The organism is Amycolatopsis sp. NPDC059027, assembly GCF_042739735.1.
In the GTDB taxonomy this organism is placed as follows: domain Bacteria; phylum Actinomycetota; class Actinomycetes; order Mycobacteriales; family Pseudonocardiaceae; genus Amycolatopsis.
In genome coordinates, this window is the sequence record NZ_JBHYIK010000002.1 from 65,825 (window position 1) to 123,131 (window position 57,307).

45 protein-coding genes and 2 pseudogenes (1 of these 47 only partly in view) are annotated in these 57,307 nt (G+C 70.1%); 17 read left to right on the forward strand and 30 right to left on the reverse strand.

What is annotated here, in order from left to right:
* Positions 1-109 precede the first annotated feature (109 nt).
* Positions 110-547, reverse strand: coding sequence for a hypothetical protein (locus ACFWY9_RS01690; RefSeq protein ID WP_378328473.1), 438 nt, complete (start codon positions 545-547; stop codon positions 110-112).
* A gap of 229 nt (positions 548-776) precedes the next feature.
* Here ACFWY9_RS01690 and ACFWY9_RS01695 point away from each other — a divergent pair, with 229 nt between their 5' ends.
* Positions 777-1,163, forward strand: a complete 387-nt coding sequence (locus ACFWY9_RS01695) for a ribonuclease domain-containing protein (protein WP_378328472.1) — start codon at positions 777-779, stop codon at positions 1,161-1,163.
* A 22-nt stretch (positions 1,164-1,185) separates the two neighbouring features.
* Here the strand turns inward: ACFWY9_RS01695 and ACFWY9_RS01700 are convergent, their stop codons facing one another.
* Positions 1,186-2,055, reverse strand: a complete 870-nt coding sequence (locus ACFWY9_RS01700) for a sigma-70 family RNA polymerase sigma factor (RefSeq protein ID WP_378328471.1) — start codon at positions 2,053-2,055, stop codon at positions 1,186-1,188.
* A gap of 73 nt (positions 2,056-2,128) precedes the next feature.
* On the opposite strand from ACFWY9_RS01700, the gene ACFWY9_RS01705 reads away from it, so the two are divergent.
* Positions 2,129-2,857, forward strand: a complete 729-nt coding sequence (locus tag ACFWY9_RS01705; RefSeq protein ID WP_378337908.1) for an FMN-dependent NADH-azoreductase — start codon at positions 2,129-2,131, stop codon at positions 2,855-2,857.
* On the opposite strand, the gene ACFWY9_RS01710 is transcribed toward ACFWY9_RS01705, so the two are convergent.
* Complete coding sequence (locus ACFWY9_RS01710) at positions 2,852-4,051, reverse strand: MFS transporter (protein WP_378337909.1); 1,200 nt, start codon at positions 4,049-4,051, stop codon at positions 2,852-2,854. The genes ACFWY9_RS01705 and ACFWY9_RS01710 overlap by 6 nt on opposite strands.
* A gap of 63 nt (positions 4,052-4,114) precedes the next feature.
* On the opposite strand from ACFWY9_RS01710, the gene ACFWY9_RS01715 reads away from it, so the two are divergent.
* Positions 4,115-4,483 (forward strand): MerR family transcriptional regulator, encoded by a 369-nt coding sequence (locus ACFWY9_RS01715; protein ID WP_378328468.1) that lies wholly within the window; start codon positions 4,115-4,117, stop codon positions 4,481-4,483.
* Here ACFWY9_RS01715 and ACFWY9_RS01720 read toward each other — a convergent pair.
* The 4 genes from ACFWY9_RS01720 to mdlC all read right to left on the reverse strand — a co-directional run bounded on the left by ACFWY9_RS01720 (position 4,473) and on the right by mdlC (position 10,065).
* A complete protein-coding gene (locus ACFWY9_RS01720; RefSeq protein ID WP_378328467.1) occupies positions 4,473-5,570 on the reverse strand; it encodes a calcium:proton antiporter in 1,098 nt (365 codons plus the stop codon). The genes ACFWY9_RS01715 and ACFWY9_RS01720 overlap by 11 nt on opposite strands.
* Before the next feature lie 67 nt (positions 5,571-5,637).
* On the reverse strand, positions 5,638-6,873 hold the full coding sequence (locus ACFWY9_RS01725; protein ID WP_378337910.1) for an MFS transporter: 1,236 nt from the start codon (positions 6,871-6,873) through the stop codon (positions 5,638-5,640).
* Between the two features lie 157 nt (positions 6,874-7,030).
* Positions 7,031-8,482, reverse strand: coding sequence for an aldehyde dehydrogenase family protein (locus tag ACFWY9_RS01730; protein ID WP_378337911.1), 1,452 nt, complete (start codon positions 8,480-8,482; stop codon positions 7,031-7,033).
* Positions 8,483-8,484: 2 nt separating this feature from the next.
* Positions 8,485-10,065, reverse strand: coding sequence for a benzoylformate decarboxylase (gene mdlC / locus ACFWY9_RS01735; protein WP_378337912.1), 1,581 nt, complete (start codon positions 10,063-10,065; stop codon positions 8,485-8,487).
* 100 nt (positions 10,066-10,165) lie between these two features.
* Between mdlC and ACFWY9_RS01740 the strand changes: the two genes are divergently transcribed.
* Positions 10,166-11,071 (forward strand): LysR family transcriptional regulator, encoded by a 906-nt coding sequence (locus ACFWY9_RS01740; RefSeq protein ID WP_378337913.1) that lies wholly within the window; start codon positions 10,166-10,168, stop codon positions 11,069-11,071.
* Positions 11,072-11,300: 229 nt separating this feature from the next.
* A complete protein-coding gene (locus tag ACFWY9_RS01745; protein ID WP_378328462.1) occupies positions 11,301-11,618 on the forward strand; it encodes a hypothetical protein in 318 nt (105 codons plus the stop codon).
* Between the two features lie 234 nt (positions 11,619-11,852).
* Here the strand turns inward: ACFWY9_RS01745 and ACFWY9_RS01750 are convergent, their stop codons facing one another.
* The 6 genes and pseudogenes from ACFWY9_RS01750 to ACFWY9_RS01775 form a co-directional block, all read right to left on the reverse strand.
* A complete protein-coding gene (locus ACFWY9_RS01750; protein ID WP_378337914.1) occupies positions 11,853-13,112 on the reverse strand; it encodes a DUF222 domain-containing protein in 1,260 nt (419 codons plus the stop codon).
* A gap of 137 nt (positions 13,113-13,249) precedes the next feature.
* Positions 13,250-14,116 (reverse strand): ANTAR domain-containing protein, encoded by an 867-nt coding sequence (locus ACFWY9_RS01755; protein ID WP_378328460.1) that lies wholly within the window; start codon positions 14,114-14,116, stop codon positions 13,250-13,252.
* A gap of 144 nt (positions 14,117-14,260) precedes the next feature.
* Positions 14,261-14,453, reverse strand: a pseudogene (locus tag ACFWY9_RS01760) (alpha-hydroxy-acid oxidizing protein); the annotation flags it as partial.
* A gap of 147 nt (positions 14,454-14,600) precedes the next feature.
* Positions 14,601-16,262, reverse strand: coding sequence for an FAD-binding dehydrogenase (locus tag ACFWY9_RS01765; RefSeq protein ID WP_378328459.1), 1,662 nt, complete (start codon positions 16,260-16,262; stop codon positions 14,601-14,603).
* Positions 16,259-16,879: a TetR/AcrR family transcriptional regulator gene (locus ACFWY9_RS01770; protein ID WP_378337915.1), complete on the reverse strand. Its 621-nt coding sequence runs from the start codon at positions 16,877-16,879 to the stop codon at positions 16,259-16,261. Before ACFWY9_RS01770 ends, ACFWY9_RS01765 begins: the two co-directional genes overlap by 4 nt.
* A 99-nt stretch (positions 16,880-16,978) precedes the next feature.
* Entirely contained in the window at positions 16,979-18,646 is a 1,668-nt protein-coding gene (locus ACFWY9_RS01775) for a helix-turn-helix domain-containing protein (RefSeq protein ID WP_378337916.1), read from the reverse strand.
* Positions 18,647-18,773: 127 nt separating this feature from the next.
* Between ACFWY9_RS01775 and ACFWY9_RS01780 the strand changes: the two genes are divergently transcribed.
* The 3 genes from ACFWY9_RS01780 (at position 18,774) to ACFWY9_RS01790 (ending at position 21,808) form a co-directional block, all read left to right on the forward strand.
* Entirely contained in the window at positions 18,774-19,379 is a 606-nt protein-coding gene (locus ACFWY9_RS01780; RefSeq protein ID WP_378337917.1) for a hypothetical protein, read from the forward strand.
* Complete coding sequence (locus tag ACFWY9_RS01785; RefSeq protein WP_378337918.1) at positions 19,319-20,119, forward strand: NAD-binding protein; 801 nt, start codon at positions 19,319-19,321, stop codon at positions 20,117-20,119. Before ACFWY9_RS01780 ends, ACFWY9_RS01785 begins: the two co-directional genes overlap by 61 nt.
* A 216-nt stretch (positions 20,120-20,335) precedes the next feature.
* Positions 20,336-21,808, forward strand: a complete 1,473-nt coding sequence (locus ACFWY9_RS01790) for an amino acid permease (RefSeq protein ID WP_378328455.1) — start codon at positions 20,336-20,338, stop codon at positions 21,806-21,808.
* 89 nt (positions 21,809-21,897) lie between these two features.
* Here the strand turns inward: ACFWY9_RS01790 and ACFWY9_RS01795 are convergent, their stop codons facing one another.
* Positions 21,898-22,476: a TetR/AcrR family transcriptional regulator gene (locus ACFWY9_RS01795; protein WP_378337919.1), complete on the reverse strand. Its 579-nt coding sequence runs from the start codon at positions 22,474-22,476 to the stop codon at positions 21,898-21,900.
* A gap of 143 nt (positions 22,477-22,619) precedes the next feature.
* Between ACFWY9_RS01795 and ACFWY9_RS01800 the strand changes: the two genes are divergently transcribed.
* On the forward strand, positions 22,620-23,480 hold the full coding sequence (locus ACFWY9_RS01800) for an LLM class flavin-dependent oxidoreductase (RefSeq protein WP_378337920.1): 861 nt from the start codon (positions 22,620-22,622) through the stop codon (positions 23,478-23,480).
* Here ACFWY9_RS01800 and ACFWY9_RS01805 read toward each other — a convergent pair whose 3' ends face one another.
* Together ACFWY9_RS01805 and ACFWY9_RS01810 are read right to left on the reverse strand one after the other, a co-directional pair.
* Entirely contained in the window at positions 23,481-25,250 is a 1,770-nt protein-coding gene (locus ACFWY9_RS01805; protein WP_378337921.1) for a hypothetical protein, read from the reverse strand.
* Complete coding sequence (locus ACFWY9_RS01810) at positions 25,250-25,576, reverse strand: type VII secretion target (protein WP_378328451.1); 327 nt, start codon at positions 25,574-25,576, stop codon at positions 25,250-25,252. The genes ACFWY9_RS01805 and ACFWY9_RS01810 overlap by 1 nt, the downstream gene beginning before the upstream one ends.
* A gap of 238 nt (positions 25,577-25,814) precedes the next feature.
* On the opposite strand from ACFWY9_RS01810, the gene ACFWY9_RS01815 reads away from it, so the two are divergent.
* Positions 25,815-26,357 (forward strand): YciI family protein, encoded by a 543-nt coding sequence (locus ACFWY9_RS01815; protein WP_378328481.1) that lies wholly within the window; start codon positions 25,815-25,817, stop codon positions 26,355-26,357.
* A gap of 4 nt (positions 26,358-26,361) precedes the next feature.
* Here ACFWY9_RS01815 and ACFWY9_RS01820 read toward each other — a convergent pair whose 3' ends face one another.
* The 7 genes and pseudogenes from ACFWY9_RS01820 to ACFWY9_RS01850 all read right to left on the reverse strand — a co-directional run bounded on the left by ACFWY9_RS01820 (position 26,362) and on the right by ACFWY9_RS01850 (position 35,298).
* Positions 26,362-27,087, reverse strand: a complete 726-nt coding sequence (locus ACFWY9_RS01820; protein WP_378337969.1) for a fructosamine kinase family protein — start codon at positions 27,085-27,087, stop codon at positions 26,362-26,364.
* 176 nt (positions 27,088-27,263) lie between these two features.
* Positions 27,264-29,264, reverse strand: coding sequence for a WD40/YVTN/BNR-like repeat-containing protein (locus ACFWY9_RS01825; protein ID WP_378337922.1), 2,001 nt, complete (start codon positions 29,262-29,264; stop codon positions 27,264-27,266).
* Positions 29,265-29,347: 83 nt separating this feature from the next.
* Positions 29,348-30,958 (reverse strand): AMP-binding protein, encoded by a 1,611-nt coding sequence (locus tag ACFWY9_RS01830; protein WP_378337970.1) that lies wholly within the window; start codon positions 30,956-30,958, stop codon positions 29,348-29,350.
* Between the two features lie 103 nt (positions 30,959-31,061).
* Complete coding sequence (locus ACFWY9_RS01835) at positions 31,062-31,976, reverse strand: LysR family transcriptional regulator (RefSeq protein ID WP_378328448.1); 915 nt, start codon at positions 31,974-31,976, stop codon at positions 31,062-31,064.
* 4 nt (positions 31,977-31,980) lie between these two features.
* On the reverse strand, positions 31,981-33,180 hold the full coding sequence (locus ACFWY9_RS01840; RefSeq protein ID WP_378337923.1) for a glycine C-acetyltransferase: 1,200 nt from the start codon (positions 33,178-33,180) through the stop codon (positions 31,981-31,983).
* A 54-nt stretch (positions 33,181-33,234) separates the two neighbouring features.
* Positions 33,235-34,263, reverse strand: a complete 1,029-nt coding sequence (tdh, locus tag ACFWY9_RS01845; protein ID WP_378328446.1) for an L-threonine 3-dehydrogenase — start codon at positions 34,261-34,263, stop codon at positions 33,235-33,237.
* Positions 34,264-34,498: 235 nt separating this feature from the next.
* Positions 34,499-35,298: pseudogene (locus tag ACFWY9_RS01850) on the reverse strand (sulfite exporter TauE/SafE family protein).
* A gap of 104 nt (positions 35,299-35,402) precedes the next feature.
* Here ACFWY9_RS01850 and ACFWY9_RS01855 point away from each other — a divergent pair.
* Both ACFWY9_RS01855 and argG read left to right on the forward strand, forming a co-directional pair.
* Complete coding sequence (locus ACFWY9_RS01855; protein WP_378328444.1) at positions 35,403-36,179, forward strand: AraC family transcriptional regulator; 777 nt, start codon at positions 35,403-35,405, stop codon at positions 36,177-36,179.
* A gap of 57 nt (positions 36,180-36,236) precedes the next feature.
* Positions 36,237-37,682 (forward strand): argininosuccinate synthase, encoded by a 1,446-nt coding sequence (gene argG / locus ACFWY9_RS01860; protein ID WP_378337924.1) that lies wholly within the window; start codon positions 36,237-36,239, stop codon positions 37,680-37,682.
* A 28-nt stretch (positions 37,683-37,710) separates the two neighbouring features.
* On the opposite strand, the gene lysX is transcribed toward argG, so the two are convergent.
* Positions 37,711-41,025: a bifunctional lysylphosphatidylglycerol synthetase/lysine--tRNA ligase LysX gene (gene lysX / locus ACFWY9_RS01865; RefSeq protein ID WP_378337925.1), complete on the reverse strand. Its 3,315-nt coding sequence runs from the start codon at positions 41,023-41,025 to the stop codon at positions 37,711-37,713.
* A gap of 296 nt (positions 41,026-41,321) precedes the next feature.
* On the opposite strand from lysX, the gene ACFWY9_RS01870 reads away from it, so the two are divergent.
* From ACFWY9_RS01870 to ACFWY9_RS01880, 3 genes are all read left to right on the forward strand, one after another.
* Positions 41,322-42,611, forward strand: coding sequence for an aldehyde dehydrogenase family protein (locus ACFWY9_RS01870; protein ID WP_378337926.1), 1,290 nt, complete (start codon positions 41,322-41,324; stop codon positions 42,609-42,611).
* A 215-nt stretch (positions 42,612-42,826) separates the two neighbouring features.
* Positions 42,827-46,000 (forward strand): BTAD domain-containing putative transcriptional regulator, encoded by a 3,174-nt coding sequence (locus ACFWY9_RS01875; RefSeq protein ID WP_378337927.1) that lies wholly within the window; start codon positions 42,827-42,829, stop codon positions 45,998-46,000.
* Positions 46,001-46,011: 11 nt separating this feature from the next.
* Positions 46,012-49,704, forward strand: coding sequence for a BTAD domain-containing putative transcriptional regulator (locus ACFWY9_RS01880; protein WP_378337928.1), 3,693 nt, complete (start codon positions 46,012-46,014; stop codon positions 49,702-49,704).
* On the opposite strand, the gene ACFWY9_RS01885 is transcribed toward ACFWY9_RS01880, so the two are convergent.
* Genes ACFWY9_RS01885 through ACFWY9_RS01900 form a run of 4 tightly spaced genes read right to left on the reverse strand, consistent with a single transcriptional unit; the run spans position 49,659 to position 54,153 of the window.
* The gene (locus ACFWY9_RS01885; RefSeq protein WP_378328437.1) at positions 49,659-51,077 is read right to left on the reverse strand and encodes a GH1 family beta-glucosidase; all 1,419 of its coding nucleotides are present in this window, start codon (positions 51,075-51,077) and stop codon (positions 49,659-49,661) included. The genes ACFWY9_RS01880 and ACFWY9_RS01885 overlap by 46 nt on opposite strands.
* Positions 51,070-51,906 carry a carbohydrate ABC transporter permease gene (locus ACFWY9_RS01890; RefSeq protein ID WP_378328436.1) on the reverse strand — a complete coding sequence of 279 codons (837 nt, stop codon included), beginning with the start codon at positions 51,904-51,906 and terminating at the stop codon, positions 51,070-51,072. The genes ACFWY9_RS01885 and ACFWY9_RS01890 overlap by 8 nt, the downstream gene beginning before the upstream one ends.
* Before the next feature lie 5 nt (positions 51,907-51,911).
* The gene (locus ACFWY9_RS01895) at positions 51,912-52,877 is read right to left on the reverse strand and encodes a carbohydrate ABC transporter permease (RefSeq protein WP_378337929.1); all 966 of its coding nucleotides are present in this window, start codon (positions 52,875-52,877) and stop codon (positions 51,912-51,914) included.
* Between the two features lie 10 nt (positions 52,878-52,887).
* A complete protein-coding gene (locus tag ACFWY9_RS01900; protein ID WP_378328434.1) occupies positions 52,888-54,153 on the reverse strand; it encodes an ABC transporter substrate-binding protein in 1,266 nt (421 codons plus the stop codon).
* 233 nt (positions 54,154-54,386) lie between these two features.
* Here ACFWY9_RS01900 and ACFWY9_RS01905 point away from each other — a divergent pair, with 233 nt between their 5' ends.
* A complete protein-coding gene (locus ACFWY9_RS01905; protein WP_378328433.1) occupies positions 54,387-55,010 on the forward strand; it encodes a LuxR C-terminal-related transcriptional regulator in 624 nt (207 codons plus the stop codon).
* Here ACFWY9_RS01905 and ACFWY9_RS01910 read toward each other — a convergent pair.
* Complete coding sequence (locus tag ACFWY9_RS01910; RefSeq protein WP_378337930.1) at positions 55,007-55,717, reverse strand: LuxR C-terminal-related transcriptional regulator; 711 nt, start codon at positions 55,715-55,717, stop codon at positions 55,007-55,009. The two genes, ACFWY9_RS01905 and ACFWY9_RS01910, sit on opposite strands and share 4 nt — an antisense overlap.
* A gap of 105 nt (positions 55,718-55,822) precedes the next feature.
* Positions 55,823-56,359 carry a hypothetical protein gene (locus ACFWY9_RS01915; protein ID WP_378328431.1) on the reverse strand — a complete coding sequence of 179 codons (537 nt, stop codon included), beginning with the start codon at positions 56,357-56,359 and terminating at the stop codon, positions 55,823-55,825.
* Positions 56,360-56,821: 462 nt separating this feature from the next.
* Here ACFWY9_RS01915 and ACFWY9_RS01920 point away from each other — a divergent pair, with 462 nt between their 5' ends.
* Positions 56,822-57,307, forward strand: partial view of a response regulator transcription factor gene (locus tag ACFWY9_RS01920; protein ID WP_378337971.1) — the 5' portion only. Its footprint extends 84 nt past the window's final position; only the first 486 of its 570 coding nucleotides appear in the window; its start codon is at positions 56,822-56,824; the stop codon falls past the right edge of the window.

The following is a 57,307-nucleotide window of genomic DNA, read 5'->3' on the forward strand; positions in this document are numbered from 1 at the left end:
TTCTAGACCCCTTGCGAGAGTGCGGTCGCGGGGCCCCCGCCCCCCGCCCCCGCGGGGGGCGTCCTCCCCCCCCGCGCCGGCCGCGGCTCCCCGCACCGACACGAAAGCGTCAGTGCGTGACCAGCAGGGTCACCCCGGCCTCGCCGCCGCAGTCGACCAGGACCGGTCCGACGCCGTTCCCGATGTGCTGGGCGACGTTCGCCTTCGCGAGGAAGCCGTTCGGGTCGGACTTCAGGATCCGGATGTTCTCCAGCGCCGGGTTCTCCGGCGAGTTGCCGATGACCTGCTTGAGGCCGGTGCCGCCGCCGCAGTTCCCGGTGATGGTCACCTCTTCACCGCGCTTCGCGGTCGGGTTCGGGCTCACCTCGACGACGGCCCGCGCCCCCTTCGGCGGCTGCTTCTGGACGTGCTCGGCGCTCGCCTGCTGGACGTTCTCCGTGCTCGCCGACGCGCTGTTCAGGCCTGCGATTCCGGCGGCCACCGCCGCGACCAGGCCCGCCGAAGCGGTGAAGCCGATCAATGTGCGGACGGTCTTCCGGTTTCCCATGGCGATCTCCCTTTTTCCACTATCCTTTTCGGACACTCGGTCGCCCCGCGGAGTGCGCGGGAACATCGGGTAAGTCGCCCTGGCTCACGCTCGGGGTTCTCGGAGGAGCAGAGAGTGACCCAGATCACGGTCGCCCCGCCGCGATGCCAACCGTCCGGTACGTGACCATCCGATGAACGTGCCCTACGGCCGGGGACTTCACCGCGTATCGGCGGCGATACTCGGAGGCATGACTTCACTTCGCCGGTTCGCCCGCGTCAGTGCGCTCATCACCCTCGCCTCGGGCCTGCTGCTCGGCTCCACCACGGCCGCCGTCGCGTCGCCCGTTTCGGTCGGCAGCATCTGCACCTCGGACTTGCCAACCGAAGCCCACGAAACGCTGGATCTGATCGCCAAGGACGGTCCCTTCCCCTACCCGCAGGACGGCACCGTCTTCGGCAACCGCGAGGGCATCCTGCCGTCACAGCCCTCGGGCTACTACCACGAATACACCGTGGAAACCCCGGGCAGCGAGACCCGTGGCGCGCGGCGGATCGTCACCGGTGAACGGGAGCAGGAGGACTACTACACCGCCGACCACTACGAGTCCTTCGACCTCATCGACTTCACCTGCTGAATCCGCGGCTGAAGGTCGTCGGTCAGTCCACAAGGGACAGATCGAGCGTCCGCAGCCGCGCCGGGTCGGAGATCACCTCGTAGGCGGCGATCCGGTCTTCCTCGACCGTGATGCTGAGCGCGAGCACCAGCCGTCCGTACGGGGCCACGACGAGGCCGACGGAACCGTCGACCAGCGCGACCTCCGCGACCTGGGAGTTCCGCCGCAGGACGACGGTCTCCTCCGCGACGGTCCGCGCGCCCCGGACCTCCGCCGCGACGCCCGGTGGCAGCGCGGCGGGGTCGGCCCGGCGCACGACGTCCGGGGCGAGCACGGTCAGCAGCGCGTCCAGGTCGCCGCTGCGCGCGGCGGCGAGGAAGGCTTCGACGACGTGCCGGTTCCGGGTGAGGTCGGCGGCGGGCACCTCGGGGGTGCCCTTGACCTTCTGACGGGCGCGGCTGGCGAGCTTCTTCGTGGTGACGGTGGTCCGTCCGACGATCGGGCCGATCTGGTCGAACGGCACGGCGAACAGGTCGTGGAGCACGAACGCGACCCGTTCGGCGGGGCCGAGGGTGTCCAGCACGACGAGCAGGGCACGGCCGACGGACTCGGCCTGCACGGCTTCGTCCTCCGGGTTCCGTTCGCCGCCGACCGCGTCGGGGATCGTGCCGACCGGGTCCTCCCGCCGCGTCTTGCGGGAACGCAGCATGTCGAGGCAGACGCGGGAAACGATCGTCCGCAGCCACGCCGCCAGGTTTTCGACGTCGTCCGTCTCGGCGCGGGAGGCTCGTAGCCAGGCTTCCTGGACGGCGTCCTCCGCTTCGGCCGAAGAACCCAGCATCCGGTACGCGACCGCCCAGAGGTGGTCGCGATGGGCCTCGAACCGCGAGGTCAGCACGTTCTGCTCGCTCATGGTCACCTTTTTCCTCCGGGCTCCGTCGATTCGGGTGAGTGGAGAACACAGCCGAAGCCCAAGGAGAAAGCCGTTGAGCGAAAGCCTAGTCCAGCGACCGGCGCCGTCCCTGCTGCACCTCGATGCCAGTGCCGACGCCAACTCGGTCAGCAAGCGGCTGACCACGGTGTTCGCCGACAGTTGGCGGAACGCGCACGGTGCGGCCGGATACCGCCACCGCGATCTGTCCGCCGACCCGGTGCCGCTGGTGGGCCCGGCCTACGTCGCGCTCGGCACCCGGGTGGAACGGCACGGCGTCATTCCGGCCTCCCGGGTGGCGGCGCTGATCGAGGATCCCGCCGAGGAACGGGAATGGGTGCTGACCCGGTCATTGATAGCGGAGGTGCTGGACGCCGACGTCCTGCTGCTCGGCGTCCCGATGTACAACCTGTCAGTCCCGGCCACGCTCAAGGCGTGGATCGACCGGGTCACCTTTCCCGGGATGTTCATCGACCCGGACACCGGAGACCACTTGCTGCGGGACACCCGGGTCGTGGTGGTCATGGCACGGGGCGGCGGCTACGGACCGGGGGCGCCCCGCGCGGGCCTCGATTTCCAGACTCCCTACCTGCGCGCTTACTTCCTGGGGCTCGGGGTGGCCGAGGAGAACCTGCACTTCGTCGCGGCCGAGCTGACCCGAGCCGGGGACATCCCCGCGCTGGCCGGTTTCCAGGAAATGGCGGCGGAATCGCTGACGGCGGCCCGCGAAGCGGTGACAGCGCTGGCCGCGCGGCTGGCCGAGCCGAGCGTGGTGACGTCATGATTTTGCTCGCTTGCCAGGAAAACCGTGTGTGCGGGCGGCGAGCACGACGACGAACGCGGGCAACAGGAGCAGCAGCACGCTCCAGGGGAACGCGCGGGGGCCGAAGACGCCGAGCAGGATCCCGCCGACGACACCGCCGCCCGCCATGGCCGCGTTCCACAGCGTGACGAGCATGGCCTGCGCGAGGTCGGCCGCCTCGCCGCCCGCGGTGCCCACCGCCGTCTGCAGCAACGTCGGGACACCACCCCAGCCGAGTCCCCACAGCGCGGCCGCGACGTAGACGAGCGCGGGACTTCCGGCCAGTACCGCGAAGATCGCGGCCGCCACGGCGACCAGGACGGTGCCGGCGACGAGGAGCGCACGGAGCTGACGGTCGATCCGCGCGCCCACGATCGCGATGCTCACCATCGACGCGATGCCGAACACCAGCAGCACGACGTCGACGGAGCCGCCCATGCCGAGCCGGTCGAGGAACGTCGCGATGTAGGTGTAAAGGATGTTGTGGGCCAGCACGAAGGCGAGGGTGACGAACAGGACCGGTACCACCCCGGGAATCGCCAGGGTGCGCAGCACCGGGACACGGCCGCCGCGGACCTGCCCTGGGTGGTCCGGGACCGTCACGACGATCCAGCCGAGGAGGACCACCGCCAGCGCCGACATGATCCCGAACGTCACCTGCCAGCCGAGTACTCCGCCGAGAAACGTCCCCGCCGGGATGCCCAGCGAAAGCGCGAGCGGGATCCCGGCCATGACGATGGCGATCGCCTTGCCCCGCAGGTTCTCCGGTGCCAGGCGGCCGGCGTATCCGGCCAGCAGCGCCCAGACCACGCCCGCGGCCACCCCGGCGACGAACCGGGCGGCCATGGTCAACGGGAAGTTCGCCGAGACCGCGGTGACCGTGTTGGCGACGGCGAAGCCCGCCACCCCGGTCAGCAGTAAGCGCTTACGGCGCCAGCCCGCGGTGGCCGAGGAGAGCGGGATCGCGGTGAGCGCGGTCCCGATCGCGTAGATCGTGACGGCCTGCCCGGTGGCGGACTCGCCGACATGGAGATCGGCGCTCATCGCGGGCAGCACGCCCGCGGGCAGTGCCTCGGTCAGGACGGTGACGAAGGCGGCGGTGGTCAACGCGAGGAGCGCGCCGAGGGGGAGCCGCGTGGTTACCTCGTGGGAGATCGGTGCGGTGCTTGAGGACATGGACGTATGCTCGAACCCTCACATAAATGTGAAGGTCAACCTGGCTGGGGTGAGGTCGAGCACATGCGCATCGGAGAGCTTTCGGAGCGGACCGGGACGTCCCGCCGTCTGCTCCGCTACTACGAGGAACAGGGGCTCATCGTCTCGCAGCGCTGCGAGAACGGCTACCGCTCCTACGACGAGTCCACTGTGGACCGGGTCGTGCAGGTGCGGGGCCTGCTCGACGCCGGGCTGCCCACCCGGATCATCAAACAGATCCTGCCGTGTCTCGACAAGCCCCGGATCATCCACTTCCGCGACGCGACCCCGGAGATGCTCGCCACGCTGGAACACGAGCGTGACCGCATGACCGAACGCGCGAACTTCCTGCTGCGCAACCGGGACGCGATCGCCGAGTACCTCGAGGCGGTGCGTGCGGGCGTCAGGGATTGATGGCGAGGAACAGGAACGCCGCCATCAGCACCAGATGCACCCCGCCCTGCAACCGTGTCGCCCGCCCCGGCACCACTGTCAGCACGCTGACCAGGACCGTGAGGGCGAGCAACACCATGTGGGTTGGTTCGAGGCCGAGTTCCAGCGGCCCCTTCAGCCAGATCGACGCGAGCGCGATCGCCGGGATGGTCAGCCCGATGCTCGCCATGGCCGAGCCGTAGCCCAGGTTGAGGCTGATCTGGACCCGCTCGCGCAGCGCCGCCCGTGACGCGGCGAGGGTTTCCGGGAGCAGTACGAGCATCGCGATCACCACACCGACGAAGGACGGCGGGAAGCCGGCGGCCCGCACCCCGGCCTCGATGGCGGGGGACTCGACCTTCGCCAGGCCGACGACGGCTACCAGCGCGATCAAGAGCAGGACGAGGCTGGTCAAGGCGGCTTTCTTGCTTGGCGGCGAAGCGTGTTCCTCCTCTTCGACCACGCCCTCCTCGGTGACCGGAAGGAAGAAGTCGCGGTGACGCACCGTCTGGGTGAACACGAACATCGCGTACAGCGCCAACGAAGCCAGCGCGGCGAACGTGAGCTGGGCGGGGGAGAACTCGGGCCCGGGGTGGCTGGTGGTGAACGTCGGCAGCACCATGCTCAGGGTGGCCAGCGTCGCCACGGTCGCCAGCGCGGCGCCGGTGCCCTCGGAGTTGAACAGCGTGACGCCGTAGCGCAGTGCGCCCAGCAGCAGCGAGATGCCGACGATGCCGTTCGCGGTGATCATCACGGCGGCGAACACCGTGTCCCGCGCCAGCGTCGCGGCGTCGGGCCCGCCGGAGAGCATCAGCGTGACGATCAGCGCGACCTCGATGATCGTCACCGCGACCGCCAGCACGAGTGATCCCAGCGGTTCACCCACCCGGTGGGCGACGACCTCGGCGTGGTGCACGGCGGCGAGCACCGTGGCGCCGAGGACGAGGGCGACGAGGACGACCAGCACGACGCCGAGGTCGTGGCCCCAGGACACGGCCAGCACGACCAGGGCGAGCACGGGGACGATGGCCGTCCAGGACAGCAGCGGTGAACGATTCTTCGCGATCACCGCCTCACCCTGACACAAACCGGCCGTCCGCACCCTTCGGCGCGGACGGCCGGGTGGCCATGGCCACTCACGCGCCGACGGGCTGCTCCTCGACGATCGCGGTGCCCGCGATACGGACGCGGCCTGCGACGAACAGCATCGCGAGCAGGCCGAGCACCGCCACCGCCGCGAAGAACCAGAAACCCCACGGATAGGCGATCCCCGCGGTGACCAGTGCGCCGGTGACGAACGGGCCGAGGATCGAGCCGAGCCTGCCGATCGCGGAGGTCAGCCCCAGCGCCGTCCCGCGCGCGTTGGCGGGGAAGGTCTTCGCCACGTACCCGAAGATCAGCACCTGGGCGGAGAACACGAACACCCCGGTCAGCAGCACGACCAGGTTGAGCAGCAGGCTGCTGCCGATGCGCATGCTGAGCGCGGCCAGCAACAGCGCTCCGGCGCCGAACCAGAGAACCGCGACCGGCTTGATGCCGAAGCGGTCCGCGACGGCACCCGCCACGAGCAGGCCGAGGACACCACCGGCGTTGAGCACCAGCAGCAGGGTGACCGACGTCGAGATCGGGTAGCCCGCGGTGCGCATCAACTGCGGCAGCCAGGTGTTGAGGCCGTAGACCAGCAGCAGGCCCATGAACGAGCCGGTCCAGACCAGCAGGCTGGTACGGCGGTACCGGGCGCCGAGCAGGTCGCGCAGGCCGATCTTCTCGGCGGCGGGCTCCTCCTTGGCAGCGAGGAACGCCGCGGACTCCGGCAGCTTCCACCACATCACCGGCACCACGAGCAGGCCGACGACACCGCCGCCGTAGAACAGCAGGTGCCAGTTGTCCGTACCGGCCGAAAGCGCGAGCACCGAGGTGAGAACCGCGCCGACGTGGTAGCCGGTCATGGTCACCGTGCTCGCGCTGGCGCGGCGCCGCTCCGGCAGGTGCTCCGACATCGTGGTCAGCGCGACCGGCATGCACGCGCCGAGGCCGAGCCCGGCGACGAACCGGAGCACGGCGAACACCGCGACACTCGGCGCGAGCGGCGTCACCAGGGTGAACACCGAGAACAGCAGGACCGAGCCGATCAGCATCCCGCGCCTGCCGAACCGGTCGGTGATCGGGCCGACGCAGGCGGCGCCGACCGCGACGCCGATCAGCGAGACCGTGGCGACCAGGGTCGCCCCGGCCGCGGTGAAGCCGAGGTGGTGGGTCTTCAGCAGGGTCGGGATCGTCGCGCCGAGCGCGACCAGGTCGTAGCCCTCGAGCAGGACCGTCAGCCAGCAGAGCACCGCCGTCCAAACCGATCGGCGGGGTGACGTCGTCATTGCCGTGCTCCTTGCACAGTTCATGAAACAGGGGGCTGAAGCAGGAGAATCAGAAGGGATACTGTGTCGATGGTTACTAATCCGACGGCAGCCACGGCGGAAACGGGTTTCTATAAGCAGGTCGGCTGCGGACCGTATCCGCCTACTTTCGGTCGGATTAGTAACGTGCTATTTCGGACCGGACGGTGAGCCACTGGGTTTCGGTGAACGCCTCGATGTTGGCTTGCGCGCCACCGAAACGGGAGCCGTTGCCCGAGTCCTTCCAGCCGCCGAAGGGTGCCGTCGGCTCGTCCCCGACGGTCTGCTCGTTGATGTGTACCTTGCCGGAGTGCACCAGATCGGCCAGCTTCATCGCGGTGCCGACATCGCCGAGGATGCCGACCGACAGCCCGTACTCGGAGTCGTTGACGATCCGGGCCGCTTCGCCGAGGTCGCGGTAGGCGATGACCGGGGCGACCGGGCCGAAGATCTCCTCGCGCCAGGCGGGGTTTTCCGCGTCTAGTCCACTGAGGACGGTCGGGGCGTAGAACGGCCCGTCGGCCTTGCCGCCCGCTTCGACCTTCGCCCCCGCTTCCACGGCGTCGGTCACGACGCGGTCGATGTGCGCGAGCTGCTTGTCGTCGATGATCGGCCCGAGCGCGACATCCCCGGCCGCCGGATCGCCGACCGGCAGTGCGCGGGCCTTCTCCGCCAGTGCCGCCACGTATTCGTCCACAAGGGACTCGTGCACCAGGTGGCGTCCGGTGGTCATGCAGATCTGGCCCTGGTGCAGGAAGGAACCGAACGCCCCGGCGGACGCGGCCGCGGCGACGTCGGCGCCGGGCAGCACCGCGAGGGCGTTGTTCCCGCCCAGTTCCAGGTGGACGCGCTTGAGTGCGCGCGCGGCGGCCTCGCCGACCTTGCGGCCCGCCGCGGTGGAGCCGGTGAACGAGACCACCGACACCTCGGGCGCGTCGACCACCGCGGCGCCGACGGCGGCGTCACCGGGCAGCAACTGGAGCAGGCCCGCCGGAAGACCGGCCTCCTCGAACACGCGGACCAGCGTCACGCCGCCGGAGACCGCGGTGCGCAGATCCGGCTTGAGCAGCACGGCGTTGCCGAGCGCCAGCGCGGGCGCGACCGAGCGGATGGACAGGATCAGCGGGAAGTTGAACGGCGCGATCACCGAGACGACGCCGACCGGCAGCCGCCGTGCGAACGACCAGCGCGGCTCGGACGTGCTGAGCACCTCGCCACGTGGGTGGGTCGGCAGCGCGGAGGCCTCGAAACAGATCCCGGCGGCCATCTCGGTTTCGATCGCGGCCTTGGCACGCACCGATCCCGCCTCGCGGATAAGCCAGTCCTGGACCTCGTCGGCGTGCTTTTCCCACAGCTCCCCGGCTTTGCGCAGCACGGCGGCACGTTCGGCCGGCTTCTTCGCCGCCCATTCCTGCTGCGCTTCGGCGGCACGGGCCGCCGCGCGGGCGACGTCGTCCGGCGTCGCGTTGCCGACGGCGGCGAGCTGCTTGCCGGTGGCGCGTTCGGTCACCGGGTAGGTGCCGCCGGAACCGGCGGTCCAGCCGTCGAGGTAGAGCTTTTCCTGCCAGATTGCGGTGTCTAACAAGGACATGATCACTCCGGTGTGGTCGGTTGCGTGTCGACCTGGATCAGCCTCGGACCGTCCGAAGTGGACTTGAGCTGGGCGTGCAGGTCGTCGAGTTCGGTGACCGAGGTGGCGGGGACGCCGTAGCCCTCGGCGATACGGGAGAAGTCGAGCCCGGGGATCTCGGTGCCGGGGACGTTCTCGGTGCCCAGCAACGTGCCGAACCAGCGCAGCGCGCCGTAGGTGCCGTTGCGCAGGATCACGAACGTGACCGGCACGCGGTAGTGGGCCGCGGTCCACAGCGCGGTGATGCCGTAGTTCGCGGAGCCGTCGCCGATCACGCCGACGACAGGGCGATCGGGGCGGCCCATCGCCATCCCGACCGCGGCGGGGAGACCGAAGCCGAGACCGCCGGACGCGGGGAAGAAGTACGAGCTCTCGTGACGCAGGTCCATCTGCCGCCACCACGCCGAGTTGGTCGACGTGGACTCGACGACGTAGCTGGTGTCGGCGGCCTGCGTGTCGCGCAGTGCGGCGAAGACCTGCTCGGGGTGCAGCGCGCCCTCGGCCGTCGCGGGCTCCGGGTTCGGGACGAAGTGCTCCTCGGCGTCCGCGGTGCGGGACTCGATCCGCGCCAGCAGCGCTTCGAGTACCACGCCGGGGTCGGCGACCAGCGCCTCGCCCATCGGCGCGCGGGCCGCCGCGCCGGCGTCGTCGGTGACCTGCACCAGTTTGCTGCCTTCCGGCAGGTACGGGCCAGGGACGTACTGGTGGTAGCGGAAGACCGGCGCGCCGAGCACCAGGATCAGGTCGTGCCCGGCCAGTGCGGTGGAGATGGACGCGATCCCGGCGGGGAGGACGCCGCGGAAGAGCCGGTGCCGGTTCGGGAAGGGCAGCCGGAACGGTGAGGGCGCTACCCAGGCCGGCAGCTCGAGGTGCTCGGCGAGCGCGACCGCGCGGTCGAACAACCCGGCCGTGTCGATGTCGCCGCCGAGGACGAGCGCCGGGTTGCGGGCGGCCTTGACCTGCTCGACCAGGTCGGTCAGCTGGTCCTCGCTCGGTGTGAGGCCACGCCGGACCTCGCGGTCGAGCGTCACGGCGGCGTTCGCGTCGAGTTCGGCCGACCAGTCGTCGTAGGGCACCGAGAGGTAGGTCGGGCAGCGCCGCAACTCGGCCTCGAACACCGCCTGCGCCAGCGAACGCGGCACGTCGGCGGCGCAGCTGGGCTCGCCGGACCAACCGGCCAGCGGGCGCATCAGCTGCGTGGCGTCGACGTTGGCGAGCATCGCCTCCATGCCGATTGCGGGACGGACCTGCTGGCCGGCGGTCAGCACCAGCGGGGAGCGCGAGTAGACGGCGTTGGTCAGCGCGCCCATCGCGTTGCCGGATCCGGCGGCGGCGTGCAGGTTGACCAGGACGGGCTTGCCGGTCGCCTGGGCGTACCCGTCGGCCATGCCGACGACCACGCCTTCGTGGAGGCCGAGCACGTAACGGAACGAATCGGGCAGTTCGGCGAGGAACGGGAGCTCGTTGGAGCCGGGATTGCCGAAGATCGTGGTCAGGCCACGGCGTTCCAGGAACTCGTGGGCGATCCGGCGGGCGGTGGGCATGGGGCGGGGTCCTCCTCGGGGATGTGGGACAGAACCTAGGGCTCGGCCGTGAGTGTGTTCCAATAAATGTTGCCGACCAACGACATCGACGGGATCGATAATGCGGGACTTCGACCTGAACCTCGTGCGCACGTTCGTGCTGCTGTACGAGACCCGCAGCGTCACCGCGACCGCGGAGTCGATGCACCTCACCCAGCCGACGATCAGCTACAGCCTGCAGAAACTCCGGCGCCGCTTCGGCGACGAGCTGTTCCGCCGCACCAAGACCGGCCTGATGCCGACCACCACGGCCCGCGAGCTGTACGAGCCGCTGCACGCCGCGCTGACCGGGATCGAGGCCGCGGTGAGCGGCTCCCGGCACTTCGACCCCGCCACCGCGCACAACGCGTTCACCCTGTGCCTGTCCGATCTGGGGGAGGTGTCGCTGCTCCCGCGGCTGATGGCGGCCCTGCCGGAGCAGGCGCCGGGCGTCACCCTGACGGTCCGGCCGCTGGACGTCGTCAACGTCGTCGACCAGCTGGGCCGCGGCGAGATCGACGCGTTCATCGCCACGCCACTGCTCAGCTCGCAGCGCGTGGCGCGGATCCCGCTGTTCACCGAGGGATACTTCGGCATGGTGGCCGAGGATCACCCACGGCTGCGTGGTGGCCGCGTCACCCGGGCCGCGCTCGCCGCCGAACGGCACGTCACGGTGTTCGGCCCGGCCGGGCAGGAAGGGCCGCGCAAGGCGCTGGAGGCGTACGGTCTGCTCAACCGTGTGGTTCTCGAGGTGACCCGCTTCGCGACGCTGCCTTATCTGGTGCAGCAAGGAGAACTGGTCGCCATCGTCCCCCGCAACGTCGCCGAGGTGTTCGCCGCCGAGCATCGTGTGCGGTTGCTGGAACTACCGCTGGACATCGAGCCCGCGCAGGTCGCGCTCTATGCCCGGCACGCGCACGCGCGCAGCCCGGCACAGCACTGGCTGGTCGGCTTCATGCACGAAGTCCTCGCCGAAATCGCGGAATAGCGACGGCCTTGTTTTCGCGTTGACTGATTGTCGTTGCCAGGGCACAATTTGTTGATTCTTGGCGCCCAGTAACGGACAGTCACCGTTGACTGTCCGGAATATCTTCTTTGACCGTTCCTGGTGTGGTGTCGGGGAGACTACTGGGTGATTGTGACCGTGTCGGCCTTGAGCTGCCTTCGGTCCTCACCGATCGTAGATGTTTGGAAGTCGTTGTCGGGGAGGAAGTTTCATGTCCGCGCGGATAGATGTGCGTCGTACGGCCGGTGGTCTGCGGCTGCTGGTGCCCGCCTACGGAGTGCCACGCCGGTCGGTCCGGCTCAGCTACGCACAGGCGGGTGATCTGATCACCGCGATCCGGGCGGGCCAGGTCCGGTCGGTGGCGGGCGACGTCGCGGTCGCGCCGTTCACCGAACACGCCGAGGACGCCGGGCCGTGTGCGGTGCTGGCCGACGCCTGCGCCGGAACCTACTTGCGGGAACAGGATTTGCGTGCACTCGGCAACGATCTGTGTGCCCATATGCCCGACCGCATGACCCCGCTGCCCTAGGTCCGGCCGGCGGTGTCGCGAACGCTCCGTTCGCGACGGTGAACGTCCCCAGCGACGCGTTCGAGACATCGCTCCGGCTGGCCGAGGCCTCGGCGCACGATCTTCTGGCCTGGCCGGGAGATTCTCACCTCGCAGGTCACGCACAGCGGAACGCCTGTTCAGCGCACTGAAGTCCGGAGGATGCTGCTGGGAAACCTCACCGCGTTGCCAGTGTGGTAAGTCCTGTTTCGCGGCTTAGGTTCTGAGGTGGATGGTGTTGCGTCGTGGTGTGCGGGTGGCGTCGAGCCAGGCGGGTGGGATGAATTCGGGTAGTCCGTCGGTGGTGATGCGGACTTCCCATTCGGAGTGGTGGATGAGCTTGTGGTGGACGGAACATAAGAGGACGAGATTGTCCACTTTGGTCTCACCATGGTGTGCCCAATACACCACATGATGTGCCGTGCAACGGTAGGCAGGCGCATCGCACCCTGGGAAGGCGCAGCCGCCGTCGCGTCGGATGAGTGCGCGTCGGATGGCGGGGGTGGCGAGTCGTTGGGCGCGGCCGACGTCGAGGGGTTCGCTGTGGGAGCCGAGGACCATGGGGATGATTTTGGCGTCGCAGGCGAGGCGTCGTGCTTCGGCTGCGGTGATTTCGCCGAGGAGGTCGAGGGTGGCTTGTCCGATCCCGGATCGCAGCTGTTCCAGGCTGACGGTGACGACGATGTGGGTGGCTTCTCCGGCTTGGGTGGGCAGGTCGGGATGTTCGGCCCACATGCGCACCAACTCCGAGAACGCGCTGCCGCGCCGTTCCCACTGGGTGCGGGTGTCGCGACCCTCTTCCTCGGTGGCGGGCCGTGGCTTCGCGAGCGGATCCAGCATCGCTTGCAGCCGCGCGGAAGTCTCATCGTCGACCCGGGCCTTGATCTGGTGCCCGCCATCACGGTGTGGTGCGATGGAGAACTCGGGCTGGAACGGTTTCGGTTCCCGGGTTTTCGGTTCCCGTCCATCCGGGTCGAGCTGGGAGATCAGGCGTCGTCCGGCGGCCCGGATTTCTCGGGGTCCGGCGGCGCGGGCCAGTTCGGCGAGGATTTTCTCCGCCTGCTCCCGATCCTGCATCGACACGGTCTGGGGAAACTTGTCGAGCGCCCGCAGGATCTCGTCGATCTGCGCGGCGCCGACCGCGCCCTCGCTCGCGGCCTGCGCGGTGGCGGGAGCAGTAGGCGGCTGCTCGCCGGAAGTCAGGTCGCGGGTGCCGTTGAGCGCCAGTGCCCGCGCCGCGCGTGCTTTCGCCTCGGCATACGGGATGTTCAACGTCTCCTGCAACAGTCGCACGAGACTCCCGTATCCGGTGGTGTCGCGTATGCCGCGGCGTTCCAGCTCGGCCATCACCTCGCCCTGGATCGCGGCCTCACGACGCTGCACACACTCGGACTCCAGAAGCCTGTCCAGCAGGCAGCCGACATCCTCGCGCCACCACTCGGTGCGCGTTGCGGAGGTGCTGCTGTCGACTGACATACCTCCACGATACGCCGCCCGTTCGAACATGTGTGCTATCGATCGGGTGAACCTCCAGAACGGACTTTTCCTTGCTGTATAAGGGTTTTGGCGTTCGATGGGGGTCGTGAGCCGCGACGGCGACAGCGCGGACGGCGTTACGCCGGGGGCTGGCGGCTGCGGGAATCCGCGTCGAGCCGGATCTCTTCCAGTTTGGTGCGGCCCGAGAACGCCTGCCACATCAGGGTCGCGGCGTGGTGGGCCTCCGGGCCGGCGACGACGTGGCGTTCGGTGTCGCCGGGTTGTTCGGCGGGGGCCTGGCCGATGTGCTCGACCAGTGCGAGCGACAGTTCCCGCAGTTTGACGTTGAACTGCTGGCTGGCACGCCGCAGCACCGCCCATGCCTCGTTCGCGTCACAGCGCCGTAGTGTCATGATCGCGCCCTTGGCCTGTTCGATGACCGCCCGCGAGGCGAGCGCGTCCAGGACCCGGTCGGCGTCGTCGGCGTTGCGGCTGGCGATGTCGGCGATGGTGACCGCGCTGGTCACCAGGCGTTCGTGCCGGGCGAGTACCGCGAGGGTGTGCTCGTCGGCCGGGCCGTCCAGGTAGATCGAGAGCACGACGACGCCGTTGTCGTCCCAGACGCCGGGAACCGCGGCCACGCCGCGCACCCGGGAGATCGCGTCGTGATCCTCGGGGGGAGCCTGCGCGCGGACCGCGGCCTCTGTCAGGTGCGGCCAGCGGGGATCGTGCCACATGTCCGTGGTGACGATCGGCTCCTCACCCGCGGCCACCAGCAGTGACGGGCCCCAGAGGTGCCCGGTCGTGATCGGGGTGAGAACCCGTCCCACGCCGGTCGCCGCCAGCACTCGCAGTTCGCCGCCGCCCAGCCGGGACGCGGGGTGCGCGACGCTGACTGCGCTGCCGATCTCGCCGGGTACGTCACGTCTTACCCCGGTCAGCACGTTTTCCAGCAACGTGGTCAGGGGAGTTTCGACCATCTCGGCGGGCTGCATGCCGGTCATCCGATCCCATCCCCCGTCCGTCAGGACTCGGCGCCGCGATAACGGACACGTCATCCGGGTGATGGCAGCGATGACGTCGCTTGTGCTCACCTTGGCACAGATCGTGCGCCGCCCCAAGCCGGCGGGGGGTGTTTCAGCTCCGTGTCACCGCGAATCGGCGAACGGTGGCGCGCGCAGGCTTTCGCGGGTCAGGTCGGCGAGCACCGATCGCACGACATGCTCGACACCGTCGGTGCCACCGAGCGCGAGGCCGTAGAACGTAGGGACGGCCGAGGCCGACCGCGGTGGCGCCGAGGGGCGGCGCCTTGACGACGTCCGAGCCGGAACGGACACCGGAACAGCCGGTGGCGAGGTCGCGGTGGTGGTCCTGCGCGCAGATGCCGAGCACACCGACCGGGGCAGGAACAGCGGCGTGGGCCATCGGGTCTCGTTCTGGTAGTCACCGAAGTGTGTCATGTAGACAGTCCTTTTGCGACACCGACGATCATGACAGCGTCCTCGCCATCGCGCGGCCCGCGGCCCGGCCGGAGAAGATACAGCCGCCGAGGAACGTCCCCTCCAACGCGTTGTAGCCGTGCACTCCGCCGCCACCGAAGCCCGCGACCTCGCCGGCGGCGTACAGCCCGGGCAGCGGCGTCCCGTCCGGCCGCCGCACCTGGGAGCCGAGGTCGGTCTGCACCCCGCCGAGCGTCTTGCGGGTGAGGATGTTCAGCCGCACCGCGATGAGCGGGCCGTGCGCGGGATCGAGGATGCGGTGCGGCTTCGCGACCCGCGCGACGCGATCGCCGACGTAGCGGCGCGCGTTGCCGACGGCCATCAGCTGCAGGTCCTTCGAGTACGCGTTGCCGACTTCGCGGTCACGCGCGACGATCTGGTGCTCCAGCTCGGCGACGTCGAGCATCGGCCCGCGCGAGAGCTTGTTCATCCCGTCCACGAGTTCGGGCAAGGAGTTCGCGACGACGAAGTCCACGCCGTGCCGCTTGAAGGCGTCCACCGGGCCCGGCGCGCCCTTGCCGACCCGGCCGGTCAGCACCTGCTTGAGGTCCTTGCCGGTGATGTCGGGATTCTGCTCCGATCCGGAGAGCATGAACTCCTTCTCCAGGATCGTCTGCGTCAGCACGTACCAGGAGTAGTCCTGCCCGGTGGCGAGGATGGCCTTCATCGTCTCGTTGGTGTCGAACCCGGGGAAGTTCGGGGCGGGCAGCCGCCGTCCGTTCGCGTCGAACCACAGTGAAGACGGGCCGGGGATGATCCGGATGGCGTGGTCCGGCCAGATCGGGTTCCAGTTGTGGATTCCCTCGGTGTAGTGCCACATCCGGTCGCGGTTGACGATCGCGCCGCCCGCGTTCTCGGTGATGGCGATCATCCGGCCGTCCACATGGGACGGAACGCCGGGGATCATCGTGCGCGGGCAGGGACCGAGCCGGTCGGCCGGCCAGTTGCGCCGGATGAGGTCGTGGTTGTGGCCGATGCCGCCGGACGCGACGAGGACCGCCTTCGCGTGGAACTCGAACTCGCCGACCGCCGTCCGTGACGACGCCTTGCCGCGGTCGAGGTCCGTCGGCTCCAGCACGGTGCCGCGCACCCCGGTCACCGCCTCGCCGTCGGTGATCAGCTCGTCGACCTGGTGTCGGAACGCGAACCGCACCAGACCGCGCTTCTCGCCTTCGAGCACCGGCTCGGCGAACACGCGGACGACCTCGGGACCGGTGCCCCAGGTGAGGTGGAACCGGGGCACCGAGTTGCCGTGCCCGCCCGCGTCGCCGCCGCGTTCGGCCCAGCCGACCAGGGGAGTCAGTCGCAGGCCCAGCTCGTGCAGGTAGTCGCGTTTTTCGGTGGTGGCGAAGCGGACGTAAGCCTGGGCCCACTGTCGCGCCCAATGGTCCTCGCGCTCGCGATCGAACCCGGCGGAGCCGAGCCAGTCCTGCAGCGCCAGCTCGTAGGAGTCCTTGATCCCGAGCCGACGCTGCTCCGGCGTGTCGACGAAGAACAGCCCGCCGAGCGACCAGAACGCTTGTCCGCCAAGGTTTTCGCGGTTCTCCTGCTCGACGATCAGCACGCGGCGGCCCGCCTTGACCAGCTCGTGCGTCGCGACGAGCCCGGCGAGGCCCGCGCCGACCACGATGACGTCCGGTGCGAAACTCACTGCTTTCCTCCGGTGCTGTAGGCCGTCACGACCTGGACGGCGAGGTCGGTCCGGCGCTGCCACACGGTGGCGTTGTCCGGCTCCATCAGGCATTGCACGGCGGTGCCGTCGTGGACGGCGATCAGCGCCTGGCCCAGCGCCACCGGATCCGGGACGGTGCGGCCGATCCGGGCGAGCAGGGCCTCCAGATACGGGATGACCGCGGCGAGGATGGCCTCCTCGCGAGCCGCCATCACCCGTCGCAGGCCGGGGTTGCGCAGGGCGTGCGCGGTGAATTCGGCGCTCACGCGGTACCAGACGTCGTCCAGCGGGATCGCCGGGAGCAGCCGCTCGACCACCGAGCGGACGTCGTGCAGCTCGGAGTCCGCGAGTTCGTCGAACGTCGTCCGCATCCCGGTGACCAGCTCCTGCGACCGCTGTTCCCACATCGCCAGGAACAGCTCGTCCAGCGAGGCGAAGTTCGAGTAGAACGCGCCTCGGGTGTAGCCCGCCCGGTCACACACCTGCTCGACCGTGGACCGGCCGAAGCCCTCTTCGGCGAACACCGTCAGCGCGGCCTCCAGCAGGCGCTGCCGGGTCTCGGCTCGCCGCTTCGTCACTCGCTTGCCGGTCTCCACGGTCGATACACTAGCGTATCGGATACATCCATGCATCGTGAGCGTCCGCCAGAACGCTCACGAGCCGAAGCCGCGCGGCAGGCGGCGGATTCGCGCGCCTCAGCGGCCGTGGGCCGTGCTCTGCTGGTCCACTGTGGACTGCGGACTCGTCGCGAGCAGCAGCTGCAGATGGGTGAACAGGCACTGGTGGGAGTCCGTGAGGTCCAGGCCGCTGAGGGCGGTGGCGCGCTTGAGCCGCTGACGCAGGGTGTTGGGGTGGATGTGCAGGCGTCGCGCGGCGGTGCGGATGTCGCCCAGCAGGTCCAGGTACGCGATGACGGAGGGGACGAGCTCGGAGCCGTGTTCCCGGTCGTGGACCACGAGCGTGGTCACCCTTGGGTCCCGCAGATGGGGATTGTCACCGATCATGGCGAGGGTTTCGGAGACGAGCACCTCGGCGCGGACTTCGGCCATGGTCGCCACGTTGATGGTCTTGTGCGCCATGACGTTCATGACCCGGTCGGCCGTGTGGCGTGATTCGGCGACCGACCCGAGACTGTCCACAATGGACCCTACGGCCGCGCGGACGGCACGGCGAAGGCGTTTGCCCGCGGCGGCGATGATCTCGCGGGCCAGCCCGAGTGCGAGCGTGTCGCCGCCGTCGGCGGGCAGATCGGGCAGCAGTACGTACACCCGGGAGCCGATCGTGGTCGCCAGCGCGGTCCGGCGGTAGGCGGCGGCGTGTACGGAGATGAGGTTAGTGATGGCGGCGCCGCGGAGTTCGCGGGCGGGCCGGTCCGATTCGGACGCCTGCTCGGCACTGTGTTCGGCGAACACCACGACCACGGCGGGTTTCGTGGCGTCGGTGCCGATGTGCGCAGCCACCGTGGCGGCGTCGATACGGTTTTCGAGCATGCCGTTCAGGAGATCGTCGTGGAACCGCGACTCGACGGCTATGCCGGTCCGCCTGCGCACGAGGTGCAGTGCGGCGACCCTGGCGGCGCCGAGCAGGGCGCCGTCGGATTGCTCGGTCAGCTTGGTGCTGCCCTCCTGGACCCAGATCGACCCCAGCAGTTCGGCGTCGGCGCGGATCCCGACCGCGAGCCTGCGGCGGACGCCCAGTTCCGGTCGTTCGTCGACGTGCACGACGTCGTCGCCGGCGCTGAGCCGGTCGAAGACACCCCACTCGCGCAGCATCGCGAGGTAGGCTGCGGGCCCTTCACGGCCGAGAATGGACAGTCTGCGTAGCTCGTCGACGTCGTCGTCCGACCGTGAGTAGGCCAGGACGCGGTTCGCGCTGTCCTCGATGCTCACACTGCCGCCCGTGAGCGCGGCGATGGTCTGGGCCAAGGAAAACAGGTCGTCGGAATCATCGGGGTCGGCCGCCGACGTGGCCTTCGCGTCGGCCACCGCACCCCGCGCGAAGAAGTCCAGCTGGTCCCAGCGCACTTCGGGCCGGACCGCGAGCACGGCGACGCGGGCCTCGTTGGCGGTCGCCCGCAGGTCGTCGATCGCGTCGCCGCCCGGCACCTTGACGGCCACCACGGAAGCTCCCCGCTGAGCGGCGGCCCGGACCAGCCGGATCGCGGCCCGGCCCCGGGAACCGATGATCAGGACGAGATCGCCGGCGTAGGAGTCGGGCTCGTCGTCCGGATCGAGGATGACGACGTCGTTGACTTCGATGTCGAGGCCGTCCGGCGCGGCGACCAGATCGGCGAGGGGAGTGCCGAGTGCCACCAGCAGCTGGCGAAGACTCGCTGTCCCCGGCGGGGCCGCGTGGCGATCCATCACCCTCCATCGATGTGCGATCGGACAATGGTACCGCGTCAACAGTGGCCAGATAGACCGTCTGCGACAGGGCGCCGCTTTCTAAGGTTCTCGGCAACGCAAGGGCGCACACCAACGAGGCGGGGCGATGCACCTCTTACTGATCGGCGACGGTGCGCTCGCCGACGCCGTCGCCGGTTACACCACGGCGTGGGGAGCGGGCCTGCGACGGCTGAGCACGCCGTCCGTGGCCGATCTCCACGGCGAACTGGGTCTGGACAGTCCTAACGACACGGTCGACGTCGTCGTGATCGTTTCCCGGGACGACATCTGGGTGCTTCGCCACGCACTGCTCGTGGAGCACGTGCGCCCCGGCATCCGGTTGCTGGTCACGCTCTTCGACAAGACGGTCGCGGAAGAGCTGGTCCGGTCGGTGCCCGACTGCACGGTGATCGGGATGACCGACGCGCTGGTCCCCGCGTTGCTCGGCCCGTGCATCGACGAAGAGCTGACGAGCCTGTGCGTGACGTCGGCGGGCGACTACGTCGGCGTTCGTCGCGTGCCCGGCGGGCTGCGGGCGATGCGGCCGGCTCCTGGCGAGATCGTCGAAAACGTACCCTCCGGCCCTGGCTGCACGCGCAGTTCCGGCCACTGGAAGGAAGCAACCGCGCGTTACTGGCCGGACTCACCGGGTTGCTGTCCATTTTGGTCCTGGACACGCTGCTGGGTGTTTTCGCGTTGCACGAGCCGGTGATCACGGCGTTGTGGAACGCGGCGAAGACGCTCACGACCGTCGGCCCCGCCGCGTCGGAGCACGTTCCCACCTGGTACCAGGCGTTGTCCGTGTTCACCCTGCTGTGCGTGCTCGGGTTCTCGGCCCTGTTCACCGCGGGCCTGGTCGATCGCATGACCTCCGGCAGGTTCACCGGTATCGTCGGCGCCCGCGCGGTGCCCCGGCGCGGCCACGTCATCGTCGTCGGGCTCGGCCAGGTCGGCATCCGGCTGTGTCGCGAACTGCAGCGGCTCGGTGTCGCTGTCGTAGCGGTGGAACGGGATTCCGCCGCCGAATGCGTGCCGCTCGCCAAGTCCCTGGGTATCCCGGTGATCTTCGGCCGCGGCGGAGATCGGTTCCTGCTCCAGAAACTCGCCCTGCCGAGGGCGAGGGCGATCGTCGCGGTTTCGTCCGACGTGCTGGAGAACATCGCGGTGGCGGTGGCCGCCCGCGCGATCGCGCCGGACCAGAGGATCGTGCTGCGCTCGGGCGGGCATGAGGACGTCACCGCGGAATCCCAGTCGCTGTTCCACATCGCGACCGCGTGCGACGTCAACCTGATCGGCGGATCCTTCATCGCCGCCGCGGCACTGGGTTTTCAGCCTCGCGCGACGTTCACCGTCGGCAGCCGGGTTTACGCCCTGCTCGCCGATGGTTCCGTGCACGAAGTGCTGGAATGGGAAACGCACGACAGACAGACCGTTTCGGTGACCGCGCGGTGACCGGTGAACCCGTCATGATCATCGAAGAAGCCGAAGAAATCATCGCGGATGCGTTGCTGCGCCTGTGGTTCACGGACCACACCTGTCCGTGCGGACACGTGCTGACGACTTGTGACGGGTGCGGTGAACCACGTTGCCTGCGGTGCGATCCCTATCGTTCCGACGACTGTTCAAGCTAACTATGACGCGCAATGAAGCGCAGTGAGGAAGCAGAACATGGCCACCACCACGAAGCCCCACGGGCCGAGGCTGAGTTCGACGGTGTTCCGCCGCAAACCCATCGATCAGATCGGGTCTTCGGAGGGAGGAAAACACACACTGAAACGTGGGCTCAGTTTGCGGCAGCTCACGGCCATCGGCGTCGGCGGCATCATCGGCGCCGGAATCTTCTCGCTGGCCGGGGCCGTGGCGAACGGAAAAGCGGGACCGGCCGTGCTGATCTCGTTCCTCGTCGCCGGGGTCGCGAGCGCGGCGGCCGCCTTTTCGTATGCGGAATTCGCGGGGCTGATCCCCAAGGCGGGCTCCGCCTACACCTACGGCTATGCCGTGCTCGGTGAGATCGTCGGCTGGGCAATCGGCTGGGATCTCCTGCTGGAGTACACCGCCATCGTCGCCGTCGTGGCGATCGGTATTTCCGGCTATTTCAACGATCTGCTCGGCTTCCTCCACATCGGACTACCACAGTGGATGATGGGCGCGCCGGGAACCGAACCGGCGGGCGTCGCGGCGGGGTCGTACAAGATCAACCTGTTCGCGGTGCTGCTGTGCCTGCTCATCGCGTGGATCCTGAACCGCGGCATGGAGAACGCGGCCCGGTTCGAAACCGCGCTGGTCTACCTCAAGGTCGGTGTGGTGCTCGTGGTGATCGTCGTGGGTGCCTTCCACATCAAGTCCGGGAACTACAACCCCTTCTTCCCCTTCGGCATGTCCGGTGCGTTCACCGGCGCGGCGACGGTGTTCTTCGCGGTGTTCGGCTACGACGCGATGAGCACGGCCGCGGAGGAGTCGAAGGACTCGCAGAAACACATGCCCAAGGCGATCCTGTACTCGCTCGCGATCTCCATGGTGCTCTACGTCCTGGCGTGCCTGGTGCTGACCGGCATGGTCAAGTACTCGGACATCAACTCGGAGAGCGCTTTCTCCAGTGCGTTCGCCTCCGTCGGGCTGCCGGTGCTCGGCGCGGTGATCGCGATCGGCGCGATCCTGGGCATCCTGACGGTGCTGTTCACCTTCCTGATGGGCGCCTCCCGGGTCGGCTTCTCCATGAGCCGCGACGGTCTCCTGCCGAAGTGGTTCGCCAAGACGCACCCGCGCCGCCAGGTTCCCACCCGGATGACCTGGCTCCTCGGCGGCGCGTCCGCCGTGATCGCCGGGCTGCTGCCCATCGGCGAAGCGGCCGAGCTGACCAACATCGGCATCCTGCTCGCGTTCGTGCTGGTCTGCGTTTCGGTGATCGTCCTGCGCTACCGGCGCCCGGACCTGCCCCGTGGCTTCAAATGCCCCGGTATGCCGATCGTGCCGATCATCGGCATCGCCTTCTCGCTCTGGCTGGTCACCTTCCTCGACCCGCACACGTGGCTGCGGTTCGGGATCTGGTTCGCGATCGGGCTGGTGATCTACTTCGCCTACGGGCGCCGGAAATCCTTGCTCGCCAACGCGTCTGCCGAAAAGCCGCGTGAGGACGCCTGAGCCCTGCCGATAGTCCGGAGAGGAATCTCCGCGCGAAAAATCGTCGGCCGCCGAGTGTGCCCCCCTCGCACTCGGCGGCCGGCTTTCGTTCAGCGGGCCGGCCGGCGTAGGCCCGCGACGAGGAGTTCGACCAGCCGCCGCGCGTCGTAGCGGGGATCGTTGCCGATGCAGAGGTTTCCCACGCCGCGCATGAGTTCGTAGGCCCGCACATCGGAGCGGATCTCGCCGGATTCGGCCGCGGCGTCGAGTAGTCGCGTGCCCACCGGTTCGAGGCGGTCGATGAAGTAGGCGTGCAGCGTGTCGAAGCCCGCGGCGTCGGACTGCAGCACGGCGGCGAGGCCGTGCTTGGTGACCAGGAAATCGACGAAGCGGTCGATCCATTCCGTCAGTGCCGCATACGGTGTCGCGCTGCTCGCCAGCAGGGCTGGACCGGCGTCCGCGAGGGTCTCGACCTGGTGCCGGTAGACGGCGATGATGAGGTCCGAGCGTGTCGGGAAGTGGCGGTAGATCGTGCCCATCCCGACGCCCGCTTCGGCCGCGATGTCGCGTACCGGTGCGTCCACACCCGACGCCACGAAGACCGCGGCGGCGGCGTCGAGCAGCGCCTTCTCGTTGCGCCGGGCGTCCGCCCGCTTGGGCCGGCCCGTACTCCCGTCGCCGTCCTTCACCGCGCACTCCTTTCCCCGGCCATGGTTGCTAAGCGGAACAGTGCTCCGTATAGTTAGCGGAGCACTGTTCCGCTTGCTCATGATGCCATGGCGGCACCTCCCGCGCTGCCCGGCCCCGTTCCACGGAAGGACCAGGAACTCCCATGACACAGCCAAGCTTCGGGATCATGACCGCCCCCATGCAGGTCGGCTACGACGACGTTCTGCGGGTCTGGCGCGAGGCCGACGCGATCCCGGAGATCGAGCACGCGTGGCTGTTCGATCACCTCATGCCCATCGGCGGCGACCTCGCCGGGCCGATTTTCGAGGGCTGGACACTGCTTTCGGCCCTCGCGGCGCGGACGGAGCGGCTGCGGCTCGGGCTTTTGGTGACCAGTAACCGGTTCCGGCCGCCCGCGATGCTGGCCAAGATCGCGACGACCGTCGACATCGTCTCCGGCGGACGGCTCGACTTCGGCATCGGCGCGGGCTCCCGGCCCAGCCATCCGCTGGCCCGGCGCGAGTACGACGCCCACGGCCTGCCCTACCACGACGCCGCGCACGCCGTGGCCGCGCTGGCCGAGGCGTGCACGGTGATCCGTCGCTTGTGGACGGAGGAGGAACCGTTCGGCTTCGACGGCGATTACGTCCGGCTCACCGGGGCGTTCGGCAGTCCGAAACCCGTCCAGCGTCCGCATCCGCCGATCATGATCGGCGGCCGCGCGGCCTCGACGTTGCGTGTGGTCGCCGCGCACGCCGACCTGTGGAACATTCCCGGTGGCGACATCGACGACGCCGTCAAGCGCAGCGCGCTGCTGGATCGCTACTGCACCGAGATCGGCCGGGATCCCGCTTCGATCACCCGCTCGATCCACCTGCCCGTCTCGTACGAACGGCCTGGCACGACCCGGAACGCGATCGGCGAAGCGGTCGACGCCGGCTTCGGGCACATCGTCCTCGGCCTGCCGGATCCCTATCCCGCCGACGTCGCGCGATGGGTCGCCGACGAGGTGATCGGCGGATGATCAGGCGCTCGACCCGTACGTGGCGTCCTTGATCTCGCGCCGCACGTAGTCGTCCATCGTCTTGCTGCCGGTCTTCCACAGCGTTTCCTCGAGGCCGCCGGCGGGGAAGGCCCTGTTGTTCCCCGCCGAGTTCACGCCGCCACGCACCGCGCCGGTCGCGCCGCCGAGCAGCGCGTCCTTCCAGATGTCGTCGGGGTCGCCGTTGCCCCTGGCGACCTCGGCGGCGGATTTGGCCGCGCCGTTGGCGGCACCCTTGAACGTGTCCTTGGGGACGTCGTAGAAGACGATCTCCTGCCACTTCTTCGGGCTGCCGAACGAGGCGTTCCACTCGTTGTTCCGGCGCACGAACCGGAACTTCTCGCCGAAGGTGGTGTGGTTCCTGGCGACGTCGCGGGTGGCGTCCCGGCTGATCCACGCGTTCGCCTGGTCCCTGGCGAGCCGGTGCGCCGTCTCGGCCGACGTGACGTCGTCGTTCGCGCGGGTCACTGCCCGCTGCGCGTTCGTCAGGTTCTCCCGCGAGCCGCGCAGTGCGTCCTCGGCGGTGCGCAGACCGCCCGACGCCGCGGTGAATTCCACGCGGGCGTCCGCCAGTTCGCGGGCGCCCTCGTCCACCCAGGTCCGGTTTCCGGACGCCCGGTACAGGTTCAGCCTCGTCTCGGCCGACCTGACCCGGAGGTCGGCCTGATCCGCCGCGCCCCGGTAGGACCGCGCGGTTTGTTCGCGCGTCCACACGTCGTCACTGAGCCGCCGGACTTCCGCGTTCGCCTCGGCCCGCCGTGTCAATGCGTTGTCGTAGCGGTTTCGCGTGGCGGCGAGGTTGTCGGCGAGCCTGCGGTTCTCGCCGGGCGTGTCCTTGAGACCGAGACGTCTCGCGTTGTCGTACGCGTTCTTGGCGTTGGTGAGTACCTCGACCGAGCGGGTGGGCGGTGGCGGGGCGGGCGCGGGCCTCGGCCGGGGGCCGATCTTCTTCACGAAGTTCTGGGCCTGCTTGCCGAGCGGGACGAACTCGGGCAGGCCGTCCGCGCCACGCCGGACGTTGCCCGCCTCGTCGACGGCCTTCTTGAAGCCGGTCTTCTCCAGCCCGCCGACGACACCGCCGATGCCGCCGCCGATCCCGGCGCTGATGAACAGCTGCGCCGGATCGATCTTCTTGTGCTGGACACCGGCCGCCACCAGGTTCGCGGTGAGGTCGATGGCGACGTCGCGGACGCCCTCGGTCACCATGCGGCCGTAGCCGAGGCCGAACTTCGAGGTCTTCCACGTCAGTTCCGAGAAGGAGTTGACCCACGCCCTGGCCTGGATCAGGAAGCGCACCAACAGGTTCAGCGCCTGGGCGAGCAGGCGCAGTACCCGGACCCCGGTGGCGATCAGATAGGCCAGGCACGCCTGCGCCCACGCCAGCAGCGGCGGGAACAGCGCCGCCGCGGCGTAGAACGCCAGCATGACGGCGATCTGGACGCACAGTTCGATGATGATCTGCTTGATCGTCTCGTGTGTCTTCGCGTGTTGCTGTTGTCTGGCGGCCACCGCGGCCGTGGTCTGCGCGGCCTTGGCGGCGTTGTCCGCCAAGGCTTTCCCGTGCGCGGCGAAGGCTTTCGCGGTCTCGCCCTCCCAGTCCCGCAGGCTGGCCGCGGTGAGCTCGGCGAGGTGGGCGCTGTGGTCATCCAGGTACGCGGAGATCTCCGCCCAGCCCAGCGCGTTGTGGTGCAGGGCCGCCGGATCGCCACCCGGGTCCGGCAGGCCGACCTGGGCCAGTGCGTCCTGGGGCATCAGGAATCCACGCGGAAGACGGCGGACACCGAATCGGCGGCCGCCGTGTCGGTGTCCTGGAAGACCTTAGCCTGCGTTTCCAGGCCCTCCGCGGTCTCCAGCAGGTCCCGGTGCATCTTTTCGAGGTGATCGAGGGTCTGCCGGACGGTTTCCCGGTACTCGCGCTCGGCCTCCGCGGCGTTCGGTGTCTCACCGTAGGCGCCGTGGGTGTTTTCGGTCTGCTCCCGGAACTTCTGGATCCGCGTCCGCAGTTCGTCCGCGGAAGCCCGGAACTCCCGGCTCTGCCGCCGGAGATGCTCGACGTCCACTGCGAGCCGGTCGGGCACCGATCCTCCTCCTGCTGGCCTGCGACGGATTCGACGCTACCGGCGGCCGAAGGCGGCATCGGGTCACTTCACCCAACGGATCGGGGCCGCACGAGCAAAGTTCACTCGCGCGTCACCCGGCCGCCGCGCTCGTCCGGCAGCCGATGAAATGCGCCACACTCGCGGCCTCCCGGCACCCCACCGGACCTTCTTGCCGGACACGCCCCAGGCGCTGTGCGTGGTGGGGGAAGCTGTGCACATGGAGTTCTTCTGCTATCACCGCGATCGGCCCGGTTCCCTGGCACTGCGCGAAAACCTGCGCGACGAGCATTGGACCTACATGGACCGGTACGCGACGAAGATGATCGCCCGCGGTCCGACCCTCGACGGCGAGACGCCCACCGGCAGTGTGCACATCCTCGACCTGCCGGATCCCGCCGCCGCCCGTGCGTTCGCCTTCGACGAGCCCAGCTACCAGGCCGGTGCCTACCGGGACGTGCTGCTGCGCAGGTGGCGCAACACGCTGGGACGGACGATGGACGAGTTCGCCGGTGGCCGGACCGGTGGCAACCGGTACCTCGTGCTCGGTTTCGGCGAAGGCCGGGCCGCCGACCTCGCGCCGCCGGATTCGGGCGAGCTGATCGCGTACGGGCCGCTGCTGTCCGACGACGGTACCGGCTGGCTGGGCACGGCGGCGCTGGTCCGCGCGCCGGACGCGGGCGCGGCGCGTGCCCTCCTGACCGCGGGTCGCTACGCCGCCATCGAGGTCCACACCTGGCGGTCCGGTGGGCGGCCGTCCTGAGTGGTCAGCGGGTCGCCCGTGCCGCCGCGACCGCCTGCCCGGCGTATGACCGTCCGAAAAGGACAGTGTGCACCAGTAACGGGAACAGCTGGTGCGCGCCGATCCGGCCGGCCCAGCCCTCGGTGAGCGGGGCGGCCTCCTGGTAGGCGTCGAGCAGCCGGTCCAGCTGCGGGCAGCCGAACAGGTGGAGCATGGCCAGATCGGTTTCCCGGTGGCCGCCGTGCGCGGCGGGGTCGATCAGCCAGGCGCCGTCCGGGGCCCACAGGACGTTGCCGTTCCACAGATCGCCGTGCAGCCGGGCGGGTGGTTCGGCCGAAGCCGGGAGCCGCTCGCAGGCCTGCTCGATGACAGCGGCTTCCTCGCCGTCGAGGGTTCCGTCGTCGACAGCGCGGCGTACGTAGGGCAGCACGCGCTGCTCGGCGTACCAGGTGCGCCAGTCGGTTCCGGTCGTGGTGGACATCGGGGCGAGGCCGATCCACGCCTCGGTGGGGCCGCCGGGCGGTGCGGCGCCGAAGGCGGGCGCGCCCGCGGCGTGCAGTGCGGCCAGCCCGCGGCCCAGCTCTTCCGCGGCCGCCGGGCCGGGGTGTCCGGTATCGACGCGATCGATGACGAGCCAGTGCTCGTCGTCGCCCCAGACCCGCGGTATGGGCACGGTGCCGGACTCGGCCAGCCAGCGCAGTCCGGCGGCTTCGGCCGCGACGGCGTTGGGGCCGTGGCCGCGCTTGACCATCACGACGTCTCCGCTGTCGAGCACGGCTTCGGTGAGCGAACCGGACACGCGACGTGTCCGGGTGACCGGCTGTCCGGTGAGCCGGGCGGCGGCGGTGGCTGGAGCTTCCACGGCTTCGGATGGTACCCACAGCCGTACGCCGCGAGCGGGATTGCTCGCGGCGTACGGCTGATCCATCAGTAGAGCGTCAGGCGGTACGCGCCGGACTGCGACGTTCCGGCGAACAGCTTGCTGCCGTCCGCGCTGAGCGTCAGCGAAAGCACCCGGGAATCGGGCATCGCACCGGGCAGCGGCGACCAGGTGCGGCCGAAGTCGGTGCTGCGCAGCACGCCGACGCCGTCGTCACCCGCCTTGCCCGCGAACCACACGCGCGGATCGAACGGATGCGCCACGATCCGGGTGAATTCCCGCGGGTTCCAGCCCTCCTGTACCTGCCGGAAGGTGCGGCCGTTGTCGGTGCTGAGCCGCAGGCCGGCGCCGCCCACCACGATGCGGCCCTCACCCCAGCCGCTCACCGCGATGGCACTGACCGGCTCCTCCGACACCTGTGTCCACGTTTTGCCGCCGTCGTCGGACCGGGACAGGCCGCTCAGGCCGCCGCCCCAGACGCGCTTCGGGTTCCACGGGTCCCCGGCCAGTGCGAGGAAGCCGGGAGCGTCGGCCCTTTCCCAGTGCTTCCCGGCGTCGTCGCTGCGGTAGGTCACGGACCCGTACATGGAGAAGGCCGCGATCAGCAGGTGGTCGGGGTCCGCGGGATTCGCGAGGAACGCCTGCGGCGAGCCCTCCAGCCCTTGGCTGGTCAGCTGCCAGTTCCGGCCGCCGTCGCCGCTGCGCAGCACGTCGGTGTTGAACCCGTTCTTGGTGATCTGCCAGACGACGTCCGGTCGGCGCGGGGAGACCGAGAGAAAGGCGTTCTCGTGCAACCGGTCCCCGGGGTGCGACTGCCAGACCCGGGTCGAGGGGGTGATCCTGCCCTGCGGCAGCTGGGTGTTGTAGATCTCCTGCATCCCGGCCGCGACCAGGCTCTGCGGCTGCCAGAAGCTCCCGGTCGTCACCAGCTGGCGCATCGACTCGCCGGGGACGCCGATCTGCTCGTAGCCCGCCTTGCCCTTGTCGGTGTAGACACCGCGGTACAGCGCGGAAATCAGCGTGGTCGCCGGTTTTCCCTTCCCCGCGGGGAGATCGGCGATGTCGGTCACGCCCTCACCGGGCGAGGGCACCGGCTTGCGGGCCCATGTTCTGCCGCCGTCGGTGCTGACGTCGAGGTCCTGGTAGGTGGCGGTGTAGAGCCTGCCGTTGAGGAAACGCGGCTCGCGCAGGCGCTGCCCGGTCGGGTCGCGGCGCAGCACCGTCCAGGTCCTGCCGCCGTCGGTCGAGCCTCGCAGTTCCGTGCCGACGGTGACCACGATCTGCCGTCCGTCGGACGCGACCTGGTTGACCTCGGTCTCGGCCCGGTAGACCCGCTCGGCCTTCAGCTGGGCCCCGGCATACCCGCGGATGGCCCACAGCGAGTACTCCGGATGGACGGTGGTGAAGTAGAGATCGTCGCCCACGACGGTCATCCGCTGATCGCCCAGCGGCGCGGCGATGCCGTCGCGCGGCCAGGTCCTCGGCACGACGCGCCAGGTGGCGCCGCCGTCGGTGCTGACGCTCACGCCGTTCATCTGCATGACCGCGATCGTGCGGCCGGTCGGGTCGGCGGCGAGCTGGAACGCGCCCTCCGGCCACCACTCCTGAAGGGTCTGCCAGCTCCGGCCGCGGTCGGTGGTGCCCAGCAGCTTGCCGCGCCACTGGTCGCCCCTGCCCTCCTGCTTGGTGCCGATGGCCAGCATCCGGTTTTCGTCGGCAGGGTTGGTGACGAAGGCCTGGATGACGGTGTCCTGAGGCAGTTCGCGCCGCGCGCTCCAGGATGCGCCGCGGTCATCGGACAACCACAGCATGGGCGGGGCGGGCTCCATCACGTTGATCTTGTCCGGTGACCCGGAAACGCCCAGCATCCCGCCGATGCTGTTCGGGCCGACCGGTTCCCAGCCGCCGCGCGGCCGGGCGGCGGCGTCCACTGAGGAATTCGGTGCGGGAACGGGATCCGCGCTGGCTGTGGCTGTCGTCACGGTAGTGCCGAGCAGGGCCAGCAGCCCGATGACGAGGGTGTGTCTGGTCGCCGATCTCAGTCTCATGCGGACGATCTTGGCGTGCGTACCGGCTGCCGCACAGAGGCATTCGTCCGATCTTGGGGTGACAAACGGACAGAATTCGGTGATTACCCGGGCAACGCGGCGTCCTCGCGCAACCGGTGGCGTTCGAGCTTTCCCGTGCTGGTCCGGGGAAGCGCTTTCACAAACCGGATCCGGCGTGGGTACTTGTAGGGTGCGATCCGCTGCTTGACGAAGTCCTGGAGATCGCGCATCGTGGCGGCGTCGGGTTGTCTGCCGGGGCCGAGAACGACGTAGGCGCAGACGACCCGGCCCCGGTCGGGATCGGGGGCGCCCACGACACCGCATTCGTCGACGTCCGGATGCGCGAGAAGGGCTTCTTCGACTTCGGGTCCGGCGATGTTGTAGCCCGCCGACACGATCATGTCGTCGGAGCGGGCCTGGTACCAGAAGTAGCCATCGGCGTCACGGATGTACGTGTCACCGGTGAGATTCCAGCCGTCGCGGACGTACTCGGCCTGTCGCGGGTCGTCCAGATAGCGGCAGCCGGTCGGACCCTGGACGGCGAGACGGCCGGTTTCGCCGTCGGGCACGGGGTTTCCCGCGTCGTCGAGCACCGCGGCGCGGTAGCCGGGGACGGGTTTTCCGGTGGCGCCCGGCCGGATGTCGTCGTCGGCCGCGGAAATGAAGATGTGCAACAGTTCGGTGGCGCCGATGCCGTCGATGATCCTGACGCCGGTCTCCGCGTGGAAGCGTTTCCAGATCGCCTCGGGAAGGTGTTCGCCCGCCGAAACGCAGCGGCGCAAGGAACGCAACCGTTCTGTCGCGCCGCTGGCCAGCATCGCCTTGTACGCGGTGGGTGCGGTGAAGCAGATGGTGGCCTCGTGCTCGGCGATGTGATCGGCGAGCTGTTCGGGGGTCGCCTTCTCCAGCAGCAGGCTCGCGGCTCCGGCGCGCAGCGGGAAGATCACCAGCGCGCCGAGCCCGAAGGTGAACGCCAGCGGCGGTGTGCCGGTGAACAGATCGTCCGCGTTCGGGCACAGCACGTGCCGCGAGAACGTGTCGGCGATGGCGAGGACGTCGCGGTGGAAGTGGAGTGTCGCTTTTGGACGGCCGGTCGTGCCGGAAGTGAAGGCCAGCAAGGCGACGTCGTCGGCCGCGGTGGGGACGTCGGCGAATTCGGACGGTTTTTCCTTGCAGCGCCTCGTGAGGTCGTCATCGGTGTCGCCACCGTAAGGCAGTACTCGCATCCCGAGGTCTTGGAGGTCGTCGAGAAAACGGTGATCGCACAAGGCGAAACCGACCTTCCCGATGTCGCGGATCTTCCGTAGCTCGCCCGCCCGCAGCAGCGGCACGGTGGTCACGGCGACCGCGCCTGCCTTGAGGACGCCCAGCCACGCGGCGACGAGCCACGCGGTGTTCGGCCCGCGCAGCAGCACGCGATTGCCCGCGACGACTCCGAGATCCTCGGTCAGCACCCGCGCGATCCGGTTCGCGGCAGCGCGCAGTTCGGCGTAGGTCCAGTGTTCCTCCGGCGTGCGCAGGCAGGTCCGGTCGCCGCCGTACCGGGCGATCGGTTCGTCGAGCAGCACGCTCGCGCAGTTGAGCCGCTCCGGGTAGCCGAGTTCGGGCAGCGACGGGAATTCGGGCCATTGATCGGCGGGCGGAAGGTGGTCCCGGCAGAAGGTGTCCACGTGCGCGGTCGGCGAGAGCTGCATCAGGAGTCCCTTCTCGGACGCCGTCGAGGCCAGCTCAGTATCGCCCAATCCTGACGACAGTCAAGAGCGCGCGATATCCCCGGCGTCGGCCACGGACGGGGTCTCAGCCGACGGTGGCGGGAGTGGTGGCCGCGGCGTGCAGGGCGTCGAGGACGGGCCGCAGCAGCGGGTGGTCCTCGGTGCCGCACCGCACGGCCGCGAACACCCGGCGCGTCGCGACGACGTCGTCGACCGGCCGGACAGCCACCTGGGAAAGATCCATGTCCCGCAACGCGGAGCGGGGCACGAGCGCCACCCCGGCCCCGGCGGCGGCGAGCGTGACGACGGCGCGGAAGTCGTCGGAGGAATGCTGCAGACGGGGTTCGAACCCGGCGTACTCGCAGGCGAGGACCATCACGTCGTGACAGGGGTTCCCGGGGTACGGGCCGATCCACGGATCCTCCGCGAGCGCCGCGACCGGGACGGTTTCCGCCTCGGCGAACCGGTGACGACGGGGGAGCACGGCGTCGAACGGCTCGGCGTAGAGCGGTACCCGCAGCAGCCGGTCGTCGGCGCTCGGTGCGCCCCGGTACTCGACGGCGACCGCGATGTCGGCGCGGCCGTCCAGCACCATGGGCAGGCTTTCGTCTCCTTCGGCGTCCAGCACCCGGATCCGGATGCCCGGCGAACCCGTGCCGAGCGCGGTGATGGCCGGGGCGAGGACGACAGCGATCCCGGTGGCGAAGGACGCGACGGTGACCTCGCCCGCGTCACCGGAGGTGTACGCGGCGACCTCGGCCTTGGCGCGCTCCAGCTCGGCCAGCACGACGTGCGCGTGGCGGAGCAGGATCTCCCCGACCGGGGTGAGCCGCATACCGCGCTTGTCGCGCTCCAGGACCTTGTGCCCCGTCTCCTGTTCCAGCGCGGCGATCTGCTGGGACACGGCGGACGGGGTCAGGTACAGGGCCGCGGCCGCGGCGGTCACCGTGTGGTGGTCCGCCACGGCCTGCAGCGCCTGCAACCGTCGGGCTTCGATCACCCCGTCATCCTGCCAGTGCCTTCCTGGCCTCGGCGAACGCGGCGATCGCGCGGTCGATGTCCTCGGCCGAATGCGCCGCGGACAGCTGCACGCGGATCCGGGCCTTGCCCTGCGGCACCACGGGATAGGAGAAGCCGATGACGTAGACGCCGCGTTCCAGCAGCAGCTCGGCGAGCCTGCCCGCCTCGCCCGCGTCCCCGATCATGACCGGCACGATCGCGTGGTCGCCGGGCAGGATGTCGAAGCCCTCCTCGGCCATCCGGCTGCGGAACTGCTGGGTGTTCGCGGTGAGGCGCTCGCGCAGGTCGCCCGCCGATTCCAGCAGGTCGAGCACGGTGAGCGAAGCGGAGGCGATCACCGGGGCGAGGCTGTTCGAGAACAGGTACGGGCGCGAACGCTGGCGCAGCAGCGCGACGATCTCGGCCCGCGCGGCGACGTAGCCGCCCGACGCGCCGCCGAGCGCCTTGCCGAGCGTGCCGGTGATGATGTCGACGCGGTCCATGACGCCGTGCAGCTCGGGCGTGCCACGACCGCCGGGCCCGACGAAACCGACCGCGTGCGAGTCGTCGACCATGACCATGGCGTCGTAGCGTTCGGCGAGGTCGCAGATCTCCCGCAGCGGCGCGACGTAGCCGTCCATCGAGAACACGCCGTCGGTGACGACGAGCTTGCGCCGCGCACCGGCCGCCGTCGCCTCCTTCAGCTGCTGTTCGAGGTCGTTCATGTCGCGGTTGGCGTAGCGGTACCGGGCGGCCTTCGACAGCCGGATCCCGTCGATGATGGAGGCGTGGTTCAGCGCGTCGGAGATGACCGCGTCCTCGGCGCCGAGCAGCGTCTCGAAGACACCGCCGTTGGCGTCGAAACACGACGAGTAGAGGATCGTGTCCTCCTGACCGAGGAACGCCGAAAGCCGGTTTTCCAGTTCCTTGTGGACTTCCTGGGTGCCGCAGATGAACCGCACGGACGCCATGCCGTAGCCCCAGCGGTCGAGCGCGGCGTGGCCGGCGGCGATGACGTCGGGGTGATCGGCGAGGCCGAGGTAGTTGTTGGCGCAGAAGTTCAGCACCGCGCCGGGACGGCCGCCCGCGGTGACGTCGACGGTCGCCGACTGGGGCGTGCCGATCACCCGCTCCGGCTTGTGCAGGCCCGCGGCGGTGATCTCGTCGAGGGTGGCCTTCAGGTCCTCGCGGACGGAGTCGAACATGCTGGATTCCCTTGGCAGGTCGCGGTGTGGGTGGTCGTGGGCGGATATGCGGTGTCAGGCGGCCCAGTCGAGGATGACCTTGCCGCCGCGGCCGCTCGCCGCGTCGTCGAAGGCCGCCTCGAAGTCGAGATGGCTGTAGCGGCCGGTGATCACCGGGGCGAGGTCGAGCCCGCCTTCCAGCAGCACCGACATCGCGTACCAGGTTTCGAACATCTCCCGGCCGTAGATGCCCTTGATCGTGATCATCGACGTCACGATCCTGGCCCAGTCGACGGCGAACTCCTGCGACGGCAGGCCGAGCATCGCGATCTTTCCGCCGTGCGTGAGGTTGGCGAGCATGTCGCGCATCGCCTGGGGGTTGCCGGACATCTCCAGCCCGACGTCGAAGCCTTCGCGCAGGCCGAGTTCGCGCTGCACGTCTTCGATGGAGCTGTGCGCGACGTTGAGCGCGACCGTGGCGCCGACCTTGCGGGCCAGGTCGAGCCGCTCCTCGCTGACGTCGGTCACGACGACGTGCCGCGCGCCCGCGTGCTTGGCGACGGCCGCGGCCATCAGGCCGATCGGGCCCGCGCCGGTGATCAGCACGTCCTCGCCGACCAGCGGGAACGACAGCGCGGTGTGCACGGCGTTGCCGAACGGGTCGAAGATCGCCGCGACGTCCACGTCGACGGGCACGCGGTGCACCCAGACGTTGGAGGCGGGAAGCGCGACGTACTCGGCGAAGGCGCCGTCACGCCCGACGCCGAGGCCGACGGTGGCGCGGCACAGGTGACGTCGCCCGGCCAGGCAGTTACGGCATTTGCCGCAGACGAGATGGCCCTCCCCGCTGACCCGGTCACCCACGGTGATCTCGCTGACGTCGCGGCCGACCTCGACGACCTCGCCGACGAACTCGTGGCCGACCACGAGCGGCGCGCTGATCGCCTGCTGCGCCCAGCCGTCCCAGCTGCGGATGTGCAGGTCGGTGCCGCAGATCCCGGTCCGCAGGACCTGGACGAGGACGTCGCCGGGGCCGACGGCCGGTTCGGGCACGTCGCGGAGCCACAGCCCGGGCTCCGCCTTGTCCTTCACCAGTGCTTTCACCGTTGAGCCTCCTGTACACGTGCGGGCCAGGACCCGCACGGGAGGTCGGGCGCTGACCGGGACAAGCTCCCTGCGGCCATCCGGGTGAGGTGCACTCGGAAGTGGTGACGCTGGGTAGAGAACAATCTGCCCGGCGGCCCGGCCCGAGTCCATCGACGGTTTCTTAACGGGGCCGTTAGCCGTGCTTCACGCGCGAACTCGCGTGATTGGAGGGAGAACTCGCGTGATTGGAGGGTCAGCGGGCGAGGACGGCGATGAGGGCGGCGGCGAGCAGGCAGACGTAGGTGATGGCGTGCACGCGGTCGGGGAGGCGGCCGAGGACGCGCCGGGCGACGGCGATGGTGGGCAGGGAACCGGCCAGCAGGGCCGCGCCCGCGACGAGATCGACGTAGCCGATCTGCCCGGCGGGAGCGGGGCCGGACGCGGTGGCGGCGAAGGCGTAGACGGCGGTGCCGATCACGGCCACCGGGAGACTCAGCGGGTTGGCCATCGCCGCCGCGTCGGCCATCGGCAAACCCTTGCGCCGCAACAAAGGTACGGTCATCACGCTGCCGCCGACGCCGAGGAAGCTCGCCACCGCGCCGATGCCGACACCGCCCGCGGTGCTGGTCGCCTTCCCGAGCGTCCGCGGCTGCCCAGTGGTACCCGGCTGGAGAAATCCCTTCCGGAGCACGCTGTCCACAATGGTCAGTGCGAGGTAGACGACGAAGAGCACGCGCAGCACGGAGTCGCCCGCCACGGTCGCGGCGAGGGCGCCGAGCACCGCGCCGACGCCGATGAAGCGACCAGCGGCCACACGTATTCCTTGCGCAGCCGCCCGGAACGGAGCTGGGTGGCGGTCGCCATCGCGGAGTTGACGACCATGACCGCGGTCGAGGTGGCGACGGCGACGTGCATCGCGTCGCCGCCCGAATGGGCCGCCGCGACGCCGTACACGACGGGAACGGTGACGAATCCGCCGCCGAATCCGAAGAGGACGGTGGTGAAGCCGCTCAGGCAGCCGAAGGCGAGCAACAGCAGGATCGAGGTGAGCACTTCCGCGACCGTACGAGCGTCCGGTGTCGGCGTGCAATCGAAAGATCGCCAACTTCTTTCTTGAATCAGACACAGCGCGAAATGGACACAGTACCGTCAGCGCCATGCACAACGTCCTGATCGACGAGGTGGACGACATCGACCGCGCCGTGCTGGCGATCAGGACGGACTACGCGCCGGACCACGTCGTGGCCTGGCATCGGCACCGGCGGGCCCAGTTCCTCTACAGCGCCAACGGCCTCATGCGTGCCGAGACGGCCGAGAGCGGCTGGGTCGTCCCGGCCCACCGGGCGGTCCTGATCCCGCCGGGCACCGAGCATCAGGTCACGATGATGAGCGGCGGCACGCGGAGCCTCTACATCGAGCCGGCCGCGGTGCCCTGGTTCCCGCGGCGCTGTCAGGTCGTGGACGTCTCGCCGCTGCTGCGGGAACTGGTGCTCGCCGCGGTCGACATCGCCCCGCGCTACCCGCGGCGTGGCCGGGACGCGACGCTCGTCTCCCTGCTCCTGCACGAGTTGAGCGGGCTCGCCCCGCTGCCGCTCGACCTCCCGCTTCCGCGCGACGAGGGCCTGCGGACGCTGTGCGAGTCCTTCGCGAAGGCTCCGGACGTCCACGATCCGCCCGCGCGCTGGGCGGCCCGGCTGCACGTCAGCGAGCGCACGCTGAACCGGCTCTTCCACGCCGAGACCGGGATGAGCTTCACGCGCTGGCGTCAGCGCGCCTGCGTCCTGCACGCGCTGCCGTTGCTGGCCGACGGCCTGCCCGTCGCGGACATCGCGACGGCGATGGGCTACGAGAGCCCGGCGGCGTTCACCACGATGTTCGTCCGGCTGCTCGGCGCCTCGCCCCGGGAGTACCGCGCCGCCGCGGACCCCGGCTGAGACGGGAAGCACCCCCGGCTTGAATGGTCATGCATGGATGTGTATATACTTCCACTCGTGTCCAAAGTGCTCACCTCCCTGCCTGTCGGCGAACGAGTCGGGATCGCCTTCTCCGGTGGTCTCGACACCTCGGTAGCGGTCGCGTGGATGCGCGACAAAGGTGCGGTGCCCTGCACCTACACCGCCGACATCGGCCAGTACGACGACCCTGACATCGCCTCGGTGCCCGGGCGCGCCCAGGCCTACGGCGCGGAGATCGCCCGCCTGGTCGACTGCCGCGCGGCGCTCGTGGAGGAGGGCCTCGCGGCCCTGGCCTGCGGCGCGTTCCACATCCGCTCCGGCGGCCGCGGCTACTTCAACACCACGCCGCTCGGGCGCGCGGTCACCGGCACGCTGCTGGTGCGCGCGATGCTCGAGGACGACGTCCAGATCTGGGGCGACGGCTCGACCTTCAAGGGCAACGACATCGAGCGGTTCTACCGCTACGGCCTGCTCGCCAACCCGTCCCTGCGGATCTACAAGCCGTGGCTGGACGCGGCGTTCGTGAGCGAGCTGGGCGGCCGCAAGGAGATGTCCGAGTGGCTGCTCGCGCACGACCTGCCGTACCGGGACAGCACGGAGAAGGCGTACTCCACCGACGCCAACATCTGGGGCGCGACGCACGAGGCCAAGTCCCTCGAACACCTCGACACCGGCATCGAGATCGTCAATCCGATCATGGGTGTCCGGTTCTGGGATCCCGAGGTCGAGATCGCCACCGAGGACGTCACGATCGGCTTCGCCCAGGGCAGGCCGGTGTCGATCAACGGCGAGGAGTTCGACACCGCCGTCGACCTGGTGCTGGCGGCCAACGCCGTGGGCGGCAGGCACGGGCTCGGCATGTCCGACCAGATCGAGAACCGCATCATCGAGGCCAAGAGCCGCGGCATCTACGAGGCGCCGGGCATGGCGCTGCTGCACATCGCCTACGAGCGGCTGGTCAACGCGATCCACAACGAGGACACGCTCGCCGGCTACCACAACGAGGGGCGGCGGCTGGGCAGGCTCATGTACGAGGGCCGCTGGCTGGACCCGCAGGCGATGATGCTGCGCGAGTCGCTGCAGCGCTGGGTCGGCACCGCGATCACCGGCGAGGTGACGCTGCGGCTGCGGCGCGGCGAGGACTACTCCATTTTGGACACCACGGGCCCCGCCTTCAGCTACCACCCGGACAAGCTGTCGATGGAGCGCACCGAGGACTCCGCCTTCGGCCCGGTCGACCGGATCGGCCAGCTGACCATGCGCAACCTCGACATCGCCGACTCCCGCGCCAAGCTCGAGCAGTACGCCGGGCTCGGCATGGTCGGCAGCACCCACCCGACGCTCATCGGTGCCGCGCAGGCGGCCTCGACCGGGCTGATCGGCGCGATGCCCGCGGGTGGCGCCCAGGTGATCGCCTCCCGCGGCCAGGGTGGCGACAACGAATCGCTCGACCGCGCCGCGATGGAGTCCGGTACCGACTGACACTTGTTCTTCCCGCTCGTCCTCCCGGTCACTCCGGGCGGACGAGCGGGAAGGCGAGGGTGTCGCGGATCGTGGTTCCGGTCAGCAGCATGACCAGCCGGTCGACGCCCATGCCGAGGCCGCCCGACGGCGGCATCGCGTATTCGAGCGCGGTCAGGAAGTCCTCGTCGACCTCCATCGCCTCGGCGTCGCCGCCCGCCGCGAGCAGGGACTGGGCGACCAGCCGCTGCCGTTGCTCGACGGGGTCGACGAGTTCGGAGTACGCGGTGGCGATCTCGGTGCCCCGGATGACCAGGTCCCAGCGCTCGGCCAGCGCCGGATCCTCGCGATGGGGCCGGGTCAGCGGCGAGACGCCGGCGGGGAAGTCGGTGTAGAAGACCGGCCCGGTCGTCTGCTCCTCGACGAGTCGTTCGTACAGTTCGAGCACCACCGCGCCGCGTGTCCACTGTGGATTGTGGGTGATCCCGGCGGCGTCGCACAGCTGTCGTAGCCGGGTTTCCGGGGTGGCCGTGGTGATTTCTTCGCCGAGTGCGCCGGAAATGGCGGTGTGGACCGGAATGACCGGCCAATCGCCGCTGAGATCCAGTTCTTCCTCACCCAGCGCGGCTTCGCGGCCGTGGGCGGCGTGTGCGGCGGCCTTGATCAGTTCCTGACAGCGCTCGCGCATGACGTGGTAGTCGGCGTACGCCTCGTAGGCCTCCAGCATCGTGAACTCGGGATTGTGCTTGTAGGACACGCCTTCGTTCCGGAACGTGCGGCCGAGTTCGAAGACCCGCTCGACTCCGCCGACACACAGCCGCTTCAGGTACAGCTCGGGCGCGATGCGCAGGTACAGCCCCATGTCGTAGGCGTTGATGTGGGTCCGGAACGGACGCGCGTTGGCGCCGCCGTGCACCGGTTGCAGCATCGGGGTTTCGACTTCGAGGTAGTCGCGGCCGAGCAGCGTCGTCCGCAGCGCCTGCACCGCGGCCCCGCGTGCCCGGAGCAGTTCGCGGGCCTCGGGACGGACGACCAGGTCCACGTAGCGACGGCGGACCCTGGCCTCGGGATCGGTCAGCCCGGCGCGTTTGTCGGGCAGCGGGTGCAGGCATTTCGACGCCAGCTCCCAGTGTTCGACGAGCACGGACAACTCGCCGCGCCGGGTCGTGACGACCTCGCCCTGGACCGCGACGTGGTCGCCGATGTCGACGTCGGCCCGCCAGTCGCGGAGCGTTTCCGCGGCGGTGCCGGGTTCGGCGAGCATCACCTGAAGGTCGCCGGACCAGTCCCGCAGCGTCGCGAAGCACAGCTTGCCGTGGTCGCGCAGCAACATGACGCGGCCCGTGACGGCGACGCGTTTCCCGGTGCGGGTGTCGGGGGCGAGATCGGGGAAACGCCGGACAACCTCGGCCAGCGTGGTGTCCCGTGGCACGCCGACGGGGTACGGGTCGACGCCGCGGGTGCGTAGTTCGGTGAGTTTGTCCAGCCGGATCCGGGTTTGTTCCGGCACCGGGGCGGCGTGATCGTCCACGACCTTCGCGGCGGCTTCGGCGGCCTCGATCGCGGAGAGCAGCGCCGTGTCGCCCGCGCGGGCCGGGATGTTGGTGCCGCGGCCGAGGAAGCCTTCCGCGATGGCCGAGGCGAGGCCGACCCTGGCCAGGTCGCGGCGGTCGCCGAAGATGAGGAACCGGGGTTCCCAGTGCGGCCGGTACTTGACGTTCGACCGGTACAGCGATTCGAGCTGCCACCAGCGGGAGAAGAACAGCAGGAGCCGCCGCCAGACCCGCAGGATCGGCCCGGCGCCGATCCGGGCGCCCTCCTCGAACACCGCGCGGAACACCGCGAAGTTGAGCGAGATCCGCCGCACCCCGATGGCGGGGGCGCCCGCGGCGAGCGCGGCGACCATGAACTCCATCAGGCCGTTGTCCGCGTTCCGGTCGCGGCGCATGAGGTCGAGCGACAGCCCGGCCTTTCCCCACGGCGCGAACGAAAGCAGGGCCCGGACGTGCCCGTCGGCGTCGACCGCCTCGACCAGCACGCAGCGTCCGTCGACGGGATCGTTCATCCGCCCGAGCGCCATGGAGAACCCGCGTTCGGTGTCGGTGTCGCGCCAGCGTTCGGCCAGTTCCGTCGCGGCGGTGAGCTGCTCGGCCGGGATGTCGGCGTGCCGCCGGATCCGCGCGGTGTACCCGGCGCGTTCGATCCGTGTGACGGCCTGGCGCACCGGGCGCATGTCCGGGCCGGTCAGGGTGAAGTCGGCGACGTCGAGGATCGCCTCGTCACCGAGTTCGATCGCCTTCAGCCCGGCTCGCACGTAGGCTTCGGCGGCCTCTTCGCCCGCGCCCATCACCGCCGGGCTCCAGGTGAACTCGGCACACATCGCCAGCCAGCGGGAGATGGCGCCGTCCCAGGCCTCGGGGTCACCGATCGGGTCGCCGCTGGCGAGGCAGACACCGGCCACGACCCGGTAGGTGACGGCAGCCTCGCCGGACGGCGCGAAGATCGCGGCCTTGTCCCGGCGGGTGGCGAAGTAGCCCAGCGAGTCGCGTTCGCCGTGTGCGGCGAGCAGGCCGCGGATGGCGACCTCGTCGCCGGCGGTGAGCATCGACGCGGTGCGCTGTGAACGCAGTGTCCACAGCAGGGCGGCGAACATCGACACCGCCCCGAACAGCGACACGATCACGGCCACCCAGCCCGGCGCGTTGCCGACGCGGGTGATGTCCAGCCGGATCGCGCCGCCGATGACCTTCTCGACCGCCCAGCTCCACCGGTCGCTCGCCGAACGCAGCGAGCCGGGGAACACCTGGACCAGCAGGCCGCCGAGCAGGACCGAGATCCCGAGCAGTCCCGCGAAGAGCAGGATCGCCTTGCGCAGCGCGGCTTTCCGGGTCCGGCCGTAGAACTCGCGCCGCGCCGCGATCAGCACCGCCACGGCGAGGACGGCGATCACGAAGGACTGCCACAGCGACCAGGTGTCCCAGCCCGACAGCGTCAGCGGTTCCCCGTCGTCGTCGACCAGTTCCCCGTCCGGCGCCAGGGTGAACAGCAGGATCGTCAGCGCGGTGAGTGTCGCCTGGACCAGCAGCAGGCAGATCATGATGGTGCGGGCCGCGCGCTTGCGGCGGGAGATCGCGCCGGCCAGCACCGCGAGGAACAGGCCGTAGGCGATGTTCGCCGGCGCGGGGAAGACCGCCTCGTCGATGAACTCCCGCAGCGGCTGGACCCCGCGGCCGACGGCGGCGTTCAGCGCGGCGAGGACGCAGAGTGCCGCCAGCACGCCCAGCGCGACGGCGAACACCTTGGGCACGGCGCTCAGCCGTGATCTGTGCCGCGACGTGGCGGCCCGCTCGGAGATGTCAATCATGATGCCGTCAGGCTGGCCGACCCCGGTGAGCAGCGCAACCGCACGTCGCCCGCGGTTTCCACAGTGGACGCCTGCGGGCTCGGGGCGGGCAGGTGCGGAAGGACGCTTTCAGTGCGTTGGGTGCGCTGATGGCGCCCTTCAGCACGTGCGGGCACCGCGCCGGGCGGCGGACGGGCGGGGGGCTACGGTGGGGAAACGGGACCGGGGAGGGCGCGCATGAGCGAAGCTTGCGAGCGAATCATGGACATCATGCGCCAAAAAGAATTCAACACAGTCTCGCGAAGCGAGGCCATCGCATGAGCGAAGGCACGGTGTCCCCGCTCGGGCTCACCGCCGAGCTGACGAGCACGGTCGACGGCGCGGCGGGTGGCCACGACGGGGAGTTCGGCGTCATCGGCCCGGCGACGGGCAGGGTGTTCGCCATGGCGCCGGAGACGACGCCCGAGGCACTCGATGCCGCCGTCGCCGCCGCCGATCGGACGTTCCGCACGGAATGGCGCACCGACGACGACGTCCGGCGTGGTGCGCTCGGAGCGCTCGCGGAGACGCTCGCGGACTCGGCCGACGACTTGGCCGCCCTTCTCTCCGCGGAGCAAGGAAAGTCACTCCCCGACGCACTCGACGAGGTCGCCGTCGCGGCCCGATACGCGCAGTACTACGCGGAAAACCCGGCCGAGCGTGAAGCACTGGGGCCGATCGCGGTCATCACGCAGTGGAGCTTCCCGCTGAGTATCGCGTTCGCGAGTATCGCCCCCGCGCTGCGATCCGGGGGCACCGTGGTGTGGAAGCCTTCGCCGCACGCCCCGCTTTCCGCGCTGATGGCCGGTGAACTGCTGCGTCTCGTGCTCCCGCCGGGCGTCCTCAACGTCGTTTCCGGCAGCGATCCTCTCGGCGCGAGGCTCGTCGCGCATCCGCTCGTGCGCGAGGTCGGTTTCACCGGCTCGGTCGCCACCGGGAAGAAGGTCGTGGCCGCTGCGGACACGAAGCGGCTCACACTCGACCTCAGCGGCAACGACCCTGTGCTGGTACTCGACGACGCGGACCCTGGGCGTGTCGCGGGCGAGGTGTTCGCGGCGGCGTTCCGCAACCTCGGGCAGGTGTGCGTGGGGCCCAAGCGGGTGTACGTCCCGGCGTCGCTCCAGCAGGCGTTCGTCGAGGCGCTCACCGAACTCGCCCGCACCGCGGAGCACGCCGAACTCGCGCCGGTCGGCACCCGCCAGCAGTTCGACCGCGTCGTCGACCTCGTCGCGGACGCCCGCGCGCACCGCGCTGTCGTCACGGCGTGTGGAAGTCAACTGGACCGCCCAGGCTACTTCGCCGCGCCGGCGATCCTCGCCGACGTCACCGATGGCGTCCGGGTCGTGGACGAGGACCAGTTCGGGCCGGTACTGCCGGTGATCACCTACACCGACGTGGACGACGCGATCAAGGCCGCCAACGCGTCCCCGTACCGGCTGGGCGCGTCCGTGTTCGGCGCGGACCCCGGCCGCGCGGCCGCGGTGGCCGGACGGCTCGAGGCCGGGGCGGTCTGGATCGGTTCGCACGGGACGCATCCGCCGGAGGATCCCGGGCGATCGGCCGGATAACCTGCGCCGATCGGCCGCGACCATTCTCAAACGTGCGATGAGACACTTTTGGAAATGTCTTGCGTGGCCGTTCCTGCCCGCCGGGACGAAATCGGGAATGCCTGCCCGCGCCAGGGCATTGCACCAATGGGGCCGGTAGTGTGCCCCCGTGAACCATCGCCCCGGCATCGGCAAGGTTCGGCACGGCACCGTATTCCGGTACGACGGAGACAAGGATGGTTGACACGGAAACCGAGCTGCGGGTGCAGGTCCTCGGCTCGGTCCGTGCCTGGCGTGCCGGCACCGAAATCGACCTCGGCTCGGCGCACCGGCGCGCGGTGTTCGCCGTACTCGCCTTTTCCGCCGGTGACACGGTTTCCCGGCACGAACTCGTCGACGCGCTGTGGGGCGACGAGCCCCCGACCAGCGCGAGCGGCAGTATCTACACCTACGTTTCGGGCCTCCGCAGGGCCGTCGATCCCGACCAGGCTCCCCGGTCCGGCGGCGGCGTACTCGCCTCGACGGGGTCGGGCTACTCGCTGCGGATCGACCGGGACAGCGTCGACGTGCACCGGTTCGACGCGTTGCGGGCGGACGCGGTGCGGCAGCGCAACGCGGGCGAGCCCCTCGCCGCGGTGGCCGATCTCGACGCGGCGCTGGCCCTGTACGCCGGCGACGTGCTGTCCGGGGTTCCCGGGCCGTTCGCGCGGGCACAGCGGGCGAGGCTGGCGGAGCTGCGGCTGACCGTCGTGGAAAGCCGGGCGGAGATCCTGCTCGAACTCGGGCGGCACGCGGAACTCGTCGACGAACTCGGCGCGCTTTGCCGCGAATATCCGCTTCGGGAGAAACCGCCCGCTTTGCTGATGCGCGCGCTGGCCGACGCCGGCCGGACCGCCGAGGCACTCGACGTGTTCGAGGCGACCAGCGCGAACCTGGTGGAGGCGTCGGGGATCGAGCCGGGTCCGGAGCTGCGCAGGCTGCACGAGCACCTGCTCGGCGCGCACAAGGCCCCGGAGCACACGTTCCCGGTGTGGCGGCCCGAACGGCCGGACTTCCACGTCGGCCGGGACCGTGAGCTGGAACTGCTGCGCACCGCGGTCGCCGAGGTTCTCGACGGGCGCGGTGGCACGGTGTGGATCGAGGGCGAGCCGGGAATCGGGAAGTCGGCGCTGCTCGCCGAGGCGCTGGGCGGCCCGCTGCCCGGCGCACCGCGGCTGCGCTGGGCGACCGCCCACGAACTGGACAGCCACATCCCGTTGCGGCTGATCAACGACTGTCTCAGCGAGGAAGGCGGCTCGGCGGGGCTCGACGCCGAGCAGGTGCCCGAGGTCGTGACCCGGCTGTGCGGCGAAGGCCCGCTCATCCTCGTCGGCGACGACTTCCAGTGGGCGGACGGAGAGACCGTCCGGGTCTGGGAGGACCTCGCCGCGCTCACCGGGCGAATGCCGTTGCTGCTCGTCACCGCGAGCAGGCCGGTCCCGCGTTCCGAGGCACGCGAAGGACTTCGGCAGCGGACGGCCCAGGGCAGGACGCTGCGTCCCGGTCCGCTCCCCGGTGCCGACGGCTACCGGCTCGCGGCGCGGCTCGCGGGCGCCCCGCTGTCGGCGCGGCAGCGGAAGGAAGTCGACGCCGCTGCCGGAAACCCTTGCTACATCAGGGAGATCGTCGCCGGCTTCGCCGAGCCGGGAGACCATCCGGGGCGACGGCTCGTCGGCTGGGTCAACGACTACCTCACCTTCCTGTCCGCGCCCGCCCGCGCGGTCCTGCAGCGGGCGGCGGTACTCGGGAGCGGCTTCACCGTCGGGGAACTCGCCGTGACGACCGGGCAGCCGTCCGCGCAGCTGGCCGAACGGATCGGGGAGGCGCGCGACGCGGGCGTACTCGACGGGGCGGGCGACGCGCTGTGGTTCCGGCACCCACTGGTGCGGACCGCGTTGTACGAGAAGACGCCGGGAGCCATGCGAGTCGCGCTGCACCAGCAGATCGCGGAGACGCTGATCGCCTCCGGCGCGTCCGCGGTGCGGGTCGCCGAGCAGCTCGCCGCGGCGTCGCCCGCGACGATCCCCTGGGGCGAGACCTGGCTGACGGACTACGCCGGCGTGGTCGCGGAAGAGCGGCCCGAACTCGCCGTCGAGCTTTTGCGACCACTGCTCGGTCTCGGCTCGCTGACACCCGACGTCCACGAAACGCTCACCGCGATGCTCGCCCGGCTGCTGTTCTGGCTGGGCCGGGATCCCGGCCCGGAGGCCGGTTCGGTGCTGGCCAGGACGGCCGATCCCGAGCTGGCCGCCGAGATGCGCTGGATACTCGGCTATGTCGCGTACCGCCGGAACCAGATCGACGAGGCGTTGCGGCAGGTGACCGGCGCGCTCGCCGACGACCGGGGCCAGGAGCGGTGGCTCGTCCGGCACGAGCGGCTGCTCGCGAGGTTGTCCGACGAACCGCAGCCGCGGACGCCCGCACACGTCGTCAGCTGGGCGCATTCGCCCCCGGAAGCCGTGACCCCCGGGATCGCCGGGTTCCGGCTCCTCGACGACGAATCCGCCGCCGAGTTCGGTGCGCCCGGCGTCCTCGACGTGCCCGCGACCTGGCGGATGGCCCCGTACCGGGCCCTGCCCGCCGAGGTCCACCGGGTGAACGCGGGGCAGCTGTACTGGGCGGGGGACTGGACCAGGGCGGAGATCGAGGCGGAAGTACTCCTTGTCGAGGATCCGGCGAGGCCGTCCTACGTGCTGCAGTACAGCGCGGGGGTGGTGTACGCCTTCGTCGCGATCCTCGCCGCGCACCGGGACGACTGGGACGTCGCGGCGGAGTACGAGCGTCTCGCGTCCGAGGCGTACGTCAGGGACGACGACAGTTTCCTGCAGGCGCTCCTGATGGCGAGGTCGATGCTGGCCGAGCGGTCCGGGCGAGCGCGGGAGGCCACCGACGTGTTTTCGCCGGTCGCCCGCCGGTTGTTCCCGTGGTCGCGGTGGCTGCCGCGGCTGGCGGGGCTCGCCCTGCGCAGTGGTGACCGCGCGCGGCTGGACCGGGTGCGGCTGCTCGTCGGCTCCCGGCCGGGCGAACAGCTCTCCGCCGAGCAGGAGATGCTGCGCGAGTACTGCTTCGGGATCGTCGACGAGGTCCCCGAGCGGGTGCGGGACGCCGCGGCCCGGTGCGACGTGCTCGGCGGACTCGACCTGCTGGCCGCCCACGCCACCGCGGACGCCGCCTGGCTGCTGGCCAGACACGGCCGGTCGGAGGAGGCGGCCGCGGCCCACGACGAGGCCGTCGAGCGCTACCACGTCATCGGCGCGGAGTGGGACATCCGGCGGCTCGGTGAGACGCTACGCTCACTGAGCGGCTGTCCCGAGGCTCCCGCCGCGGCGGCCGCGCACGGCAGTGCCAGCACGGAACCAGGCCACGGGTGACAGGAACGACGATGCCGACCAGCGGTGACGGGCTGCGCGTCGGGGTGCTCGGGCCGGTGAGCGTGGCGCGCGGGGAGACCGCGCTGGCGCTCGGCCCCGCCCGGCAGCGCGCCGTGCTGGCCGTGCTCGCGCTGCGGGCGGGCCGGCTGGTGACCCGTGACGAGCTGGTGTCGGCGGTGTGGGGCGAACAACCACCCGCGAGCGTCAACGGCAGCGTGCACACGTACGTCTCCGGTCTGCGGCGTGCTCTCGAACCCGATCGTGACCGATGGGGGGCGAGCGATCTGCTGACCAGCGGGCCGAGCGGCTACACACTGCGCGTCGAGCCCGAGAGCGTCGACGCGCTGGAGTTCGAGCGGCTGATCGGAGGCGTCCAGGCCGGGGCGGACGCGGGAGAAGCGGTCGCCGCGCTCGACAAGGCGCTCGGCCTGTGGCACGGCGATCCGCTGTCCGGTATCCCCGGCCCGTACGCCGAGCAGGAACGGGCCAGGCTGGGGGAACTCCGGCTCGTCGCCTACGAACTGCGTGCCGAGGCGTTGCTGGAACTCGGCGAAAGCGCCGGTCTCGGCGCGGAACTCGGCGCGCTCGTCCACGAGTACCCGCTGCGCGAGCGGCTCCGGGAACTGCAGATGCTCGCGCTCCACCACAACGGCCAGCACGCCGAGGCGCTGGAGGCGTTCCGGGCCGCGCGTGCCCGGCTGATCGAGGAGCTCGGCGCCGAACCCGGCCCCGATCTCCAGCGGCTGCACGCCAGGATTCTCGCCCAGGACCCCGAACTCACCGCCACCCCGCCGCCAGCCGCCACCCCGGCGGGTCCCGAGCGGCTGCTCGTCCTGCCCGCCCAGGTCGCGCGGCGGCTGGAGTCCGATGTGGACACCGTGTTCGTCGGCCGGGAAACGGAACTGGGCCGGCTGCGTGGCCTTGTCGACGACGTCTGCGACGGCAGGGGCGGCGCGGCGTGGATCGAGGGGCAGTTCGGGATCGGCAAGTCCGAGCTGCTGACGCGCGTGCTCGCGGACGTCCCCGCCCGGGGCTGCCAGATCGGCTGGGTGCTGGCCGACGAGCTGTCCGGGCGGATTCCGTTGCAGGTCATGCTGAGCTGTCTCGGCATCGACACCCCGTCGCCCGCGCTGTTCCAGGAGCGGCGGGGCGCGTGGGGTGAGCCCGATCCGGCGTCGGTCACGGTGGGCAGGCTGCTGTCGCTGGTCGACGAGCTGTGCGCGCGAGGCCCGCTCGTGCTGGTGGTCGACGACATGCAGTGGGCCGACGAAGCGAGTGTCCTGCTGTGGCACCGGTTGACGGCCGCGACGCGGCAGCTGCCGTTGCTGCTCGTCGCGGCGGCGCGCCCGGTGCCGCGCAGTGCCCAGATCGTGCGGCTGCGCCAGGCGATCGAAGCCAGGGGCGGGACCATCGTCGAACTCGTCCCGCTCACCGGCGAGCAGAGCATCGAACTCGAGAAACGCCTGCTGGGCGCGGAACCGGGCCCGCAGTTGCGGGATCTCGTGGAGCGCACCACCGGGAATCCGCTCTACATCACCGAACTCACCGGCACGCTGGTGCGCGAGGACGTGCTGCACACGGTGGCCGGGGTGGCGGATCTGGCGGACAGCGACAGCTACACGGCGCCGCGCGGCCTCGTCGACACGATCCGCCGGAACCTGGACGTGCTTTCCGACGAGACCAGGGAAATGCTGCGCTGGGCCGCGGTGCTGGGGACGGAGTTCACCGTCACCGACATCGCCGCGGTGGTGGGCAAACGGCCGTCGGAGCTGGTCACGGCGTTCGAGGAGTCGGTGGCCGCCAACGTCATCGTCGACTCCGACACCCATCTCGCGTTCCGGCATCCCTTGCTGCGTCAGGCTTTCTACGACGGGATCGCCGCCGGGGCCCGCGCCGCGCTGCACCGCCAGGCCGCGGAGGCACTGTCCACAGTGGGCGCTTCGGTGACGCGGGTGGCCGAGCAGGTCGTCGCCGCGCCGGTCCCGGACCCGTGGATGCTGCAGTGGCTGGTCGACCACGGCGCGGACGTCGCCACCCGGGCCCCGGTGCTGGCCGCCGAGCTGCTCTCCCGCGCGCTGGAAGCCTGTCCGCTGCGGGACCCGCGGCGCGAGATCCTGGCGACGACGCTGGTCCGGGTCTTGTTCCGGCTGGACCGGCATCCGGAGAACGAGGCGAGGGCCGCGCTGGCCATCACCACCGATCCCCACCGTGCCGCGGAAATGCACCACCTGCTCGCCGTGCTGCGCTACCGCGGCGGCGATCTCGGCAGCGCGACCGGGATCGTCGCGTCGGTGCTCGGCGATCCGGACGTCCCCGAACTCTGGCGCCGCCGCCATCGTCATCTGCTCGCGAACTTCCGGCGCGGCGGTCTCGACGATCTCGACGCCGCGGAGGAGGCCGGGCACAGGGCGCTGGCGGCAGCGGGTGGCGACCGGTACCTCACCGCGCACGCCCGGCAGACGCTGTGGCTGGTCGCGTCGGTCCGGCGCGACCACGGCGCCGCGCTGGCTCATATCGACCGGGCGATCGAGGTCGTCGAGGACGCGGATGACCTCGCCGAACTCGAACTGGATCTGCTGGACAACCGGTTGTTCACGCTGCAGAACATGGACCGGCTGGCCGAAGCGGACGAAACGCTGCGAGTGGCCCGGCGGGTCGCGCTCGGCCACGCGCTCGGCAACGAACTGCAGGTCCCGGCGGCGGTGCACAACTACTGGACGGGGCGGTGGAACGAGGCGCTCGCCGAGCTGGACTCGGTGACCGAGGACGGCCCGGCGATCACCTTCTACGGCCTGCGCGAGTCGCCGGCGGCCGCGTTGCTGATGCACGGCGTCGCGGCGTACATCGCGGGCAGGCGCGGTGACCGCATCCAGGCGTCGGGCCATCTCAACGCCGTCGAGGAGTACGCCCCGGCCACCAGCGCCGAGCGGGAGAACATCGATTTCCTGCTGGTCGCCCAGGCGGTGATGTTCGAGCAGCGCGGGGAGGGCGGACGGGCGCTGGAGACGCTGGAGCCGCTGCTGAATCCGCAGTTCTCCCCGATGATGCTGCGGCATCAGTGGCTGCCTCTCGTCGTGCGGCTCGCGCTCGACGCCGGTGCGGGCGCTCAGGTCCGCCGGGCGATGTGGATCTGCGAGGAAGAGGCGTCGAAGGAGCGTCCCGGTGCGCGGGCGGCGGCCGCGGCCCAGTGGTGCCGCGGCCTCATCGACGGCGAACCGGCGCCGGTGCTGGCCGCCGTCGGCCACTACCGCCGGGTCGGCAGGGTCGTCGAACTCGCCACCGCGCTGGAGGACGCCGCGGTGCTGCTCGCCCGGCACGGCGACCTCGACGCGGCGCGGGCCGCGTTCGACGAGAGCACCGGCCACTACGCGGACCTGTCCGCGGCCTGGGACCTCGAACGCGCCACCAAACGCCTGGCGGCCTTCGGCGTCCACCGGGATCTGACGGCGCCACAGCCCCGGTCCCGCCGCGGCTGGGAATCTCTTTCCCCGGTGGAAATCGACATCGCGCGGCTCGTCGCCGCCGGGCATTCGAACCCGGCCATCGCCATGCGGCTCGGGCTACCGCGCCGTACCGTGCAGGCCCACGTCGCCCGGCTCCTCGGCAAACTCGGCACCGCCTCGCGGGACCGGGTCGCCGAGGAGATCGGGCACCTCGGTCAGATCCCGGCGGGGACGGCGTTGCGCGCGATCACGTCGCGGTAGAAGAACGCGCTGTCCTTGAGCGTCCGCCGCTGCGTCTCGAAGTCGACGTGCACGATGCCGAACCGCTTCGAGTAGCCCATCGACCACTCGAAGTTGTCCAGCAGCGACCACACCAGATAGCCGCGCACGTCGGCGCCGCCGTCGATCGCGGCGTGCACCGCGCGGAGGTGTTCGGCGAGGTAGGTGACCCGGTCCGGATCGCGGACCCGGTCGTCCGCGTCGACGGAGTCGTCGAACGCGGCGCCGTTCTCCGCGACGATGAGCGGCAGGCCACCGGTGTGCCAGTTCAGCCAGCGCAGCAGCTCGGTCAGCGAGCTCGGCGTCTGTTCCCAGCCGAACGCGGTGAGCCGCCCGCGCGGGGGCAGCACGTCCATCCCGCGCAGCCCCGGCAGCGGGCAGTTGCTCGGCGCGTGCGGATCGTCCAGTGGCTCGACCCTGGTCGGCGCGTAGTAGTTCACCCCGAGCCAGTCGATCGGGGCGGAGATCGTCGCGAGATCTCCGTCCCGGATGGCCGATTCGAGGCCGCCGACGTGCGCGACGTCGGCGAGGACGTCCTCCGGGTATCCCTTGCCCAGCACCGGATCGAGGAAGAACCGGTTGTGGATCCCGTCGAACTTGCGCGCCGCATCGGCGTGTTCCGGTCCGTGCCCGTCCGCGAGCGCGGGTGAGAAGTTGAGCGCCAGTGAGAATTCCTGACCGGGCGCGGACTGCGCCCGCAGCGCACCCATCGCCTTGCCGTGCGCGAGCAGCAGATGGTGCGCGGCGGTGAGCGCCGCGGCCGGGTCGGTGTGCCCTGGCGCGTGAATGCCGCTGCCGTACCCGAGGAACGCGGCGCAGAACGGCTCGTTGATCGTGGTCCACTGGTTCACCCGGTCGCCGAGCGCCTGGTGCACCGTGGCCGCGTACGCCGCGAAGTGGTCGGCGGTCTCGCGGGATCGCCAGCCGCCTTCGTCCTCCAGCGCCTGGGGCAGATCCCAGTGGTACAGGGTGAGCACGGGCTCGATGTTCCGGCCGCGCAGTTCGTCCACCAGACGCCGATAGTGATCGAGCCCCTGCCGGGACACGGTTTTCCCGTCCGGCATGACGCGGGACCACGAGACCGAGAACCGGTACGCGGGCAGGCCGAGGTCCGCCATGATGGTGACGTCCTCCGGGTACCGGTGGAAGTGGTCGCAGGCGACCTCTCCGGTGGCCCCGTCCTGGATCTTCCCGGGAAGACCGGCGAACACGTCCCAGATGGACGGACCGCGCCCGCCCTCGGTGACCCCGCCCTCGACCTGGTAGGACGCCGTGGAGGCGCCCCACAGGAACCGTCGCGGGAAGTTCAGCACACCGGTCGCCTGCCCCCAGATGTCAGGCTTCCCGTCAAGCATGCAACCTTCCTCCGATCATGCCGTCGACCACCCTTCGAGATAGCAGCAAGAACAGTGTTATCACCGGAACGGCGCCCAGGGTTGCTCCGGTGAGCATGAGCGAGTAATTAGTGAAGCGACCGCTGGCTAATTGGGAAAGAACCACCTGGACGGTGGGGGTCTCGTTGGGGTTGAGCACGATCAGTGGCCAGAAGAAGTCGTTCCACGCCGTCATGAACGAGAGCATCCCGAGCACGGCGGCCTGCGGGCGCAGCGAGGGCAGCACGACGTGCCAGTAGACCCCCAGCAGCGAGCAGCCGTCGGCGCGCGCCGCGTCGACGAGTTCGGCGGGCACCGCCTCCTCGCAGGACTGCCGCATCCAGAACACGCTGAACGCGCTGACCAGGCCGGGCACGATGACCGCCTGCAGCTTGCCCGTCCAGCCGAGTTCGCCGACCAGGATGTACAGCGGGATCACCCCGAGCTGGGCCGGCACCATCATCGAGCCGATCACCACGAGGAACAGCGAGTTGCGGCCGGGGAACCGCAGGCGCGCGAAGGCGAACCCGGCGAGGCTGGCCAGCACCACGTTGGACACGGCCACGGTGCCCGCCACGATCAGCGAATTCCGGATGGCGCCCCAGAAGTCGACCGTGTCGAACACCGCGCTCAGGTTGTCCAGCAGATGACCGCCGGGCAGCAGCGCCGGGGTGCGGTCGCCGACCACCGAGTTGTCGCTTGTGGACATCACGAACGACCAGTACAGCGGGAAAACCGACGCGATCGTGACCAGGGTGAGCGCGAAGTAGGCGGGCAGGGTGCGCCAGTGGCGGGCGGTGGTGGAGTCCATGAGCCTCACGCCGCCCGGACGAACTTGCGGACCAGCTGGACGTTGACCAGCGCGAAGACCACGCACAGCACGAACACGACCCAGGAGATCGCGGCCGAGTAGCCGGCGTCGAGATTGCCGATGCCCTTTTCGTACAGGTACATCACGATGGTCTGGAACTGGCGGTCGTCGCCGCCGGTCCCGGCCGTCCCGGAGGCGTCGAACAGCTGCGGTTCGGTGAACAGCTGGAGACCGCCGACGGTCGAGGTGAGCACGGTGAACAGGATCGTCGGCCGGATGCCGGGCACGGTGACCGACCAGAACATCCGCCAGCGGCCCGCGCCGTCCAGTGCCGCCGCCTCGTAGAGCTCCTTCGGCACCGCCTGCATCGCGGCGAGGTAGATCAGCGCGTTGTACCCCGCCCACCGCCAGATCACCATCGTCGCGATCGCCAGATGCGAGGACCAGGCCGAGGACTGCCACGAGATCGGGTCGATCCCGGCGAGGCCGAGCAGCCAGTTCACGATGCCGTAGTCGCGGCCGAACAGCTGGCCGAACACCAGCGCGACGGCGACGACCGAGACGACGTTGGGCAGCAGGATGCCGGTCCGCCAGAACCGCCCGCCGCGCAGCGGGCGGTTGAGCAGCGCGGCGATGCCGAGTGCCAGCACCACCTGCGGGACGGAGGCCTCGAAGAAGATCCCGACCGTGTTGCCGAGCGCGTTGTAGAAGTTCGGATCGGACAGCAGGGTGACGTAGTTGCCGAGCCCGGCGAAGCCCTTGTCGCCGTTCACCAGATGCCAGTCGTGCAGCGAGATCCACGCCAGGAACAGCAGCGGCAGGATCCCGAAGACGACGAGGATCACCAGGAACGGCACCACGAACAACAGCGGCGCACCCCGGCGCAGCCGCACGCCCCGAGGTGCTCGGGGGCGTGCGGTCCGCGGCGCCGGGGTGCGCTCTTCGAGATCTTCGGAAGCCGGGGCCCGCATCACCGCGAGGCTACTTGAGCACGCCGCGCGCGCCCTGCACCGCTTGACCCCAGGCCTCGTCGGCACCCTGCTTGCGGCTCTCCACCCTGCCGAGTGCCCTGCCGAACTCCGGGGCCACGTCGCGGTCGCGCAGGCCGCGGTAGTTGGGCCGGAGGTCGTCGGCCGAGCTGGCGAAGATCCGGCCGGTCGGCGCGTTGCTGAAGTACGCGTCGGTCTTGTTGAGCACTTCGGGGTCGTGGTAGACCGACGGCTCACTCGGCAGGATGCCCGCCGAGAGGAACAGCTGCTTCTGCTGCGCGGGGGCGGTGAGCCAGGCGGCGAGGTCGTACGCCTCCTTGGGGTGCTTGCCCTGCTTCGGCACGGTGAGGAACGAACCGCCGTTGTTGCCGCTGCCGCCGGGCACCGTGGCCACGTCCCATTTGCCCTTGTTCTGCTCGCCGCCCGCCTCGCTGATCTGCTTGAGCTGCCAGGCGGGGCAGGCGATCGTGGCGAACGAGCCCTGCTTGATCGCGACGTTCCACTCCTGGGTGTACGGCGTCACCCCGGCGGTCTCGCCCTTGGCGCCGATGGCGCCCGCGACGTCGAAGGCGTGCTTCAGGCTCGGGTTCTTGTCGGCGATGAACGAGTCGTCCGCGCGGGCGAAGTAGTTCTCCGGCGCCTGGTTGATCATCGCGGTGTAGATGGTGCCCGCAGAGTCGGCGAACTTGGCGCCGGTGTTCGCCGCGGTGAACCTGTCCGCGACCTCGGCGTACTTCTCCCACGTCGGCCAGAGCTTCGCGACCTGTTCGCGATCGGTCGGCAGCCCCGCCTTGGCGAGCAGATCGGGCCGGTAGCACATCGCGAGGCCGCCCATGTCGGTGCCGAGGCCGAGGACGAAACCGTTCTTGGCCACGCCCTGGTCCCATTTCCACGGGGCCCACTGCGCACTCAGCTGCTGCGCGCCGAAGCTCGCGAGGTCGACGAACTTGTCCGGGGACTGCCGGATGACCGGGATGTACTGCTCGTCGACCGCCTCGATGTCGGCCGCGCCGCGCCCGCTGGCCAGCGCGGTGACGAGCTGCTTGTTGTGCGCGTCGAAATCCGCGACCCGGCCCTGGACGTGGATGTTCGGGTGGTCCTTCTCGTACTGCTTGAACAGCGGCTCGTAGCCGAATTCGCCGAACGTGGCCACCGTGAGCGTGACCTTGTCCTCGGTGGTCGAGCTGCAGGAACTCGCGAGCACGGCCGTCGCGGCCGTGAGCGCGAGGACCGGGAAGAACACGCGTTTGCGGGTCATCGTGATCCTTACCTCGACGGGTTCAGCCGGATTATGTCGGATTATCGCCACCAACCGGTGACCGGCAGTCACCCTGCCCGAACGTCTTGGCGATCGTGCCCGAACGATCATCGCGGCACACCGCCCAGCGGTCACGCCGTGAAGTCGTGTGGAGACGCGTAGAGAGATCATGAAGCCGCGCCGCCGATGATGAAGTCCGCGGCAGGACCCCGGGACGTCATTCGGAGGGCATCATGGAGCTGATCAGGGTAAAGGTCTACGCGACGGACCCCATCACGCAGAGCGGGGTCAAGGCCGGGCTGCGGCCGAGGCCGCGGATGTCCGTGGTGGACGGCGGGGAAACCGGGCCGGTCGACGTTGTGGTCGTCGCGGTCGAGCGGCTCTCCGCCGAGGCGATGCGGCTGCTCCGGGCCGCGGCCACCGAGGACGGGGCGCCCATCGTGCTGGTCACGAACGAGATCAAGGAGGCCGATCTGCTGCCCGCCCTCGAATGCCGGGTGGTGGCGATCGTGTCCAGGGCCGCGGCCTGCGAGGAGAAGCTCGCCCGCGCCGTCGTTTCGGCCGCGAGCGGCGGTGCGGACCTCCCGGCGGACCTGCTCGGGCACCTGCTGGAGCAGACCGAACGGCTGCACCGGGAGGTGCTGGAGAGCCGGGGGATGACCGCGTCCGGCCTGTCCAGCCGCGAGATCCACGTGCTGCGGCTGATGGCCGACGGCCTCGACACCCACGAGATCGGCAAGGAGCTCGGCTATTCCGAGCGCACCGTCAAGAACATCATCTACGCGCTCACCACGCGGATCCAGCTGCGCAACCGCCCGCACGCGGTGGCGTACGCGATGCGGGCAGGCGTCATCTAGGCGGGCCCGCCTGGCCACGTCGCCGGGGACGCCTCGGCCCGCAGCGCGCCCGTCCGGATCGCGTAGGCGACCGCGTGGGTCCGGTTCTTCAGCTTGAGCCGCGTGACAAGTCCATAGAGGACGCTCTTCACCGTGCCCTCGGAGTACGCGAGTTTCGTGGCGATCTCGTCGGTGCGGAATCCTTCGGAGAGCAGGTTGAGCACGTCGAGTTCGCGGGCGTCGAAGCTGCTGAAGGTGAGGCCCTGCGGTGCCAGGTGCTCGTGGCGGAGGCGGTGCAGCTGCTCGAGGAACGCCGCCTGCAGGTGCTGGGGCAGATAGGCCCGGCCCGCGACGACGCCGGTGAGCACCGACACGAGACGGTGCGCCGAGACGTGGGCCGCCGGCAGCACACCGAGCACGCCGTACTGCACGGCGGCCAGGACGTCCCCCGGGTCGAAGTGGTGGGTGACGAGCACACCCCGCAGGACGGCCCCGCCCTCCGCCTCCTGCCTGGCACGCCAGAGCGCGCCGAGCTGGGGCCTGCCGATCCTGTCCTCGGCCAGCACGATGACGTCCGCGTCCGGCGAGGCGGTGAGCTCGATCTCCGGCGCGTCCCGCAGTAGATCACCCAGGCCGAGCCTGGTGATCGGGTCGGACGTCTGGACGAACACTCGGATCCGGTCCATGGCCACCTCGCAGCTGACGACGATGTTCACGCGTGTGGACAAGCTTGCGCCGCGAGGCTTCACGTCACCTTCATCAGGCTCAACCCGCCGAACGGAGAGGGCCGTGAGGGCCTCCTCACCGGCCGCCCGGTGCCGGTGAGGAGGCCCTCACGGCAGGCGCCGGGCGATGTCCGCGTTGCCAGGGAGCCGGTCCAGCTCGGGGAGGTCGGGGACGGGCGGACGTTCGCTAGCCGTGATCAGCCCCGCGATGACCGCGAAGGACCATTCCGCGAACTCGGCCGAGGCGTCGGTGTCGCAGCCGGGATTCGGTGCGAGCGGCAGTCCGCCCTCCCACGCGGACGCGGCGGCGATGCGGAGCTCTTGAAGCATCCAGACCCACTCCATGCGGTGCGTCGAATCGTGCAGTTCGACCACACCGCCGTGTTCGGGCAGATCGGTGAGGAAGAAGATGATGCGGGCCCGGGTCAGTTCGAGCTTGACCCGGAACCGGTCCGCTTCGGTCGCCAGCAGCGTCGCGATCACCGTGTCGTCGCCCAGGCTGTCGAGCGCGCGTTCCACCCGGGCCTGGTAGTCCGCGAGGCGCTCGCGCAGCATCTGGACCTGCCGTGGGCTGAAGATGCCGATGAGGCTTTCCCCGCACCGATCCCAGAGCACTTCCCGCCGAGCCGCGTAGTCGCCGTCCATGGCTTCCGATGATGCCGGTCCGGCCGCCGACCGGTGAGGATCTTGCCCGTTCGTGGTGCGGGCGTACCCGGAAAACCCACCCGAGCGGCGGATTCGCGACTTCTCCGTCGTCCGAAGTGGAATCCGAAGTGGACTGCGGAAAAGACGCGACCCGCCGCACGTGCTGGGGGTCACCGCGGCGGGTCGCTGCCCGGATGCCAGTAGGCCCCAGACAAGGGACACGGTACGGGAATCCGGCGTGATCGACCAGGCAGATCTTTGTGTCCGGACGGTCCTTGACAACCACGGCGAACCGCTCGTTTGAGCGCGTTTCGTGACCGGAACGAGTGCTGTGGAGGTTCGTTAGAGATGACGTGAAGTCTGCCACCCCATACTGACACTCATCGCGAGCCGGAGACGGAGGAACGCATGGAACGAGTTCGGGTGAGTGTCTGCGCCCTGGACCCCATCACGGCGGCTGGGATGGTCAACTGCCTCGAGTCGCATGCGGACGTGAGCGTGGTCGGGAACCAGCGCCGCGACGAAGCCGACGTTGTCGTAGCGGCGTTCGAACGGCTCTCGGCCGACGCGGTGGCCGCACTGCGCGACGTCGCGACCGGGGTGGGCAAGCCGGTGGTGCTGGTGGTCAACCAGATCAAGGAGGACGAGCTGCCGATCGCCGTGGAATGCCGTGTGGTCGCCGTGCTCCCGCGTGCCGCGGTGACCGACGAACGGCTGCCCGACAGCGTCCGCGCCGCGGCGGCCGGTGGCGCGAACCTGCCGTCGAATCTGCTCGGCAGGCTGGTCGAGCACACCGAGCGGCTCTACCGGGAAGTGCTCGCGCCGGGCGGGCTGACCGGTGCCAGCCTCTCCCCTCGGGAGATCGACGTGCTGCGTCTGATGGCGGATGGCCTGGACACCAACGAGATCGCGGCCGAACTGTCCTATTCGGAACGAACGGTGAAGAAC

Bases quoted from the DNA above. Each gene is read 5' to 3' on its own strand.
- ACFWY9_RS01825 (WP_378337922.1), bottom strand. From the start codon at position 29,264: ATGAGACTGAGATCGGCGACCAGACACACCCTCGTCATCGGGCTGCTG.
- ACFWY9_RS01710 (WP_378337909.1), bottom strand. From the start codon at position 4,051: ATGTCCTCAAGCACCGCACCGATCTCCCACGAGGTAACCACGCGGCTC.
- ACFWY9_RS01815 (WP_378328481.1), top strand. From the start codon at position 25,815: ATGGAGTTCTTCTGCTATCACCGCGATCGGCCCGGTTCCCTGGCACTG.
- ACFWY9_RS01905 (WP_378328433.1), top strand. From the start codon at position 54,387: ATGGAGCTGATCAGGGTAAAGGTCTACGCGACGGACCCCATCACGCAG.
- lysX (WP_378337925.1), bottom strand. From the start codon at position 41,025: ATGATTGACATCTCCGAGCGGGCCGCCACGTCGCGGCACAGATCACGG.
- ACFWY9_RS01800 (WP_378337920.1), top strand. From the start codon at position 22,620: ATGACACAGCCAAGCTTCGGGATCATGACCGCCCCCATGCAGGTCGGC.
- ACFWY9_RS01880 (WP_378337928.1), top strand. From the start codon at position 46,012: ATGCCGACCAGCGGTGACGGGCTGCGCGTCGGGGTGCTCGGGCCGGTG.
- ACFWY9_RS01695 (WP_378328472.1), top strand. From the start codon at position 777: ATGACTTCACTTCGCCGGTTCGCCCGCGTCAGTGCGCTCATCACCCTC.
- ACFWY9_RS01780 (WP_378337917.1), top strand. From the start codon at position 18,774: ATGCACCTCTTACTGATCGGCGACGGTGCGCTCGCCGACGCCGTCGCC.
- ACFWY9_RS01890 (WP_378328436.1), bottom strand. From the start codon at position 51,906: ATGGACTCCACCACCGCCCGCCACTGGCGCACCCTGCCCGCCTACTTC.
- ACFWY9_RS01725 (WP_378337910.1), bottom strand. From the start codon at position 6,873: ATGACGACGTCACCCCGCCGATCGGTTTGGACGGCGGTGCTCTGCTGG.
- ACFWY9_RS01790 (WP_378328455.1), top strand. From the start codon at position 20,336: ATGGCCACCACCACGAAGCCCCACGGGCCGAGGCTGAGTTCGACGGTG.
- ACFWY9_RS01895 (WP_378337929.1), bottom strand. From the start codon at position 52,877: ATGCGGGCCCCGGCTTCCGAAGATCTCGAAGAGCGCACCCCGGCGCCG.
- ACFWY9_RS01740 (WP_378337913.1), top strand. From the start codon at position 10,166: ATGCGGGACTTCGACCTGAACCTCGTGCGCACGTTCGTGCTGCTGTAC.
- ACFWY9_RS01730 (WP_378337911.1), bottom strand. From the start codon at position 8,482: ATGTCCTTGTTAGACACCGCAATCTGGCAGGAAAAGCTCTACCTCGAC.
- ACFWY9_RS01775 (WP_378337916.1), bottom strand. From the start codon at position 18,646: ATGGATCGCCACGCGGCCCCGCCGGGGACAGCGAGTCTTCGCCAGCTG.
- ACFWY9_RS01840 (WP_378337923.1), bottom strand. From the start codon at position 33,180: ATGTTCGACTCCGTCCGCGAGGACCTGAAGGCCACCCTCGACGAGATC.
- ACFWY9_RS01690 (WP_378328473.1), bottom strand. From the start codon at position 547: ATGGGAAACCGGAAGACCGTCCGCACATTGATCGGCTTCACCGCTTCG.
- ACFWY9_RS01755 (WP_378328460.1), bottom strand. From the start codon at position 14,116: ATGACCGGCATGCAGCCCGCCGAGATGGTCGAAACTCCCCTGACCACG.
- ACFWY9_RS01875 (WP_378337927.1), top strand. From the start codon at position 42,827: ATGGTTGACACGGAAACCGAGCTGCGGGTGCAGGTCCTCGGCTCGGTC.
- ACFWY9_RS01715 (WP_378328468.1), top strand. From the start codon at position 4,115: ATGCGCATCGGAGAGCTTTCGGAGCGGACCGGGACGTCCCGCCGTCTG.
- ACFWY9_RS01900 (WP_378328434.1), bottom strand. From the start codon at position 54,153: ATGACCCGCAAACGCGTGTTCTTCCCGGTCCTCGCGCTCACGGCCGCG.
- ACFWY9_RS01750 (WP_378337914.1), bottom strand. From the start codon at position 13,112: ATGTCAGTCGACAGCAGCACCTCCGCAACGCGCACCGAGTGGTGGCGC.
- ACFWY9_RS01830 (WP_378337970.1), bottom strand. From the start codon at position 30,958: ATGCAGCTCTCGCCGACCGCGCACGTGGACACCTTCTGCCGGGACCAC.
- ACFWY9_RS01820 (WP_378337969.1), bottom strand. From the start codon at position 27,087: ATGGTCAAGCGCGGCCACGGCCCCAACGCCGTCGCGGCCGAAGCCGCC.
- ACFWY9_RS01870 (WP_378337926.1), top strand. From the start codon at position 41,322: ATGAGCGAAGGCACGGTGTCCCCGCTCGGGCTCACCGCCGAGCTGACG.
- ACFWY9_RS01855 (WP_378328444.1), top strand. From the start codon at position 35,403: ATGCACAACGTCCTGATCGACGAGGTGGACGACATCGACCGCGCCGTG.
- mdlC (WP_378337912.1), bottom strand. From the start codon at position 10,065: ATGCCCACCGCCCGCCGGATCGCCCACGAGTTCCTGGAACGCCGTGGC.
- ACFWY9_RS01745 (WP_378328462.1), top strand. From the start codon at position 11,301: ATGTCCGCGCGGATAGATGTGCGTCGTACGGCCGGTGGTCTGCGGCTG.
- ACFWY9_RS01805 (WP_378337921.1), bottom strand. From the start codon at position 25,250: ATGCCCCAGGACGCACTGGCCCAGGTCGGCCTGCCGGACCCGGGTGGC.
- ACFWY9_RS01700 (WP_378328471.1), bottom strand. From the start codon at position 2,055: ATGAGCGAGCAGAACGTGCTGACCTCGCGGTTCGAGGCCCATCGCGAC.
- ACFWY9_RS01915 (WP_378328431.1), bottom strand. From the start codon at position 56,359: ATGGACGGCGACTACGCGGCTCGGCGGGAAGTGCTCTGGGATCGGTGC.
- ACFWY9_RS01885 (WP_378328437.1), bottom strand. From the start codon at position 51,077: ATGCTTGACGGGAAGCCTGACATCTGGGGGCAGGCGACCGGTGTGCTG.